Here is a 56723-nt window from a genome sequence, read left to right as displayed (position 1 = left end):
GGCTGATTAGCTTGTTCAACCGCGCCACGCTTGAACTCGCTGCTGAATTTTCTTCGCTTCGACATGAACACTCCTCATCGGCCGCATCGGCCTTCTCGTAAGTGTCCGTGAAATCGGGGGTGAACCCGGCGAAGAACCGCAAGGCAGGATTTGAAGTTTTCCACCCTTTCACAACCGTCCGTGATTTCGGGGTAGAACCCGAGGTAGCAGTTCCGGCTAGAGCGCATTTCCTGATCTACTACGCACAAAATGGGGATGGATGAACGCCCTTCGCTAGTTCCGGCTAGAGCGCATTTCCTGATCTACTACGCACCAAGCTGGGGAAGGCCCGTGAAGCTGCCAGGTTCCGGCTAGAGCGCATTTCCTGATCTACTACGCACGAACGACTTGGAGATGGTGCGCGCCGGCACGTTCCGGCTAGAGCGCATTTCCTGATCTACTACGCACTGCTGAGGTAGCTGCATCGCTCGCGCTGGTGTTCCGGCTAGAGCGCATTTCCTGATCTACTACGCACGCCCACCATGGTCATCCAGACCGAACTGCAGTTCCGGCTAGAGCGCATTTCCTGATCTACTACGCACACGACACGCTGCAACTTGAGCCGCCGTTCAGTTCCGGCTAGAGCGCATTTCCTGATCTACTACGCACGCCACGCCCTGCAGGTGCCAGGGGTCGATAGTTCCGGCTAGAGCGCATTTCCTGATCTACTACGCACTGCTGCAATGCGGCCGCCCATGCGGGTATCGTTCCGGCTAGAGCGCATTTCCTGATCTACTACGCACTTACGGCCTGGCCCGTGCCTGGGATGCGGTGTTCCGGCTAGAGCGCATTTCCTGATCTACTACGCACGCCCACCATGGTCATCCAGACCGAACTGCAGTTCCGGCTAGAGCGCATTTCCTGATCTACTACGCACTACGGCGATGAAGCCTTGACCGTCAACAATGTTCCGGCTAGAGCGCATTTCCTGATCTACTACGCACTAACCACCGGAGCGCAGCAAGGCGATCTGAGTTCCGGCTAGAGCGCATTTCCTGATCTACTACGCACCCATGAAGCGCAGCTGGATGCCCTGATACGTGTTCCGGCTAGAGCGCATTTCCTGATCTACTACGCACTTTCGCCTGCTTGTACCGCTTGTGCAGGTTGTTCCGGCTAGAGCGCATTTCCTGATCTACTACGCACTGCTGCAATGCGGCCGCCCATGCGGGTATCGTTCCGGCTAGAGCGCATTTCCTGATCTACTACGCACTTACGGCCTGGCCCGTGCCTGGGATGCGGTGTTCCGGCTAGAGCGCATTTCCTGATCTACTACGCACGCCCACCATGGTCATCCAGACCGAACTGCAGTTCCGGCTAGAGCGCATTTCCTGATCTACTACGCACTACGGCGATGAAGCCTTGACCGTCAACAATGTTCCGGCTAGAGCGCATTTCCTGATCTACTACGCACTAACCACCGGAGCGCAGCAAGGCGATCTGAGTTCCGGCTAGAGCGCATTTCCTGATCTACTACGCACCCATGAAGCGCAGCTGGATGCCCTGATACGTGTTCCGGCTAGAGCGCATTTCCTGATCTACTACGCACTTTCGCCTGCTTGTACCGCTTGTGCAGGTTGTTCCGGCTAGAGCGCATTTCCTGATCTACTACGCACTCGTCGCGCACGTAGGCGATCAGATCTTCAGTTCCGGCTAGAGCGCATTTCCTGATCTACTACGCACTTCATTTCGGCGGTGTTCTCTGTCTTCATCGTTCCGGCTAGAGCGCATTTCCTGATCTACTACGCACCGCCGTGCGCGGCGAGGAATTCTTCGGCCAGTTCCGGCTAGAGCGCATTTCCTGATCTACTACGCACCGTGCTGTTCGCCGGCGTCACGTAGATGCGGTTCCGGCTAGAGCGCATTTCCTGATCTACTACGCACAAGAACGTCTTGCAGGTACTGCATGAGCACGTTCCGGCTAGAGCGCATTTCCTGATCTACTACGCACCGGTTGGTGTGCTGTCCCTTGTGCTTGGTGGTTCCGGCTAGAGCGCATTTCCTGATCTACTACGCACCGCGTCGTTGGTCTGCTGACTACGGCCATTGTTCCGGCTAGAGCGCATTTCCTGATCTACTACGCACAGCCACGACGGCCAAGAACGTGAACCACAAGTTCCGGCTAGAGCGCATTTCCTGATCTACTACGCACAGCCACGACGGCCAAGAACGTGAACCACAAGTTCCGGCTAGAGCGCATTTCCTGATCTACTACGCACGAGGTGCGCTTCGAGTGCACCGCCGACAACGTTCCGGCTAGAGCGCATTTCCTGATCTACTACGCACCCCGAGGTTGATCACACTGTCGTACAGGGAGTTCCGGCTAGAGCGCATTTCCTGATCTACTACGCACGCCGGCGATCACATCCACCGGCCCGCTCATGTTCCGGCTAGAGCGCATTTCCTGATCTACTACGCACAGTCATTTGAGGCGGCCCACGCAGCAGTTGTTCCGGCTAGAGCGCATTTCCTGATCTACTACGCACGATCCTGAAACGCAAGGCACATCGCCGTGAGTTCCGGCTAGAGCGCATTTCCTGATCTACTACGCACAGACTACGGTTCAACTGCGAGAGCGCCACCGTTCCGGCTAGAGCGCATTTCCTGATCTACTACGCACGTACAGCAGGATCAAGGCCGGCCAATACGGTTCCGGCTAGAGCGCATTTCCTGATCTACTACGCACCGCACCAGCGCAAACCCCTGTTCATACAGGGGTTTGTTGCTTTGTTGAGGTGGGGAAACGGCATGATGAGACTCAAAAGAGCTGGAACTGGTCGGGATTTTTCAGCCTTTTCTGACGCTTTCGGCGTTCGAAGCGGACGATGCCTTCGTATTGCTTGTCGGTGAAATACAGACAGTACACCCTGCCCCCAGATGGCAATACCGCTTGGACTCGGCGAGTCCAGGTGTCCGCTTGTTCCCGTCCTTCGCAGAAGCGCAGGTAGACCGAGAACTGGCAGCGTTCGAAACCAAAATCCAGCAGGTCGTGGCGAAAATTGTTGGCGGCCTTTCGGTCTTCATCGGTGAGTACCGGCAGATCGAACATGACCAACATCCACATCAGGCGGTAGGCACAAAGCGGCGGCGTTGGCCGACGCTCAGTTGGCCGCCTCCTCGTTTTCAGAGTCACGGGACTCCTCCCACAACGACGTCAATGCGGTCCTGGTGGCGGGCGGCAGCTCGATCGCGTTCTCGGGGTTTTCATAGAGCTGGGCCAGCGAAACAACCATGCGTTGAATGACCAGTCCTACGGGACTGATGCCGCGAGCTGTGAGCATGTTCCGTACCGGAAGGAGTGCGAGGGTACGTTTTGTCTCATCGTTGATTTCGGTCTTGCCGGCATCGACGAGCCTGCGGACGAAGGCGTCCACGAGGGGGCGAAAGGGTTCCATCAAGTCGTCCACCAGCCGCATCGGATTTCCCTCATTGGCATGATGCAGCGGAATACCAGGATGCAGCCCAGCCCCCATCAGCTGGCGTGCCACCGTAGCGCGTAGCACGGTGTAACCGTAGTTGAGCAGTCCATTGATGCCTTCACCGTCATGATCACGGCGGAAGGCTTTGCCAAAGAGCAGGCCCCAGTAGAGCCGGGCAGCGCGGCCCTCAACGTTGCTTGGGTCCCCGCTACGCACGGTGCTGGCAAGTCGTCGCAAAGGTGGCTCCGGACCACCGAACAAGCCCACCACAGCAGCCTGCATGCCGATTTTGGTTTGCGTTATCTGCTTCCACAGACGCTTGCGCAGCGGCAGGCTGGCACTCAACTGCGCATCCATGCGCGCGGCCTGCCGGTGGTGTCCGTCGACTGGCCAGAGCACACCGATCGGCCGATGATGCGCGCCACAAAGCACGAAAGGTGCGCCGCGTTCAGCCAGTGCCACCAGAAGGTTGTTGCTGTAGCTAAGACCATGTGCATTGCCGATGAGTGCGGCTACGTCGTCAATGGGAACTCGACCGAGCTCTTCCTTGCGATGGCTGATCACAAGGAAGCCGCGATCCAATGACAGATAGCGATTGTCGCCAGCAATTTCCACGATGCGGCCAATCATGAGTCATTCCTTGAAGCCATGATCGTTGACGTAGCCGAGGATATCCACGCCGGCAAGTCGTGCATTCATCTGCTTCAGCGAGTTTATGGATGCCTGGAGAAACTGGAGCTCGCCCTTCCTTGCGCGCGCAGACGCATTGGCCTCGTTGTGTTCCACAAGAAGAACCTTTCCTTCCGAAAATTGCGCCACTCGCATAATGCGTAGTCGTTCCTCGTGAAAGACAATGAGTGCGTCGTCCTTATGGATGCGCATCACCAACGGCTGCCCACTCTGTGCACAGGTGTTCGATGCCACAAAGGTCTTCTGGTTGGCCTCAAACAAGTTGATGACCTCTCCATCCCAACGCCCGTCCGGACGACGGGAAATTTCATAGCAGTAGTTGCCGTCACCCTTGACGTAACGGTAAGGCTTGCCGGTTCGCCGGTCATGGATGGGGATGACAGACAGACGTTCTTGTCGCAGCACGCGACGGATGCCGGTGCGGGTGGAGTAATTCAACAAAGCTGCCTTGACATCCTTGGTTGAGGACAGTGGTGCCAGGAGCTGAGAGATCTCTGCACGCAGCATTTCGTCCGCGATGCTGTCGGCGTCGGAAGCCTTGCTCATCGAATCCAGCGGGACACGGCGGCCCACCAGCGGATTGCCACGTTTGTCCGGACCATCGCGCCAACCGTAGTTGGTGTCGTTATGCAGAGCAGCTTGTTTGCCGTGATCGGGTTTGTGCGATACGACTACTTGCGCAAGGCTGTTTCGCAGGTCATCCCGAAAGCTTGGCCATGGCAGCTCAAGTCCTTCAAGCAGCCGTTGCTCACCCTTGTCTTCGGCACGTGCGGCAGCGGTGGCGATGCGCTGGATAAGACTGCGGCTGCACAAGCCAATAACGGCAGCATCGAGTGCATGGTGGCGGTGATCCTCGCGGTTCTTCTGGCTGTCATCGGACAGGAGCGGATTCAGTCCGAACTTGCCGCGAATCATCCCGGTCAGTTTGCCGCTGGATACCCACACGCAGTTGGGCGGGCAGATGGCGCTCAGGTATTGCTTCGCGGCGCGGCCAAGATAGGCGGTATCGGTGAGGTGTCGAGCCAGGAAGTCCTTGTCGCCGAGGAAGGTTTCCAGCGCGCTTTCCTGGAACAGCTTGCGCTTGTGTGCGGGCAAGCGTTCGGCGCGTTCCACGATGGCATCCCAACGCTCGGTGTGGCCAAAAGCCTCGAACGGCGTGCGATTGCCCTTGTCGCGATTGCCTTGGCGTGTGCACAAGAGCTTGTTGCCGATCCCGTCATGCAGCGACCGCGAGAAGGGAAGAACGTGATCAATTTCCACTTCGTCACTGAACAACGCAGCCTTGCTCAGGCGCTTGCCGCTATATATGCAATAGCGGTCGAGCGCGTCGTCCTTGCCCAGTTCTTCCCACAGTTGCAACTTGAGGCGGTTTTCGCGACTGACCCGCACGCCTAGACGCTCAAGTTCGGCGTTGTAGCGCTCATTGCGCTGCTGGTTTTCAGCTTGTTGCTTGGTGATCTCGCGGCGCTTTTCCCCCGATGCACCGAACTCGCGAGTCAGTTCGATCACGATTTGATGAGGATGGCCGTAACGCTTGATGATCGCATTCATCAGCTGCCGTATCTGATTGAGGCCAATGTGCACGGTGGGGTTGGGGATCTTGCCGTACTTCCTCTCCGATTCGTCCCTTGCCATGTCGGCGGGCGAGGTATAGCCGCGAAGCAACTCGCCGTAATAGGGCAGCTGTGGATGGAATACGCCATCGTAGAACTGTGAGTGATGGTTGTACCCGGCCCGGGTTACAGCAACGTCGTAGGTAATCACTTCGTGTTCGAGCTCGGGCACGAGGTGAGCCAAGGCTTTCAGGCTGAGGCTTCCGTAGTCATCGGGAAGCCGGAAGTTGGCCAGAGCCCGTGCCGTCTCCGGCGCAATTGCAAATGGCAGCTTTCTCAATCCATCGAGAATGCTCCCGGCATCATGTTGCTTGCCCAAGATCTTCTCAGCTTGGGTGGTGCTGCCCGGCAATGCGACAAGTGCTTCGATGAGTGTGTCGGTCTGATCAGCCTGTTCGACGAGCACCGCAAGGGCCTGTTGAACTTCCGGTTTCAATGCATGCCAGCGAGGGCCGAGTGCACCTTCCGACGCGAAGCTGGCCGCTATGACGTCATTTTTCAACCCACGGCGCTTGTCGTCATTGCCGAAGTTGAATTCCTTCGCATTGTGCAAGCCGGCAGCCTTTGCCAGTTGAGCAAAGGTCACTGGGCCTGGCGCTTGGCTCAGTCGCTGCAGCATGCGGTTGCGCTCGTCCAGTGAGAGCGGACGTTGACCGATGCTTTCCTTTACGCGCAGATTGTTCAGCTCCTGCAGAATACGGAAGCGCTGCTGCAAAGGTGAGCAAAGCCGGGCGCGATATTCTTCCGGTTCAAACAGGCATCGTCCCGGCTGTACAGGCAGGAGGCGACGCTGGAACAGCATGGTGTCGCGCAGGTAGTCATGGGCCTCGCGGGTCAGCGCGGCTGGATGATGTGGTTGCTGGGCAGCCCACAGCACATCAAATTCCGCGGCCACCATGTCGCGTTGCAGGTACAGCACGTATTGACCGTCGCTGCTGCGTCGAGCCCGCACAGGCAAGCGGTCAGCGTGCTGGCGGGCAAGGTATTCACCCACTGTCCGGCACCCGGCCTCAGCAATGCGGGACTTGAGTGCGGCAATGGCAGCATGAACCTTGCCGGCCTCCTTCTCGGATTCGGGATCGCGGCCATCCTTGCGACTGCTGCGGAAGCCGCGCTTGCGCGCAAGGTGGTAGATGGCACGGCCGAGTTCATGCAGGGTGAGCGGCTGATCCAAACCACGTGCACGCAGTTCATACGGATCGTTGCTTTGCAGGGCTTTGCGCTCGGCGTCATCAGCGGGCATGAGGCCAAAACGGGCCAGGCCTTGAAGGAGTCGATGGCGGCGCTTGAGTACGCGATCGCGTCGTCGTCGCATCTGGCGCGCCGCTCTTCGATCAGCGGCCTTCGAGGCGAGAGTCTTCGGGTCGCGACCATCGGAAAAAATCCGCGAACCGAGACGCTTTATGGCGTCTGGTTCATCGTTGTCGTTGAGCCGATAGATGCACCAGCCGAGCGAGTTGGCGCCCATGTCGAGCGCGAGGCGATACTTGATCCTTGCCATACGTCCCCCTTGACGTTCCTGAAAGTTGACCGTACCTTAATCCGCACTAGCAGATCAGGAAATGCGCTCTTTCCGTTAACAAGCTGAAAGATGCACCAAATCAGACAGGGCCGGGCAACCGGCCTTTGTCGTTTCTATCATCTGACTTTCTTGAATCCTGAGACGAGGCGAATCGGCTCAGGCACCGCAACAGCCAAAGTACCCACGCGGATTCCAGAGGATGAGCCTAATCTCTTCCTCGTAAGGTCGGCTCGTAGGCTGAACGCTTCGTCAACACGCTCACAAGCCGTTAACTGCGCGGCCGTTACCAATGGCTCCTCTTTCCAGAGACGGAGCCAGAGTTCATGGGCAACGAAACGAACAAGCCGGACTTCTCCGACGTGCGCAGCGAAGTGCGCAGCCAGGCGGCGCAGATGCCGCCCGCCGCCAAGGCGGATTTCAGCGACGTGCAATCGCATGTCGGTTGTTCCGTCGCCGACGAATCCGCGATCTACGAGGTGGTGGCTGGCGACAACCTGTCGAAGATTGCCAAACACTTTTATGGCAACGCGAATGCGTGGAAATCGATCTTCGACGCGAACCGCGATCAGCTCACCGATCCGGACCGGATCAAGCCTGGTCAGATGCTGAAGATTCCCGCCAGGGCCTGATGCGCCATGGTGACGCCTGCCATTCCCGAATGCCCCCATCCCCGAACAGGAGACGCCACATGAAAACCCTTCGCCAACCGCTGATGCTCGCCGTATCGCTGGCTGCCGCTCTCGCGCTGGGTGGCTGCGGCAAGACCGACCAATCGGCTTCGCCGATTCCGGCCACCCCGCCACCGGAGGCCACTGCGCCGGCCACGCCGCCCGCCACCATGGCGCCCGCGCCGGAGACCGGCGCCGGCATGATCAGCTTCAGTTCGCTGCAGCTGGGCTCCAAGGTCGACGACAACAACAAGATCGCTGCCAGCGGCGACACCTTCGCGCCGAAGGACAGCATCTATGCCTCGGTCGACACCAGTGGCAGCGGCAGCGGCACGCTGGCGGCCAAGTGGACCTATCAGGACGGCCAGACCGTGCACGAAGACAGCAAGATGCTGGACGCGACGGGTCCGCAAACCACCGTGTTCATGATCAGCAAGCCGGCCGGATTCCCCGCCGGCAACTACAAGGTGGAGATCACGCTGGACGGCAAGCAGGTCGCCAGCAAGGACTTCGCGGTCAAGTAAGCCGTTCCGGCGATCACGGAAGCGGACGAGGGCGCGGCCATGCCGCGCCCTCGTCGTTGCTGCGTGCCAGGAAATCACGCCATGGTTGCGGCGGCAGCTTCCGGCTGCAGCATCAGTCCGGTGTCGCGCCGGAACTGCTCGGCCAGGCGCTGCCGCTGCGCAGCCTGTTCCTCCGCGGAACGGCCAAGGCCGTGCAGTTCGACGTGCCGCCACACGGCGAGACTGGCCAGCTGGGTGCCGATCACTTCGGAGCGGCGGCGGCTGTCGCCCTGCCAGAACACGGCGACCCAGCCCTCCTCTTCGGCGGCGTGCAATTCGTCCACCGGCAGGATCAGCGTGCCGTCGATCAGCGACAGCGCGCATTCGTGGCCGTCGGCGTGCTGGCAGGTATACAGCGGTTGCAGTTGCGCGATGAAATCGACGATGGACTGGCTCAACTGACTCATGGTGCTTCCTTGTCATGGTTGTTGATCTGGATTCAAGCCGGGCACCTCGAGCGGCTGGTGCGACCGTGATGGCCGGCGCATTCTGGCATGGCGCGGGGTTCGCGCGCCGTGCGCGGTGGCCGGCAACGGGCATTCGCGCGACAATGGGCAGTCCTCTTCTGCGGTTATGCCGCCCTCGCCAGGGAATCCCCGCTCGCCATGTCCAACACGCCCAAGATCATCTACACGCTGACCGATGAAGCGCCATTCCTGGCCACGCAATCGCTGCTGCCGATCGTGGCGGCATTCGCCGGCACCGCGGGCATCCGGCTGGAGACGCGCGACATCTCGCTGGCCGCTCGCATCATCGCGCTGTTTCCCGAGCGGCTGCAGCAGGGCCAGCGCATTGCCGACGACCTGGCCGAGCTGGGCCAGCTGGCCACCACGCCGGAAGCGAACATCATCAAGCTGCCGAACATCAGTGCCTCGATGCCGCAGCTGAAAGCCGCGATCAGGGAATTGCAGGGCCAGGGCTATGCGCTGCCGGACTATCCGGACGAGCCGAAGGACGCCGACGAGAAAGACATCAAGGCACGCTACGACCGGGTCAAGGGCAGCGCGGTGAACCCGGTGCTGCGCGAAGGCAATTCGGATCGCCGCGCGCCGGTGTCGGTGAAGAACTATGCGCGCAAGCATCCGCACAAGATGGGCGCGTGGAGCAAGGACTCGCAGACCCACGTGGCGCACATGGACGGCGGCGATTTCTACGGCAGCGAGAAATCCAACGTGGTCGAGCAGGCCGGCAATGTCAGCATCGAATGGTTCGGCAAGGACGGCAGCCACAGCGTGCTGAAACCGAAGACCGCGCTGCTGGCCGGCGAGATCATCGACGCGTCGGTGATGAGCCGCAGGGCGCTGGCTGCCTTCATCGATACGCAGATTGCCGACGCCAGGCAGCGCGGCGTGCTGTTCTCGCTGCACCTGAAAGCCACCATGATGAAGGTCTCCGACCCGATCATGTTCGGCGTGGTGGTGGGCGAGTTCTACAAGGACGTGCTGGCGAAGCATGCCGACGCGCTGAAGCAGGTCGGCTTCAATCCGAACAACGGCATCGGCGACCTGTATTCGCGCCTGGGCTCGTTGCCGGAAGCGGCGCAGGCGGCGATCAAGGCCGACCTCGACGCCGAATATGCGCAGCGTCCCGGCGTGGCGATGGTCAACTCCGACAAGGGCATCACCAACCTGCACGTGCCCAGCGACGTGATCATCGACGCCTCGATGCCGGCGATGATCCGCGACTCCGGCAAGATGTGGAACGCCAAGGGCGAACTGCAGGACATCAAGGCGGTGATCCCCGATCGCAGCTACGCCGGCGTGTACCAGGCAACCATCGAAGACTGCAAGGCGCATGGCGCGTTCGACCCGGCCACCATGGGCAGCGTGCCGAACGTGGGCCTGATGGCGCAGGCGGCCGAGGAATACGGCTCGCACGACAAGACCTTCCAGATCGCCGGCGACGGCACGGTCAAGGTGATCGATGACGCCGGCACGGTGCTGCTGCAGCATGAGGTGGAGGCCGGCGACATCTGGCGCATGTGCCAGACCAAGGATGCGCCGATCCAGGACTGGGTGAAGCTGGCGGTCGGCCGCGCGCGGCATACCCCGGCGGTGTTCTGGCTCGACCCGCAGCGCGCGCACGACGCGCAGGTGATCGCCAAGGTCGAGCGCTACCTCAAGGCTTACGACATCAGCGGGCTGGACATCCGCATCATGGATCCGGTGGCAGCCACGAAGTTCTCGCTGCAGCGCATCCGCCAGGGCCTGGACACCATCTCGGTCACCGGCAACGTGCTGCGCGACTACCTCACCGACCTGTTCCCGATCATGGAACTGGGCACCAGCGCGAAGATGCTCTCGATCGTGCCGCTGATGGCCGGCGGCGGCCTGTTCGAGACCGGCGCCGGCGGCTCCGCGCCCAAGCACGTGCAGCAGTTCCTGGAAGAGAACTACCTGCGCTGGGATTCGCTTGGTGAATTTCTGGCGCTGGCCGCCTCGCTCGAACACCTCGGCAGTCGTTACGGCAACGCCGAGGTGGATGTGCTGGCCAAGACGCTGGACCAGGCCAATGGCAAGTTCCTCGACACCGACAAGTCACCCTCGCGCAAGGTCGGCGGCATCGACAACCGCGGCAGCCACTTCTACCTCGCCATGTACTGGGCCCAGGCGCTGGCCGCGCAGGACGTGAATGCCGCGTTGAAGGCGAAATTCGCACCGCTGGCCAAGGCCCTGACCGACAACGAGGCGAAGATCGTCGCCGAGCTTGCCGAGGTTCAGGGCCACAGCGTCGAGATCGGTGGCTACTACCACCCCGACCTGGCCAAGGTCGGCCAGGCGATGCGTCCCAGTGCCACATTGAACGCGGCGCTGGCGCAACTGTCCAAGTGAGGCACTGAAGTTCGTTCGCGAAAGAAGCGGGGCGCCGATCGGCGCCCCGACTTCATTGCGTGGACGGAACGGTCGACCACGGCGACCACATGATCTGGCAACGGAGTGATTCACGATGCGTGTCTGGCGAAGGATGGGTTCGCTGCTGTTGATCGCCTGTGCGCCGGCGTTCGCGCAGTCGGTGGCCGTGCCGACCGCGCCGGTGCCGGCGCAGGTGGCCGACCTGCCGGCGGTGGTGGTCAGCGGCGTGCAGCCGGGTCCGGGATTGTGGAAGGTGAGCAAGGGTGCCCATGTGCTGTGGGTGCTCGGCACGCTGTCGCCGGTGCCGCGCGACATGCAGTGGCAATCGCAGGAGATGGAGCAGGTGATCGGCGCGTCGCAGCAGGTGCTGCTGGCACCCTCGCTCAAGCTCGACGCCCGCGTGGGCTTCTTTGGAAAGCTGTTCCTGCTGCCCTCGGCCTACAGCGCGCGCAAGAACGACGATGGCCGGACCTTGCAGGAAGTACTTCCGCCAGCGGTGTACGCGCGTTGGCAGGTGCTCAAGCAGAAGTATCTTGGCCGTGATCGGGGCATCGAGCGCTGGCGTCCGCTGTTCGCCTCGGAGGAGCTGTATCACAAGGCACTCAAGGCCAACGGACTGAGTCGCTCCGGCGGGGTGCGGGCGAACATCGACGCACTGGCAAAGCGCTTCGGCGTCGCGGAAACACCGGTGGAATACCGCGTGGTGATCGAGCATCCGCGTGACGCGATCAAGGCCTTCAAGCAGGCTGCGCCGCACGATACCACCTGCTTCATCCGTACCCTGGACAGCGTCGAACACGACATGCCGGCGATGGCCGCGCGCGCGAATGCGTGGGCCACCGGTGACCTGCAGGCGTTGCGTCAGCTGCCCGACAGTGATCGCCATGATGCCTGCGTGGCGGCGGTGGCAGGGGCCGGCTTTGCGCAGACGCTGGGCTTGAACGACCTGCCGGCCAGGCTGCGCGCGACCTGGCTGGCCGCAGCACGCAAGGCGCTGGCCGGCAACGTGCAGACTTTCGCCTTGCTGCCGATGGACGAATTGCTGAAACCGGACGGCTACCTGACCACGCTGCAAGCGGAGGGTTACCAGGTCGAAGCGCCGGAGTGAGCCACCCGCCGCAGACGGCAGGTCAGGCGCTGGCGAGATCGAGCTGCGCGACCTCGTTGTCGCTCAAGGCCAGCGCGGTGGCGCCCAGCAATTCGCGCAGCTGTTCCACGCTGGTCGCGCTGACGATCGGCGCGGTGAGGCCGGGCCGGGCGATCAGCCAGGCCAGCGCCACCTGCGCCGGCGTGGCGCCATGCGTGGCGGCCACCGCATCGAGTGCCGCCAGCACCTGCAGGCCGCGTGGGTCGAGATATTTCTGCACCGCGCCGCCGCGGGCCGAACTCTTGGCCAGGTCCGCCGCGCTGCGGTACTTGCCGCTGAGGAAGCCGCTGGCCAGCGCGTAGTAGCTGATCACGCCGATGTTCTCGCGGCGGATCAGCGGCTCCAGTTCCTGCTCGTAACCGGCGCGGCTGACCAGGTTGTATTCGGGCTGCAGGCTTTCGTAGCGTGGCAGGCCATGCTGCCGGGACAGGGCCAGCGCATCGGCGAAGCGGGCGGCGCTGAAGTTGGAGGCGCCGATCACGCGCACCTTGCCCGCCTCGACCAGGCGGGCGAACGCGCCCAGGGTTTCTGCCATCGGCACGCTGGCGTCGTCCTCATGCGCCTGGTACAGGTCGATGCAGTCGATCTGCAGACGCTGCAGCGAGCCGTCCACCGCCTGCCGGATGTTCACCGGCGACAGGCCCGGGTGCTCGGCCCATTTGGCGACCTTGGTGGCGATCACCACACGGTCGCGCTTGCCGCTCTTCTTTAGCCACTTGCCGATGATGGTTTCCGACTCGCCGCCGGCGTTGCCCGGCACCCAGGCCGAATAGACGTCGGCGGTGTCGATCAGGTTGCCGCCGGCATCGACGAAGGCGTCAAGCAGTTCGAACGAACGCTTCTCGTCGGCGCTCCAGCCGAACACGTTGCCGCCGAAGGCGAGCGGGGCGATGGAAAGCGGCGAATGGCCGAGTGGACGCTGCTGCATGGAATACCCCGGATGACGGCGAACGAAGAGTCCGCGCGCGGCCCGGCAGGTCGCGCGCGATGCAATCGAAGTGGCTGCATATCCGCGGTATTCAAGCCCGGGCGAGGTTCAGCGCGGACCCGCGATGCGTGGCCACACGTGGGCGCAGCACGCCAGCACGGTGGGTTTGGCCAGGGTGACGTTCTTGCCCTCTTGCACCGGTTTGGCCGGGGCATCGGGCTGCCAGTCCAGGTCTTCCTTGTGCAGCAGATGACCGTGCAGGAACAGCAGATCTTTCCACAACGAGTTCATCGGGGCGCCTCCTTGGGAGGACTAATGGCTTGGGGAGAGCTCAAGATACGCACGCCGTGGACCGCCAAAAAGCGATATATTCGCAAGCCAGGCTTGAGGAATTTTCAAGATGGGAAAGTTGCCGCTGGGCCTGTTGCAGCAGTTCGTGCAGGTCGCCCGGCAAGGCAACCTGTCGCGTGCCGCGGCGCAGGCGAACCTCACCGTCAGTGCGCTCAGCCACCAGATGCGCCAGCTGGAAGAACGCCTGGAGCGGCGCCTGTTCGAGCGCGGTCCGCGCGGCGTGACGCTGACCGTCGAAGGCTGCCGCCTGCTGGAAGCGGTCGGCGGGCATTTCGACGGCATCGAGCAGGCGCTGGCGGCTTATCGCACGCGCCACCACGACGCGCTCACGCTCAGCGCCAGCCCCGGCATCATGTCGAGCTGGCTGGTGCCGCGGCTGCCGCGGCTGGTGGCCGCGCATCCGGAGCTGGAACTCAGCCTGCAGTCGGGTTCGACCCTGGTGAATTTCGAGCGCGAACCGGTGGATGTTGCCCTGCGCTACGGCCGCGGCGAGTGGGCCGGCCTGCACAGCGAGCGGCTGTTCGGCGAATGGATCGCGCCGGTGGCCGCGCCCGAACTGGTGGCGCGGATGGGCGACACCGATCCCCGCGATCTGTCGCGCTGGCCGCTGCTCGGCGAGCCGGCGCCGTCGACGCGATGGGACGACTGGTTCAACCGTAGCGGCGGCATGCGACCGAAGCGTTACGTGGCCCAGTTCGACAGCCTCGATGCGCTGCGCCATGCCGCGCTGGAAGGCCTCGGCGTGGCGCTGGGACGGATGGTGACGTCGAAGTCGCTGATCGACGCCGGCCGGCTGCAGGTGCTGGGCGAACGCTACCTGGCGGTCAAGGAGGCGTACTGGCTGGTGTATCCGCCACGCTCGCAGGAGCATCGCGGCCTGCAGCTGTTTCGCGAATGGCTGCTGGCCGAGGCGGACGACTACGGGCGGCAGATGTCGGCGTTCCGGCCCGATGACACGGCGATCGACTGATGCGGTTTACCATGGGGGGACGGCGGCATCAAGTTGCCACTTGATGCCCTCCGCCCACCCCAAGGAGTTGAACTGAACCATGAAATCACGCGCCGCCGTCGCCTGGGAAGCAGGCAAGCCGCTCACCATCGAACAGGTCGACGTGGCCGGGCCGAAGGCCGGCGAGGTGCTGGTGCGCATCGTCGCCACCGGCGTCTGCCACACCGATGCGTTCACCCTGTCCGGTGCCGATCCGGAGGGCATGTTCCCGGTGATCCTCGGCCACGAGGGTGGCGGCATCGTCGAGGAGGTGGGCGAAGGCGTGACCTCGCTGCAGGTCGGCGATCACGTGATTCCGCTTTACACGCCCGAATGCGGCGAGTGCAAGTTCTGCCTGTCCGGCAAGACCAACCTGTGCCAGAAGATCCGTGTCACCCAGGGCCAGGGTCTGATGCCCGACGGCACCTCGCGTTTTTCCTTGAATGGCAAGCCGCTGCTGCATTACATGGGCACCAGCACCTTCAGCGAATACACCGTGCTGCCGGAAATCTCGCTGGCGAAGATCAACAAGGCGGCGCCGCTGGAAAAAGTCTGCCTGCTCGGTTGCGGCATCACCACCGGCATCGGCGCGGTGCTGAATACCGCGAAGGTCGAGCCGGGTGCTTCGGTGGCGGTGTTCGGCATGGGCGGCATCGGTCTGTCGGTGGTGCAGGGCGCGGTGATGGCGAAGGCCGGGCGCATCGTGGTGGTGGACACCAACCCGGCCAAGTTCGAGATGGCCAAACTGCTCGGCGCAACGGACTTCATCAACCCGAAGGATTACCCGGACACGCCGATCCAGCAGGTGATCGTCGAACTCACCGACGGCGGCGTGGATTATTCGTTCGAGTGCATCGGCAACGTGCACGTGATGCGCGCGGCGCTGGAGTGCTGCCACAAGGGCTGGGGCGAGTCGATCATCATCGGCGTGGCCGGCGCGGGGCAGGAAATCAGCACGCGACCGTTCCAGCTGGTCACCGGTCGGGTCTGGCGCGGTTCGGCGTTCGGCGGGGTGAAGGGCCGCTCGCAGCTGCCCGGCTACGTCGAGCGCTACCTGGCCGGCGAGATCAGGATCGACGAAATGATCACCGAAGTGCTGCCGCTGGAACGCATCAACGACGCCTTCGAGCTGATGCACGAAGGCAAGGTGATCCGTTCGGTCATCCACTACTGACGTAGAATGGGCAGGCGCCGCCAGCCCTCCACGCTGGCGGCGTTTGTCGTTTCCATGCACGCCCCTGCCGGGCCTCGGGTCGTTCCCGGAACGGTGTCGGCGGCGGTGGCTTCCTTGCCGATGGTTGCCGCCAGCTCCACGGGGTGTGCACATGCGTTTCGTGATATTTCAAATCTGTCCGGCCAGCCCACAGGCCAAGGAGTCGACGATGATTCGTGCAATAGCAATGGCAAGAACTGGCTGGGTCGGCATGGCGGCAGCGTTGCTGCTGACCTCTGCGCTGGTCTTGCCCGGGCTTGCCGACGCGCAGGTCACGCACGCCGGATCGGTCGAGTCGGATCAGCCGGTGGACGAACTGGTGCCGCCGACCAGCGCCAGCGATTTCACCGCGTCGCAGCTGGACAACGTGCTGGCCGGCAGCTGGCGATCCGCTGCCAACAAGGCGCGCGACGAGTACCGTCACCCCAAGGCCACCTTGCAGTTCTTCGGCGTGCGGCCCGACCAGACGGTGATCGAGATCACCCCCGGCGGCGGCTGGTACGCCGAGATCCTGGCGCCGCTGCTGAACGACAACGGGCACTACATTGCCGCGGAGAAAGCCCCGGCATCGGACGGCGAGGCGCGCAGCGATGACAGCGCGCTGCGCAGGAAATTCGCCGCCGATCCGGCGCGCTACGGCAACGCGCGGATCGTTGAATTCGACGGCGCCGCGCCGAAGTTCGGTGTGCCCGCCTCGGCCGACGTGGTGCTGACCTTTCGCAACGTGCACAACTGGGTGATGGCCGATACGGCACCGGCAATGTTCAAGGCGTTCTTCAATGTGCTCAAGCCCGGTGGCGTGCTCGGTGTAGTCGACCACCGCGCCGCTGATGGCAGCGCGCTCGATGCGGTGAAGGGCAGTGGCTACCTGCCGACCTCCTACGTGGTGAAGCTGGCCATCGATGCCGGCTTCGCGCTGGACGGCAGCAGCGAGGTCAATGCCAATCCGAAGGACACCCGCGATCACCCGAAGGGCGTGTGGACGCTGCCGCCCACGCTGAGCCTGGGCGACCAGGACAAGGCGAAGTACCTGGCCATTGGCGAGTCGGACCGGATGACACTGAAGTTCGTCAAGCCAGCCACCAAGGGGGACGGAGGGCATTAAGTAGCTACTTAATGCCCTCCGTCCCCTTGCGCGCATGCTCATTGCCCTCAACAAGCCGTACGGCGTGCTGTGTCAGTTCACCGACGATCGTGGCCGCTCCACGCTGGCCGATTTCGTGCAGCAGAAAGACGTCTATGCGGCCGGAAGGCTGGACCAGGACAGCGAAGGGCTGTTGCTGCTGACCGACGACGGCCGGCTCGCGCATCAGCTGACCGACCCGCGTCACAAGCAGGCCAAGACCTACCTGGCCCAGCTCGACGGCCGCGTCGACGAGGCGGCGCGGCAGGCGCTTTGCCGCGGCATTGTCCTGAGCGATGGCCCGACCTTGCCGGCCGAAGCGCAGCTCATCGACGAGCCCGCCTGGTTGTGGCCGCGCCAGCCGCCGGTGCGCTTTCGCAAGGCGATCCCGACCAGCTGGATCAGCCTCACCCTGCGCGAAGGACGCAATCGCCAGGTGCGGCGGATGACCGCCGCCGTCGGCTTTCCCACCCTGCGCCTGATCCGCGTGCGGATCGGCGAGCACGCGCTGGATGGCCTGCTTCCTGGTCAAACGCGAGTGCTGCCGGACTGACCCGTCCTTGCCTCCTCTCCCGCATGCCCCTAAAGGGACTTCCTTCGGTCGCAGAAAGGGTTGGGGTGGGGTGCTGTTGACCTGGGCCAGGCGGTGCCCGCCCTACGAGGCGGGCGGCAGCCCGAAGAAGGCCTCGGCCGTCCTCGTGCTGTTCGCCGCCGTGACCTCGAAACTTTCGCCACGGTCGCGGGCGATCTCCTCGCAGATGTGCTTCAGGTACATCGGCTCGTTGCGCCGGTGTGGCGGTTGCGGGCGTACCGTGCGCGGCAGCAGATACGGTGCATCGGTCTCGATCATCAGCCGGTCCGCCGGAATCTCGCGCACCAGTTCGCGCAGATGGGTGCCGCGGCGCTCATCGCAGATCCAGCCGGTGATGCCGATGTGGCAGTCCAGTGCCAGGTAGTCGCGCAATGCCTCGCCGGTATCGGTGAAGCAGTGCACCACCGCTGCCGGGATCTTGTCGCGATAGCGCCGCAGCAGGGCGATGAAGTCGGCGTGGGCGTCGCGCTGGTGCAGGAACAGCGGCTTGCCCGCATCCACCGCGATGCGCAACTGGCGTTCGAACACCTGCAGCTGCACTTCGCGCGGCGAATAGTTGCGGTTGTAGTCGAGGCCGGTTTCGCCGACCGCGCGGACCAGGGGCTCCTGCGCCAGCTCGCGCAACAGGGTATCGGTGGCCTCGTCGTAGTCGATCGCGTGATGGGGGTGGACGCCGGCGGTGGCGTACAAGGTGCCGGGATGCGCCCGGGCCAGCGCCAGCGCATGCGTACTGCCCTCGCGCGAGGCACCGGTGACGATCATTCGGCCGACCCCATGCATGTGTGCGCGTTGCAACACGGCATCGAGGTCGTGATGGAACGACTCGTGGCCCAGATTTGCGCCGATATCGAGCAGCTGCATGTGACGCCTGCAAAAGCACGATTGTCGCAGGGAGTTCCAGTCGTGCGAAGTACTACTCGGAATTATTCCGATTGACAGTGCTAAAGCGCGCCCCGTAGTTTGCCCGGATCGCCAGTTCCTGGGGGGAATGGCGGATGACACCCACCAATGGATCTGCAGGCACCCACGGGTAGGCCTGCGGCAAAACTGTCTGCAAAGGGGAAACAGATGCTCAAGAAGAAACTCGCCAGTGCCTTGCTCATGGCCGTGGGCGCCACCGCGATGCCGTTGTGCATGGCGGCGACGCAGGTCGATATCCACGCCGGACAGCTGGGGCGGGTCGCGTCATCCACGTTGGCGAGCCGATTGGGCCTCGGCACCGGCAATGCATTCGTGGCGGCACATCAGCTCAGGACGGCGCATGGCACGGTGAAGACCCGCGAGCAGCAGACCTACAAGGGCGTGCCGGTCTACGGGCGCAGCCTGGTGGTGGAGCGCAATGCGAGCGGAACCGTGCTTTCCGCCGAAGGCTCCGCCGAGCGTGACATCGCCGCGCGCCTGGTGTCGGTGCTGCCGCGCCTGTCCGCGCTGCAGGCGCAGTCTGCGCTGCAGGCGCGGATGGGTCATGCCGGCCTGCCCGTCGACAACGCCAGGAGCAAGCTGTACGTCTATCCGCAGAGCCAGGGCGCACCGAAACTGGTGTACCAGACGTCCTACCTGGTAAATGTTCACGGCAATCCCTCGCGTCCCACCGCGCTGATCGACGCCGACACCGGCGCGATCCTCAAGCAGTGGGACGGCCTGACCGACGGTCGTCGTCCGCCCGGCGGCAGCAGCCAGCCGGTCGCCGTATCGGCCACCGGCCCGGGCGGCAACGAACTGACCGGCCTGTACCACTACGACAATTCCGGTCCGGGCCGCGAATGGCTCAGCGCACAGCGTATCGGCAACGTCTGCTATCTGCAGAACGGTGAAGTGGCCACCTACAATCTGGCCGGCGGCCAGCGCGTCACGCAGTGGTCGTTCGGTTGCGCCGGATCCGATCCGGCGGCCTGGGTCAGCTTCGGCGACGCCATCAATGGCGCCTATTCGCCGATCAACGACGCGCACCATTTCGGTGGTGTCGTGTACGACATGTACAACAGCTGGTTCGGCACGCCGCCGCTGCGCAATGGCGACGGCTCGCCGATGCAGCTTTCCATGTGGGTGCACTACGGCACCAACTTCGAGAACGCGTTCTGGGACGGCAGCGAGATGGTCTTCGGCGACGGCGACCAGTACTTCTATCCGTTCGTGGTGCTGGACATCACCGGCCACGAGATCAGCCACGGCTTCACCGAGCAGCATGCGGGGCTGGAATACATCGGCCAGTCCGGCGGCATGAACGAGGCGTTCTCCGACATGGCAGGCGAAGCGGTGAAGTATTTCGACCGCGGCAGCAACGACTTCATGGTGGGTGCCGATATCGTCAAGCCGGCCACCGTGCCACTGCTTGGCATGCCGGCCCTGCGCGACATGTGCACGCCAAGCAATGATGGAGCCTCGATCGACAACTCCAGCCAGTACACCGACGCCCTCGATGTGCATTACACCAGCGGGGTCTACAACCGGGCGTTCTGCACCTTGGCCAAGACCGCCGGCTGGAATACCCGGATGGCTTTCGAGGTATTCCACGACGCCAACGCGTTGTACTGGGGGCCGGCGGAAACCTTCAACGGCGGCGCCTGCGGCGTTGAGCAGGCGGCGGTGGATCGCCGCTACAGCGATGCCGATGTGGCGGCTGCGTTCAGCACGGTCGGCGTGACCTGCGACAGCGTCGCGAAGTAATCGCAGTCGTATTGCGAAGCGGCCCTCTGGCCGCTTCGCCATTTCTGTTGGCGTGCGAATGGTTGCCCCGAATGTGTGTCGGGTCGGGCATCGCAGTCAATGACCCACGAACAAGGCAATGCCGGCACCGTCGCGCGAACAATCGCCGCGGCAGCGCCGAGCATGGGAGAAGGCAATGAACAAGATCTACAGCAAGGTGTGGAATGCATCGCTGGGCATGCTGGTGGTGGCATCCGAACTGGCGAGCAGCCGCGGCCGCAGCGGCGGCTCGCGGCGTCGAGTGATCGGTGGTATCGCCCTGGCTGCCACGTTGCTGCTGCCACTGGCGCCGCTGACGGCACAGGCGCAGACCGCCGCCGCCTCGTGCGTCTATACCACCGATGGCGTCAGCACCACGGTGCCGGCGGTGCCAACCGGTGACGGTGCATTCACCTGTGGCGTGGATGCCGTCGCCAATGGCGCCAACGCCAGCGCGATCGGCTCCAACGCCAGCGCCACGGCGGATTCGGCGACAGCGGTGGGCGGCGCTTATACCGATACCGACGGCACGGTCTACACCACCGAGGCGAGCGGGTTCGGCGCGACCGCGATCGGTGCGGGCGCGGGCGCCGACGGCGCCGACAGCACGGCGATCGGTTCGCTGGCATACGCCACCGGCCAGGGTGCATTCGCCGGCGGCAGCAATGCCGGGGCCGACGGCTACAACAGCGTGGCGCTGGGTGCGAACGCGCAGGCATCCGATCGCGGCAGCATCGCGATCGGTGGTGGTGACCCGGACCCGGCCAACAATTACCTGGCCACCGAGGCGCAGGGCGAGGGCGCGATCGCGCTCGGCTCGATCGCGGCGGCCGAAGGTCGTGGCGCGATGGCCATGGGCTACCAGGCGGCGGGCATCGGTGACAATGCCACCGCCGTCGGCAACGGCGCCTTTGCCATTGGCGCCGGCGCCACCTCGGTGGGTGGTGCGGCGTATACCGGTGCCGACTCCGCCACCGCCGTGGGCAACAACGCGGTGGCCCAGGGAACCAGCTCGACCGCGGTTGGCGCGGACAGCTCGGCCGCCGGCGCCTATGCCATCGCGATGGGTGCGCAGGACAGCGGCGGTTACGGCGGCGCGGTCGGCAATTACTCGCTGGCGCTCGGACTGGACAGCGGAAGCCTTGGTGGTCAGTCGCTTGCCATCGGCCTGCTGGCCGGGGCATTGAACAACTACGCCACCGCGGTGGGCGGTTTCAGTACGGCGTCCGGCGCTTTCGGCACGGCGCTGGGCTACAGCGCGACCGCCGCAGGCCGGGCCAGCTTGTCCGCCGGCGTGCAGGCCGATGCGGAGGGCAACTACGCGGTGGCGATGGGCGCCGGCGCGCAAGGCCTGGGTGTGGATACGGTGGCGGTCGGCGACAGTGCCAGCGCCACGGCGGATTCGGCGACGGCGGTGGGCGGCGCTTATACCGATACCGACGGCACGGTCTACACCACCGAGGCGAGCGGGTTCGGCGCGACCGCGATCGGTGCGGGCGCGGGCGCCGACGGCGCCGACAGCACGGCGATCGGTTCGCTGGCATACGCCACCGGCCAGGGTGCATTCGCCGGCGGCAGCAATGCCGGGGCCGACGGCTACAACAGCGTGGCGCTGGGTGCGAACGCGCAGGCATCCGATCGCGGCAGCATCGCGATCGGTGGTGGTGACCCGGACCCGGCCAACAATTACCTGGCCACCGAGGCGCAGGGCGAGGGCGCGATCGCGCTCGGCTCGATCGCGGCGGCCGAAGGTCGTGGCGCGATGGCCATGGGCTACCAGGCGGCGGGCATCGGTGACAATGCCACCGCCGTCGGCAACGGCGCCTTTGCCATTGGCGCCGGCGCCACCTCGGTGGGTGGTGCGGCGTATACCGGTGCCGACTCCGCCACCGCCGTGGGCAACAACGCGGTGGCCCAGGGAACCAGCTCGACCGCGGTTGGCGCGGACAGCTCGGCCGCCGGCGCCTATGCCATCGCGATGGGCAGCCAGAACTCCAATGGTTACGGCGGCGCGGCCGCCCAGCAATCGGTGGCGCTGGGCTTCAACAGCGGTGCACTCAACTCGGGCGCCGTCGCCGTCGGTGCGTACAGCCTGGCGCAAGGTCTGCTTTCCTCTGCCATGGGCTACGGCGTGCAGGCCGGTGGCGACTATTCGCTGGCCGGCGGCGCGTTTGCCGCATCCACGGGAGCCAGCAGCGTTGCGCTGGGTGAGAGCAGTGCCGCCAGCGGCGACGAGAGTGTCGCGCTGGGCGGAAGTGCCGCCGGTGGCAGTTTCACCACCGATGCTTCGGGTTACGGAGCGGTGGCACTGGGCGCGGGCAGCTATGCCACCGCCGACTATGCTTCCGCGCTCGGCTGGCTGGCCGGCTCCGATGCGATCAACGGAACCGCGCTGGGCTCCGGTGCCTGGGTCCAGGCGGCGGCGGAAAACTCGGTGGCGCTGGGTGCGCAATCGCTGGCTGACCGGGCCAACACGGTTTCCGTGGGCAGCGCCGGATTCGAGCGGCAGATCACCAATGTCGCGGACGGTACCGCGGCAACGGATGCGGTGAATCTGCGGCAGCTGGAAGCGGTGCAAACGCAGGTGACGCAGACCGGCTCGGCGGTGAGCGACAACACTGCTGCCATTGCGACGAACACCGCGGCGATCGCCGCCAACACCTCGGACATCGCGACGAATACTGCCGACATCGCGACCAACACCACCGACATTGCCACCAATACCGCCGCCATCAGCTCCCTGGACGGCCGGGTCGGCACGATTGAAGGACAGCTCGGTGACCTGCAACAGAGCACGGCGGAGCTGGGTGCGATCAGTATCGACACCGCGGGTGACGGCAGCGACGACGCCGCGGCCGTGGCCGGCTCGCGTGGCGTGGCGATCGGCTCGAATGCAGCGGTGGGCGGTGACCATGGCACGGCCGTGGGCGGCGACAGCTACGCGGCCGGCCCGAACGATACCGCGATCGGTGGCAACGCGAAGGTGAATGCCGATGGCAGTACCGCGCTGGGCGCAAACACCACCATCGCGGCGGTGGCGACCAATGCGGTGGCGGTCGGCGAGAGCGCTGCCGTCAGCGCCGCCTCGGGCACGGCGATCGGCCAGGGCAGTTCGGCAACGGCGCAGGGTGCGGTGGCGCTGGGTCAGGGCTCGCTGGCCGACCGCGCCAACACGGTATCGGTGGGTACGGCGGCGAACAACCGCCAGATCACCAACGTGGCCGCCGGCACCCAGGTCACCGACGCGGCAAACTTCGGCCAGGTGCAGCAAGCCCTGGTCAGCGCGAAAGACTACAGCGACGCCAACGCCCAGCAGACCCTGCAGAGCGCCAACGCGTATACCGACCAGAAGTTCGCCAATGTCGCCAGCACCGGCGACGTGAATTCGCTGCGCAACGACACCAACAACCGGTTCCACGCCATGGACAAGCGCGTCAACCAGGTCGGTGCGATGGGCACGGCAATGGCGCAGATGGCGTTCAGCACGCAGGGCATCAACTCGCCCAATCGCGTGGGCGTGGGCGTGGGCGGCTATGGCGGCCAGGCCGCGCTGTCGGTCGGTTACTCGCGCCAGCTGTCGCCGAAGGCCAACCTGACCTTCGGTGCGGCGGTCAGCGGCAACGAGACCTCGGGCGGCGTGGGCGTGGGCTTCGGCTGGTAGGCAAGGCCAAGGGCTCGGCGAAACGAGTCCGCTACGCAAGACGGGAACCGGCGCCGCGTGGCGCCGGTTTTCTTTTGCGGCTCGGTCTCGTTGCAATCGCGCGAGGTGGCGGTCACGGCCATCCATACCGCTCCCGCCGCCTCTCCCGGAGCGGCATCATCTTCGGGAAGGGAAGGGCCCTCCATGGCGGGCCCTTCTGCCGTGATGCGACGCAGCTTCAGTGGCGTCCGTGAGCCAGGCCCGGGCAGGCCAGGTCGAGCACGAAGCCGTCGTGATCGGAGACGCCGATAGCCTTGCCGATGCCGCTGTCGCCTGCGGCATCGTGCTGGGTCTGGTCGGGAGCGTCGAGGTTGCCGCGGCCGTATTCGAAACCGCGGAAGCAGCGCTGGGCAAGGCGATCAAGCAGCGCCTGGTCGAGCACCTGGGCCACCGGAACGTCGCGCCCGGAGTCGAACGAGCCGGCGCGCTGGTAGCCCTGGATCTCGCCCAGCTGCTGGGTGAACAGGAACGAGTAGCGGTCGTTGGCGGGTACCGACTGCACCGCGTTCCACAGCGCCGGCTTCACGATGTTGCCACCGAGGTCGAGCAGGTTGGCGCTGTCGTCGTAGCTGCCGGCGATCGCGCCCACCACGTCGGTCCAGCCATCGGTGAACGGGTAGGCGTTGAAGTCGCCCAGCACCACCAGCGGTTCGAAGCCGGACTTCGCGTCGGTCTGCAGCGCCTGCACGCGTTGTGCGATGTCCTTCGCCCCGCTGAAGCGCTTGAGGCGATTGCGCGTGGCGTCCGCTCCGCTGTCCACGCCGATCAGTGACTTCGGATGCACCACCATCAGGCGGAACGAGAAGCTGCCCCTGCCCAGCTTGGTGCCTTCCAGCAGCAGCGGCGGGCGGTCATGCAGGTAGGCCGACTGGCCGGTAGCCGGGTCCACCCAGGTGGCGTCGTAGCCAAGCTGGGTCACGCTGGCGATCTGCACGCGATCGTCCTGTACCAGCAGACCCACGTCGATGCCGCTGGGATCGTGGCCGTCGACCAGGTGCGCGGAGTAATGCACGCCGTAGTCGTTGTTCAACTGCGTGGCCAGTTGTTCGAGCACCGGCAGGCTTTCGACCTCCTCGGCGCCGAGCACGTCGGGCAGCTTCAGCACGCCGCCGATGTAGGCGGACAGGCGTTGCAGCTTGAGCTGCAGTTCCGCCGCCGTCGGCGTGCCGCCATCACCGCACTCGTAGGTGCTGTTGCCGCCATCGGTGTCGCACAGCCGCAGCATGTTGAGGTTGCCCACGCGCAACGTATCCGGGCCCCGGCGGTCATGCACCGGACGCGGCATCGTGTTGGCATCGAGGATGTGCAGCGCGGTCGGCTGGAAGTCGTAGTCGCCGAAGCTGTAGCTCATCACGCCTTCGGCGATGAAACGCGCGCCGCCGTTGATGCCGGTGCCGGCCGGCACCGCATCCAGGGCATCGGCGTCCATTTCGAAGACCTCCGGATTGCCATCCCATACCCCGGACCGGATGTCGGACGCCGGCAGGCCGAAGGTGACGCCCTGCGAACGCAACGAACGGATGCCGCCGGCACTGACGAAGACCTCGGCGAACGGATCGTTGCCGTAGCGCTGGTTGCCGCGATCGACGATGCCGTTGATGATCAGCACGCGCATGCCCTCGAAGCATTCGAAGTTGGTCGTGCCGCAGGACAGGTGCGCCGGATCGGTCGACGGCAGGTTGTGACCGAACAGCACCGGGAGAGGCAGGCGATTGCCCGAGTTGAGCACCGTGATGCTGGCGCCGGTCAGTTCGGTCAGGCCGTGGTACTCGGCCACGCGGGCACGCACGTCCACCGCATCACCGACCTTCACCTGTGGCGCGCTGCTGGTGAACACGTACACGCCGTTCGAGGTCAGCCGGTCGTGGTCGTCGCGGCGATCCGGCGTCTGCATGGTGAAGCCGGCCGGGCCGACGCTGGTGACGATGTTGTTGCGGGTGATCACCGGTTGGCCGACGAAGGGCGAGCTGTCGCCGTTGCCCTGGATCTGGAAGATCTCGACCTGGGCCGCATCGTCGTTGAGGATGCCGCCGATGGCCTCGCCGCGGGCAATCGCGAGGCCGCTGGACGGCTCGCTCAGCCGCACGGCGAAATCCTCGTCGGGTTCGATCTTGCTGTCGCCGTGCACGGTCACGGCAACTTCCTGCACGGTGTCGCCGGCGGCGAAGCTCACCACCTTGTCCACTGCATCGTAATCGCCATCGGCCACGGTGGCGGCGCCATCGGCCGTGCTGAAGCGCACCTGCATCGGCGACGGTGCCGGCCTGCTCAGGGTGAGGCGGAAGGTGAGTGCGGTGGCGCCGCTGTCGCCTTCGTCGATCACGGCATCGGCCACCGACACGGCCAGGCCGAGGTCCGAACAGGTGCTGCCGGCGTTGTGCGGCAGCGAGGGCGACTGCAGGGTGAAGTCCACGGCGTTGTTGTCGGTGTCCTGCAGCCGGCCGGCCGCGCCGCTGATGCGGGCATAGGACTGGTCGGCATTGGTCGAGCCCAGCGATGCCAGGCGCGTGCCTTCGCCGTAGGCCGAACCGTCGCTGAGGCCGACCTGGTCCAGCACCGTGCCACCGACATCGGCAATCGCCATGCCGCCGGTGTCGGTGATGCCGGTCTTGTAGACCACATCGCCACTCACGCTGCCGGAGTAGCCGCTGCTGGCGCCGTTGGTCAGCAGCAGGTAGCAGCCCGGCGCGATCGACGTGCCCGCCGGCAGCGTCGCCCGCGTGCCGGTGGTGCCGCTGGCGTTGGAACCGAGCAGGGTGTAGCCGCCCACGTCGAGCGCGGTGGACGAGCCATTGTGCAGCTCGACGAATTCGTCGTTGCCGCCGGACGGTCCGCGCACGCGGAAATTGCTGATCGTGAGATCAGAGGCCAGCGCGGGTAGCGCGACCGCGAACAGACACAACGCCATCCCAACGGCGCGACGCATGGACATCATGGCGAGACTCCCTTCGTTTGACTGCAGACCCCGGAACCTAGCAACCCCGAATGACAGCGCAGTGGCAGGCCACTGATACCCGGCACGGAGCGATGGCTTTGCGACGGCCTCGTCAGTTTCGGCAGGAACTTGCCCGCCGGGCAGGCAAGCTGGCGCTGCGGGATGCGCCACAGGAATTTTTCCTAGATGTTGGGCCGCCATTGCGCCTGCGAACTCGGCACAATGAGGGGCCGCAGCAAAGATGAACGCATGCGGGCTGAATTCCGGGCGCATTCGCGTGTGTCCGGCCGGATGTGATACCTATGGCGTTTGCCGTTTCGCTGCAGGGGGCGTTGACGGTTTCGCGTGCACTGAGCGGGGTGGAGGATGTCGGCAGTGATTGAGCCGGCGGTCAGCGGGGCGGGCATGGCCGTGGAGGATCGCGAGGCGGAAGTCTGCGCGTGGCTGGTGGCTCGCGGTCGCCTGAAGGAAGGCGATCTGGTGCGCGCGCGTCGTCTGCACGAGGAGTCGACCGAGGGCACGCTGACCACGCTGATGGCCCGGCTCGGCCTGGTCTCCGAGCGTGACCTGGCCGAAGGCTGGGCGGAATTGCTGCAGGTGCCGCTGCTGGCCGCGCGCGACGCGCCGGAATTGCCGCCCACCGACCTTGACCTGTCGCTGCGTTTCCTCAAGCAGCAACACGTGGTTCCGGTGCAGGATGAAACTCACGGCCTGGCGCTGATCGTGGCCGATCCGGCCGATCCGTATCCGTTGCAGGCGGTGCGACTGGCCGCCGGCCGACCGGTGGCCCTGCGCGTGGGCCTGCGTTCGGAAATCGACGGGCTGATCGAGCGCTATTACGGCAGCGGCCGTTCGGCGATGGGCAGCATCGTGGAAAACCTCGATGGCAGCGCCGCCGAGGAAGAGGACGTCGAGCACCTGCGCGACCTTGCCTCCGAGGCGCCGGTGATCCGGCTGGTCAACCTGATTCTGCAGCGCGCGGTCGAGCAGCGCGCGTCGGACGTGCACATCGAGCCGTTCGAGAATCGGTTGAAGGTGCGCTATCGCATCGATGGCGTATTGCATGAGGTGGAGGCGCCGCCGTCGTCATCCACCGCGGCGGTGATCTCGCGCGTGAAGATCATGGCGCGGCTGAACATCGCCGAGCGTCGGCTGCCGCAGGATGGTCGCATCCAGTTGCGCGTGCAGGGCAAGGAACTCGACCTGCGTGTGTCCACCGTGCCGACCAGCTTCGGCGAGTCGGTGGTGATGCGCATCCTCGATCGCGAATCGGTGGTGTTCGATTTCGAGTCGCTGGGTTTCACCGACAGCTTCAAGCAGCGCTTCGTCGACGTGCTGCAAAAGCCGCATGGCATCCTGCTGGTCACCGGCCCCACGGGCTCCGGCAAGACCACCACGCTGTACACCGCGCTCAGCCAGATCAACACCAACGACGTGAAGATCATCACCGTCGAGGATCCGGTCGAATACCAGCTCGAAGGCATCAACCAGATCCAGGTGAAGCCGCAGATCGGGCTGGATTTCTCCGGTGCGCTGCGTTCGATCATGCGCCAGGATCCGGATGTGATCATGATCGGCGAAATGCGCGATCTGGAAACCTGCCGCATCGCGATCCAGTCCGCACTGACCGGCCACCTGGTGCTGTCCACGTTGCACACCAACTCGGCCGCCGGCGGCGTCACCCGATTGCTCGACATGGGCGTGGAGGATTACCTGCTCGGCTCCACCATCAACGGCATCCTGGCGCAGCGGCTGGTGCGCCGGCTCGATCCGGAAACCGCGATCCCATACGAGGCACTGCCGGAAGTGATCGAGCAGTTCGAGTTGCACAAGTACACCGACGAGCGGCCGATCCGCCTGTGGAAGCCCGGCAGCAGCGCGGCCAACCCCAGCGGCTATCGCGGCCGCCGCGCGATCATGGAATTCCTGACCATGAGCGATCCCCTGCGCCGGCTGGTGATGCAGCATGCGAACGAGGGCGACATCGAGAAGCAGGCACGCGCCGAGGGCATGCGCACGATGTATGAAGACGGCATCGCCAAGGCGGTGGCCGGCATCACCACGCTGGAAGAGGTCCTGCGTGTGACGCAGGAAGGCTGAGGTGGCGCAGTTCCGCTACAAGGCCGTCAGCGACGCCGGCGAAACGCTGCAGGGGACGATGGAAGCGGCCAGCGTCGAGGAAGTGATCGGCCGCCTGCAGGACCAGGGCCACACGCCGCTGCAGGCGCAGCCGGCCGATGGCGCGGCCGGCGGCAGCGGTCTGGCGGCGTGGTTCAAGCGCGGTCCGTTCAGCGGCGACCAGCTGGCCCAGTTCACCCATCAGCTGGCGACCCTGCTCGGTGCCGGCCAGCCGCTGGATCGCGCGCTCGGCATCCTGCTCGACCTGCCCGAGAGCGAGAGCGCGAAGAAGCTGATCGAGCGCGTGCGCGATCGCGTGCGCGGCGGCAGCACCTTGTCCTCGGCGCTGGATGAGGAACACGGTGTATTCCCCAAGCTGTACGTCAGCCTGGTGCGCGCCGGCGAGGCGGGTGGTTCGCTGGAGGAAACCCTGCGCCGGCTCGCCGATTACCTGGAGCGCGCACAGGCGATGCGCGGCAGCATCGTCAATGCGTTGATCTATCCGGCCTTCCTGCTGGTCGGCGTGCTCGGTTCGCTGGTGCTGCTGCTGGCCTACGTGGTGCCGCAGTTCGTGCCGATCTTCGAGGACATGCAGGTGCCGATCCCGTGGATCACCCAGGCCGTGCTGACCGTGGGCAACGCGCTGCAGTCCTGGTGGTGGCTGATCCTGCTGCTGCTCGGTGGTGGCCTGTTTGCGTGGCGGACGCACCTGCGTGAGCCGGCGGCGCTGCAGGCCTGGCACACCCGTCAGCTGCGGATGCGACTGCTGGGGCCGTTGCTGCTGAAGGTCGAGACCGCGCGTATCGCGCGCACCCTCGGCACGCTGCTGAAGAATGGCGTGCCGCTGCTGAGCGCGTTGAGCATCGCGCGCCAGGTCACCGCCAACCGTGCACTCGACGCCGCGCTGGCCGCGGCGCATGAACAGGTCAAGGGCGGTGCAGGCTTGAGCCTCGCGCTGGGCCAGTCGAAGCTGTTTCCGCGACTGGCGATGCAGATGGTGCAGGTCGGCGAGGAAGCCGGCCAGCTTGACACCATGCTGCTGAAAGTCGCCGACACGTTCGAACTCGAGTCCAGGCGCGCGATCGATCGTCTGCTGGCTGCACTGGTGCCGGCGCTGACCATCGTGATGACCGTGCTGGTGGCGATCATCATGGCCGCCATCCTGCTACCGCTGCTCAGCCTGACCAGCAATATCCAGTAACACTCCACCTTTTCGCCATCCGAGGTCCATCCATGCGCTACACACAACCACGACGACGCGACACCAACGCCGGCTTCACCCTGCTCGAAATGCTGGCGGTGATCGTGCTGATCGGCATCATCGGCGCGGTAGTGGTGACCCAGGTCGGCAGGAACGTCGACAAGGGCAAGTACGGTGCCGGCAAGTCGCAGCTGATGACCTTGAGCCAGAAGATCGAGAACTACGCGCTGGACAACGGCACCCCGCCGCAACAACTCGACGGACTGGTGACCAAGCCGGCCAACGCGGCGAACTGGCAGGGGCCATACGCCAAGGCCTCGGAGCTGAAAGATCCGTGGGGTCACGCGTTCGGCTACCAGTACCCCGGGCAGAACGGCAGTTTCGACCTGATCTTCTACGGTCAGGACGGCAAGCCCGGCGGTGAGGGCTACAGCAAGGACGTGGGCAACTGGCAATGAAACCGGGATTCGGGATTCGGGATTCGGGATTCGCAAAAGCGGACGGCCGGCGCTGGCGCACCTTGCCGAATCCCGAGTCCCGAATCCCCAATCCCGGGCGCGCGCAGCGCGCTGCCCCCTCCTTGATCCTCCCCCGCGGAGCAGGGGAGGAGACGAATGCAAGAAGCGCCTTATTCCACAAGAGTGGAGGCTTCACCCTGCTGGAAATGCTGGCGGTGATCCTGTTGATCGGCATCGCGGTGGCGGCGGTGTCGGTGTCGGTGACGCAGGGGCTGGCCAGTGCGCGCGTGCGGGCGGCCAGCGGCGAACTGGCCGGCGCCTTGCGCGCCACCCGGGCGCAGGCGATCGTGCGCGGCGAGGAACAGCACTTCGACGTCGATACCCGCGCCAACAGCTACGACGATGCGAAACGCCACGACGTGGCCTTGCCCAAGGGCCTGCGCGTCAGCATCACCAGCGCGAAAGAGGATCAGCCCAACGATCACACCGGGCGCATCCGCTTCTTCCCCGACGGCAGTTCCACCGGCGGACGCGTCACCCTGCGCAGCGGCCGCCGCGAGTGGCACATCAACGTGTCGTGGCTGACCGGCGAAGTACGCGTGGTCGATGTGGTGGGGGCGCGATGAAGGCGGGGAATGGGGAACGGGGAACGGGGAACACCAAGACGCCGGCCAGCGTGCAGTTCTGGCTGCGACAAAAAGTGTGTCGAAGCGTACGGACGCAGATCACGAAAGACTTTCGTGTTCCCCGTTCCCCGTTCCCCGCGACCGTCAGGAAGTCCCCTTGTTGGATTCCCCGCTCCCAAAACGGCTTCAGCCTGCTCGAGGTGATCGCCGCGATCATGCTGCTGGCGATCGCGTTCACCGCGCTGATGAAAGTGGCAGGCGCGTCGATCAACCTGACCCAGAACGCCGCCGGCTACAGCCAGGCGGCGATGCGCGCGCGCAGCCTGCTGGACAGCGCCTTCGTCGGCGAGCCGCTCAAGCCGGGCAGTCGTTCCGGTCGCTTCGATGCGCAGTACCGCTGGCAGCTCGACGTGACACCGTGGAATCCGCCGGGTTCGGCCGTCCCGGGTGCGCCGCTGCAGTTGTACCAGCTGGATCTGGCCGTCGCGTGGGGGCCGGATGCGCATCCGCGCTCGACCCACTTCCGCACCTTGCGGCTGGGCACGCCGTTGAACGCCAACCCCACGCCGGCCAGTCCATGAAAGCGCAGGCCGGCTTCACCTTGCTGGAAGTCCTCGCCGCGCTGGTGCTGCTGGCCTTGTTGCTGGTCGGCGTGTACTCGGGCATCCGCACCGCCACGCACAGCGTGCGCTCCGGCACGGCGGCGATCGAGCGGATGGATCAGGTGCGTTCGGCGCAACAGTTCCTGCGGCGCGAACTGGCGCAAAGCCTGGCCCAGCCGATCGAGCGCACCGATCACGGCGAGCCGGTGTACTTCGTCGGCAGCGCGCGCGAGATGCGCTACGTGGCACCCTTGCCCGGCTATCTGGGCAAGCTCGGCCCGCAACTGCAGCAACTGCGCCTGGTCGATGACGGCAAGAATGGCCTGCGGCTGGAACTGAGCCTGGCCCTGCTGCCGCCCGATGGCCAGCCGCCGCAACCGCTGGGTGATAGCCAGGTGCTGCTCGACCACATCAAGAGCGGCAGCTTCAGTTATCGCGGCGTCGACCAGAAAGGCGCAGCGCTGGCCTGGTCGCCGGCGTGGGCCGATGGCCGGCTGCTGCCGCAACTGGTGCGCGTCCAGTTGCAGGTCAACGGCACCGTCGCCTGGCCGCAGCTGGATGTGCCGTTGCGGGTCGAGGCATCGTCGGGTGGACTGCTGCGCATGGGCATGCGTGGCGGGAGCCTGCGATGAAGCGCGCACTTCCGCTCGGCCGTGATCATCAGCGCGGCGTGGCCCTGCTGCTGGTGTTGTGGGCGTGCACGCTGCTGGCCATCCTGCTCGGTGGTTACGCCGCACTGGCGCGCACCGAGGGCCTGCAGGCGCGCTACCAGTTTGCCCAGACGCAGGCGCATTACGCCGCCGAGGCGGGCCTGATGCGGGCGGCCTATGCCTTGCAGGATCCGCAGGCGAAGCAGCGCTGGATGGCCGATGGCCGGCCGTACACCTTCCACTACGACGGCGCCACGATCACCGTGCGCGCGATCGACGAAGGCGGCAAGGTGGATCTCAACGCCGCCTCACCCGACGTGTTGCTGGCACTGTTCCAGGCGGCCGGGCTGAAGCCGGCGCCGGCCCGGGCGCTGGTCGATCACGTGGTCGACTGGCGCACCCTGCCAGGCGCGCAAGACGATGCGGCGAACGGACAGAGCGACTATCTCGCCGCCGGCAGAAGCTACGGCCCGCGGCACGGCCCGTTCGCCAGTGTCGAGGAAGTGCAGATGGTGCTGGGCATGACGCCGTCGCTGTACCGGTTGCTGGCGCCAGCGCTGACGATCTGGTCCGGCAGTGCCAGTCCCGATCCGAACACCGCGCCGCCGCTGGCACTGGCGGCGATTCCGGGAATGACGTCGGAACAACGCCAGCAGATCGAGGCTGCACGGCAGCAGAACGCGAAGGACCCGCGGCTGGTTCTGGGCAGCGGAACAACGCATAGTATCCGGTCCGAGGCTACGCTGGCCGACGGCACGCGCGCGATCCTGCGCGCCACGATTCGCCTGCAGGCGGGGCAGGTGCGACCGTATGCCGTGTTGCGCTGGCAGGAAGGGGAGGCGGAATGAGTTCGGCAACGCAGTCACTGCGGCCGTTGGTCGATGTCGCACGCCGCAGCTGGCGTGCTTCGCCGTTGCCGGGCTTCCTGCAGTGGTGGGGCGGCGAGCTGCGCGCGCTGCTGCCTGTGCGCTGGCGCAGTCTTTTCGGCAGCGGCGCGGACTGGTACCTGCTGCAGAACACCTCGACGACGTGGACGCTGCGACACAGCGGCGACACCGGCGTGCTGGCCAGTTGGGACGAGGCCCAGCAGATCGCCGGCGATGCGGCCGGCAGCGCGCCGATGGCGCTGCGCGAAGCGCTGCACAAGGGCGACCGCGAGGACCTGCGCGTGGCGCTGTTGCTGCCGCCCGCGCTGGTGCTGCGACGCACGCTGAGCCTGCCCCTGGCGGCTCGCGACAACCTCGGCCAGGTCGCCGGTTTCGAGATGGACCGGCAGACCCCGTTCACCCTGGCCCAGGTGCACTACAGCGTGCGCGAGCTGGCGACCACGGCGCCGGCCGGGCGCTTCAACGCGGAGCTGGTGGTGGTCACCCGTGATGCGCTCGATCCGCTGCTCGCGCGCCTGCAGGCGCAATCGATCGGCGTTGACGCGGTGGATCTGGCGGTCGGCGACGGTCGCCTCGGCGTCAACCTGTTGCCGGCCGAACGGCTGCCGCAGCATGCGCGCCCGCGGCGCCGGCTCAACCTGATCCTGGCCGCCGCCTGCGTCCTGCTGCTGGCGTTCGTGCTGGGCGAATGGCTGCACAACCGGCAACTGGCGCTGCAGCAGATGCAAGCCGAGGTCGAGGGCATGCGCGCCGAAGCGCAGCAGGTGGCCGCGTTGCGCCAGCAACTGCAGGACAACGCCGGCGCCGCCGGCTTCCTGGCCCAGCGCAAGAAGAACAGCGTGGCGATGCTCAGCCTGCTGCAGGATGCCACCGCGCGCCTGCCCGACAGCGCCTGGCTGGAACGCTTCAGCGTGGACAACACCGGTCAGATCGGTTTCCAGGGTCAAAGCCAGCAGGCTGCGAAACTGCTCGACACCTTGAAGGATTCGCAGCTGATCACCGATGCCAGTTTCCAGGGCAGCATCCAGCCGGACCCGACCACCGGCAAGGAGCGCTTCTACCTCACCGCGCGGGTCAGGCAGCCGAAGTCGTCGGCGACGGCTGCCAGCGCCGGGGGCACGCCATGAAGCTGGCGGCCATGAAACCGCGTGACAGTCGCATCGCGGCGGTGATCCTGCTGTTGCTGACCCTGCTGCTCGGCTACGTCGTACTGCTGCACTGGTGGTTCGTCGCGCCGCTGCGGCAGATCCGCGGCGAGATGGCCGACCTGCGCGACACGCAGAGTCGCTACGCTGCCGCCATCGCCGAGAAGCCCGCGTTGCAGCAGCGCATTGCCGCGCTCGGCGCCGGCCAGGCGGCCAGCAGTGCGTTCCTGTCGACCGACGATCCGAACACCGCCGCGGCCGACCTGATGCAGCGCGTGGTCGACGTGGTGGCCGCGCATGCGGGCAGCGGTCGTTGCACGGTGAGCCAGAAGATGCCGCTGCCCAGTCCTGCGCTGGCTGCCGGCGAACCGTATCGCCGGGCCGCGGTGAGCATCAGCCTGAGTTGCGACCTCGAGCCGCTGGCCGCGGTGATGCAGGCGCTGGAGCAGGGTACGCCGTATCTGTTCATCGATGACCTCAGCATCTATCGCAACCCGGTGGCGGCGCAGCAGGGCGGCGCGGTTCCGCTGGAAGTGCAGTTCACGCTGTCCGGCTACGTGCGCCCGGCGCGGGTTGCGCCCGGCGCGCCCGGCGTTGCCGCGGAAGACGCGCCATGAACGCCGCCGGTCAGCGTCGTCTTACGCCCTGGTTGATGGTCGGCGCCATCGCGCTGGGCGCGCTGCTGCTGATGTTGCTGCTGGGTGTCGGTCGTGGCGTGCACTGGGACGCGCCGCGTGCGCGCGCGCCGCTGCCACCGGCCGGCAATCCCGCCAACCTGCCGCAGCCATTGCCGCTGCAGCAGTTCGCGCTGGTGTGGCAGAAGCCGCTGTTCGCGCCCGATCGCAAGCCGACGGCGGCGGCAGCCGACGGCGGCAGCCAGCTCGGTGATCTCGAACTCACCGGGGTGATCCTCACGCCCACCCTGCACATGGCCCTGCTGCACGATCGCCAGGCCAATCGCGAGGTGCGCCTGCGCGAGGGCGAATCGCTGCCCGACGGCAGCGTGAAGCTGGTCGAAGTGCATGCGCGCTCGGCCATCTTCGACGCTTCCAGTGGCCGCACCGAACTGAAGTTGCCCGCGGGCGCGCCGATCGATCCGCCGCGCGCCGCCGGCAAGGACGCTGCCAATGAAGGTGTCACGCCGGTTCGCGCGGTGCCGCCGATGCCGAACCGCGCCGAGCCCGATGCGCCACGCGAATCGCCGGCCGAGCGCCTGCGCCAGAATATCCAGAAACGTCGGGCCGCCCGCGCCGCCGCGGCCAACGAAGGAGTACGTTGATCCATGTACCGCACGCTCACCCAGCAAACCCTGCGCGCCGCTGCACTCGCTTTCGTGGTGGGTCTGGCCGGCTGCGCCAGCCTGCCGCAGCCGCATGACGACGGTGCCCTGCAGCGCGAGGCGATGGCCGGCACGCAGAACCCGGTGCCGCCACCCTTGCCGCTGAACTCTGCCGTGGGTTCGAGCGAAGCCGCTTCGACCGTCCCGGAGATCAGCCACGGCAGCGGCCAGTTCATCCATCCCGGCGCGCTGGCCACGCCGCGGCCGGCGGCCAGCGGCAGCGGCGCAGTCACTTTCAACTTCGAGAACCAGCCGGTCCAGGCGGTGGTCAAGGCGATCCTCGGCGACCTGCTCAAGCAGAACTACACCATCGTGCCCGGCGTGCAGGGCAATATCTCGTTCTCCACCTCCGAGCCGGTCGATGCCGGCCAGGCCCTGCCGATCCTGGAGACCCTGCTGGGCTGGACCGGCAACGCGCTGGTACATCGCGACGGCGGCTACGTGGTGATGCCGCAGAAGGATGCGGTGGCCGGCAACCTGGTGCCCAGCCTCGGCGCCACCGCGCCGCAGGGCGGCCTGCAGGCGCGGCTGTTCCCGCTGCGCTACATCTCCGCCACGGAAATGCAGAAACTGATCAAGCCGTTCGCGCGGCCTGACGCCACCCTGCTGGCCGACCCGGCGCGCAACCTGCTGGTGATGTCCGGTACGCCGCAGGAACTGGCCAACTACCAGAGCATGGTGCGCACCTTCGACGTCGACTGGCTGCGTGGCATGTCGGTGGGCGTGTTCAACCTGCAGTACGCCACGGTCGGCGAGCTGATGCCCAAGCTTGACGGCATGTTCGGCGTGCACGGCGACACGCCGCTGGCCGGCATGCTGCGCTTCATTCCGATCGAGCGCACCAACGCGCTGGTGGTGATCAGCACCCAGCCCGACTACCTGCGCGAAGTGGGCGACTGGATCGCGCGCATCGATCGCGGCGGCGGCAACGAGCCGCAGCTGTTCGTCTACGACGTGCGCAACATCAAGGCCTCGGACCTGGCCAAATATCTGGCCAACATCTACACCAACGGCGCCAGCGGCAGTGGCGCGGCCGACAGCGGCGGGCAGGTCGGACCGGGTCTCACCGGCGCCACCCTGGGCAGTGCCGAGAATGCCGGTGCCACCAGCATGGGCAGCACCGCGGGCGGTTTCGGCAATGCCGCCGATGCATCGCGCAACGGTGGCAGCAATGGCGCGGACGGCAATTCCGGCTTCAACAGCGGTGGCGGTCGCGAGGCCGCGGCCGGCGCCGGCGGCAGCGGCTTCGGCAATGCCTCGGCCGGCTTCGGCAACAATGCCGCCGGTGGCAACGCGGCAGCCAGCGAACAGCAATACAGCTCCAGCGACGGCAGCGTGCGGATCAGCTCGGTCGACAGCAACAACCAGTTGCTGGTGCGCGCGCGACCGTCGCAGTGGGAGGAGATCAAGTCGGCGATCGGCAAGCTCGACAACGTGCCGATGCAGGTGCAGATCGAGACGCGCATCCTGGAAGTGAACCTCACCGGTGAATTCCAGTTCGGCGTGCAGTGGTACCTGGAAGGCCTGACCGGCAGCACCACCAGCACCGACAGCAGCGGCAACTCGACCCTGACGCCCGGCCAGCCTTATCGCCATCGCCAGATCGGCCTGGGCCAGGGCGGCAATGCCTTCGGCGGCGAGCCGTTCTTCTACTCCTTCCTCAACAGCAACCTGCAGGTGGCCGTGCGCGCGATGGAGACCAGCGGCAACACCAAGACGCTGTCGGCGCCATCGATGGTGGTGATGAACAACCAGGTGGCGAATATCTCGGTCGGCAACAGCATTCCGATCAATTCGGTCAGCGTGAACTCCGGCCTCGGCAACACGACCAGCCAGAGCGAGGTGAGGTATCTCAACACCGGCGTGATCCTCAACGTGCAGCCGCGGATCAATCCCGGCGGCCTGGTCTACATGAACATCAGCCAGGAAGTCAGCCAGGCGGACCGTTCGGTGGCGCTGGTCAATGGCAATCCAGCCATCTCGCAGCGCAAGCTGGCGACCCAGGTGGCCGTGCAGAGCGGGCAGACCGTGCTGCTCGGCGGCCTGATCCAGCAGGCCGAAGGCAATACCGACACCGGCATCCCCGGACTCAACCGGGTGCCGATCCTGGGCCGCTTGTTCGGCAACACCAGTCGCAGCCGCAACCGCACCGAGCTGATCGTGCTGATCACGCCGCGGGTGATTCGCGGTGGCGCGGATGCCAAGCAGATGACCGACGACTACCAGAGCAAATTCGAATCGCTGGCGCCGCTGCGCACGACGGGCGCGGTCACCCCAGCAGCAGCCATCACGCTGCCGCTGCCGGCATTGCCGTTGCCCGCGCCGGCGCCGAGCTGGCCCGAGCAGATGCAGCGGCATGCGGAAATCGCGCTGGGCCAGGGCGATTATCTGAATGCACAGAACCTGGCGATCCAGTCATGGCAGCAGGGCACGCATCATGGCGCGCTGTGCGAACGCAACTGGCAGGTAGTCGTGCAGGCGCGCGAGCATGCGCAAGACGCGAAGGGCCTGCAGCTGGCACGCAAGCGGCTGGCCGGCTGCAGCGCGCCGGTGAAGTCGCCGTAGCATCACGGCGTGGCGGAGCAGGAAGCGCCTGCTCCGCTTGCAGCCACTATCATTCGCGCGGATGAGTGCATCCACGCCGAGCTTTCCGATCATCCCGCTGCTGCCGCAGGTCGTCGCCGCGCTGGCAGCCCATCCGCGGCTGGTGCTGGAGGCGCCGCCGGGTGCCGGCAAGACCACCCAGGTACCACTGGCCCTGCTCCACGCCGACTGGCTGGCCGGGCGGAAGATCGTGATGCTGGAGCCGCGCCGGATCGCCGCGCGCTCGGCCGCGCAATTCATGGCGCAGCAGCTCGGCGAGTCGGTCGGGCAGACCGTCGGCTACCGCATCCGCTTCGAGTCGAAGGTGAGCGCGGCCACCCGCATCGAGGTGGTCACCGAAGGCATCCTCACCCGGTTGATCCAGCACGATCCGGAGTTGAGCGGGATCGGCGCGATCGTGTTCGACGAATTCCACGAACGCCACCTGGCCGGTGACCTCGGCGCCGCGCTGGCGCTGGACGTGCAGGCGACCTTGCGACCGGAACTGCGCCTGCTGCTGATGTCGGCCACGCTGGATGGCGAGCGCATCGCGCAATGGCTGGATGCGCCGCGGTTGTCCAGTCCCGGCCGCAGCTTCGCGGTGCGCGTCGAGCACCCGCCGGCGCGCCCGCAGGAAGGCATCGAGCAGCAACTGGCCAGGATCGTCAGGCAGGCGCTGGAAGAAAACGACGGCGACGTGCTGGCGTTCCTGCCGGGACGCCGCGAGATCGCCCGTACGCAGACCGTGCTGGCGCAGACCCTGACCCGCGATGACGTCGAGGTGCTGGCCCTGCATGGCGAACTGTCGTTGGCCGAACAGCAGGCCGCACTGGCGCCGGCGGAGCCGGGCGTGCGACGCGTGGTGCTGGCCACCAACGTGGCCGAGTCGAGCATCACCCTGCCGGGTATCCGCGCGGTGGTCGACAGTGGACTGGCGCGCGAGCCGCGCTTCGATCCCAACTCCGGCTTCACCCGGCTGGAAACCGTGACCATCTCGCAGGCTTCGGCCGACCAGCGCGCCGGTCGTGCCGGCCGCGTGGCGGCAGGCACGGCGTATCGCCTGTGGCCGCAGAGCCGGCGACTGGAAGCGGCGCGCAGCGCCGAGATCGGCCAGGCCGAGTTGTCTTCGCTGGCGCTGGAGCTGGCGGCCTGGGGCATCACCGCGAGCAGCGCTGCCGACCTGCGCTGGCTGGACCCGCCGCCGACCGGTGCGCTGGCGCAGGCGGGCGAGTTGCTGCAGCGATTGGGTGCGCTGGGCGACGACGGTCGCATCAGTGCGCTGGGTCGTCGCATGCTCGAACTCGGTGCCAGCCCGCGGCTGGCTGCGGCGGCGTTGCGGGCACCGGCGTCGTGGCGCGCGCTGGTGGCCGATCTGCTGGCGCTGCTCGACGCACGCTCGCCGATGCGTGGCGAGCAGGCGCGCAACGACGACCTGCGCTTGCGCCTGACCGCGCTGCATGCGTGGCGCGACCGCCGCGGTACGCAGGCGCGCGAGGCCGATGCCGGTGCGCTGGCGGCGATCGAACAGGCCAGCAAGGGCTGGCGCCGGCGCCTGGAAGTGAGCACCGCTGCCAGTGGCGTGCCGCATAGCCACAGTGTCGGCGAATTGCTGCTGCATGCGTTCCCCGACCGGGTGGCGCGCCGCGATGAGAACAATCCGTCGCGCTACACGCTGGCCAACGGCCGCGGCGCCCGCCTGCACGAGAACACCGCTTTGTCGGGCGAGCCGTGGCTGGTCGTCATCGAGCTGCGCCGCGACGCGCGCGACAGCCTGATCCTCGCCGCGGCGCCGCTGGATCCACGCGTGCTGGAACGGGATTTTCCGGCGCAATTCAGCCGTGAGCGCAGCCTGCGCTGGAACGACCAGCGCGGTGCCGCCGAGGCCTTCGATGAACTGCGCTTCGGCGCGATCGTGCTGGAGCGCCACAGCGTGCCGGTCACCCCGCGCGATGCCTTGCCGGCGATGCTCGCCGCGGTGCGTGCGCGGGGCATCGACAGCTTGCCGTGGAGCGATCGGGCACGGCGCCTGCGTGCGCGGATGCAGGCCCTGCGTGGATGGATGCCCGAACTCGGCTTGCCGGATGTCTCCGACGCCGCGTTGCTGGCGTCGCTGGAGGACTGGCTGGCGCCCTGTCTGGCCGGCAGCCATCGACTGGATGCGCTGGCCGCGGAAGAGCTGTCGCAGGCACTGGTCGCGCGCCTCGACTACGAGCAACGCCGCACGCTGGAGGTGCAGGCGCCCGAGAGCCTGCTGGTGCCCAGCGGACAGAGTCGCCAGCTGGAGTACGTCGCGGGCGAGCCACCGGTACTCGCGGTGAAACTGCAGGAATTGTTCGGCCTGGCCGATACCCCGCGCGTGGGTGGCGGGCGGGTGCCGGTGACCTTGCACCTGCTGTCGCCGGCCGGCCGACCGATCCAGATGACGCAGGATCTGAAAGGCTTCTGGGAGCGCACCTACCCCGAGGTCAGGAAGGAGCTGAAGGGTCGCTATCCACGCCACCCCTGGCCGGACGATCCGTGGACGGCCACGCCGACCCACCGCGCCAAGCCACGCGAACGGCGCTGATGGACCAGGCCGTGCGCCCCGTAACATCACGCCCACATTCTGCTCTTGTACCATCGGGCCATGGACTCCCACGGTGGTCACCTTGCCAGAGAACATGGATCTCGACGAGATTGATGCCGCGCGGCCAGCGGCGCGCCGGCATCGCGGCGCTGACGGCCTGCCGCTGGCGAAGCCATCGCCCTGGCGTCTGAGTGCCTTGCTGTGGAGCGCGCTGGCCTTGCTGGTGGGCCTGGCGCTGGCCTTGCTGATCCATCACCAGCAGCAGCAAAGGCAGCTGACGGAACGGACCTTTGTTCGCGGCGAACTGGCCGGCAAGACCTGCTCGGCGCTGCAAGCCAGACTGCAGGCGGCCGAAGCGATGCTGCGCGCGGTGCAGACCCTGTTCCTCGCGTCGGATGACGTCACCCCGGTCGAGTTCGCCAATTTCTACGCCAACCTGCGTCCGCGCGAGCAATTTCCCAGCCTGCTCGCGATGGCCTACGCGCAGCGCGAGACGGGTGCCGCGGGCGAACGCTACGTGACGCGCTGGGTCGAACCCGTCGCCGGCAATGCGCCGGTGATCGGCCTCGATGTGGGCGCGCAACCGAACAACCTCGCCGGTCTGCTGGCATCGCGCGACAGCGACCAGGCCACCTTGTCCGCACCGTTCCGGCCGGTGCAGCAACGCGGTAGCGCGGGCGCCGATGACGGGATCACGCTCAGGCTGCCGGTGTTCAGTCCGGGCGATCCACCGCAAACCATGCAGCAGCGCCGGCAGCGCATGCGCGGGTCGATCGCGGTGTCGTTTCGCGTCAGCACCCTGTTCAACAACGTGTTGCCCGACGATGTGCGGCGCGAGCTTCGGCTGCAACTCAGCGACGTCACCGATCCCGGCCGCAGCCTGCCACTGTTCGATTCGGCGCCTGGCGAGACGCCCCCGGCAGACGATTACCGGTTCGAGCGCCGCATGACATACTTCGGACGGACCTGGAGCGTGGTGATGCTGCCGCGCGAAACCTCGGCACGCGGCATCGACTGGCGGCAATCGACGTTGCCGCTCGGCATGCTGGCCAGCGTGCTGCTGGCGCTGCTGGTCTACTCGATCGTGGGCACACGGCAGCGCGCGCTTGAACTCGGCTGGCAGATGAGTCGACGCTATCGCGAAAGCGAGAAGCGCTTCCGCGCGCTGAATGAATTGCTGCCGGCGCTGGTGCTGCTGGCCGAAGTCGATGGCGGCCGGATCACCTATGCCAACCAGGCGTCGCGTGATCGTCTCGGCGACCAGCTCACCGAACGCCGGCTGCCGGATCTGTTCGAGGACACGGATTTGCGCGAGCAACTGCAAGCGGCCGATACCCGTGGTTGCGGGCGGATCGAGGCGCGCCTGCAAAATGGCGAAGGCGTGCGTTTCTGGGCCAGCGTGGCGATCTCGCGGGTGGAACTGGCCGGTCGCAGCAAGCTGCTGATGGTCGCCAGCGATATCAGCGAACAGCGCCAGCTCACCGAGTTGCTGAGTCATCAGGCCAGCCACGACGCATTGACCGATCTCTACAACCGGCGCGAATTCGAGCGCCGGCTCAGCGATTCGCTGGTGGTCGATCCGGACGCTGCGCGCATCGTGGTGCTGCTGTACGTCGACCTCGACCAGTTCAAGCTGATCAACGACACGTCCGGCCATCTCGCCGGCGACCAGCTGCTGGCCCAACTTTCGATCGTGATGCGCAAGCAGTTGGGCGGCACCGACGTGCTGGCCCGGCTCGGTGGCGACGAATTCGGCGTGCTGCTGACCCGGGTGGCCGACCAGGCCGAGGCCGAGCAGATTGCCGAGCGCCTGCGTCGCTGCATCGATGGCTATGTCTTCCTCTGGGAGCAGCGCAGCTACACCATCAGCGCCAGCATCGGCGGCGTGGTTACCGACCCGGCCGGGGTCTCGGCCAAGGACTTGCTGACCCAGGCCGATACCGCCTGCTACATGGCCAAGGAATCCGGTCGCAATCGGGTGCACTTCTATTCCGAACGTGACGACCAGACCGTGCGCCGGCGCAGCGAGATGGAGTGGGCCAACCGGCTGCGCTGGGCGGTCGACGAGCATCGGTTGCAACTCACCTATCAGGAGGTGTGGCCGTTGCCGCTGAACCAGGGTGGCGAGCCCGGCATCGAGATGCTGCTGCGCTTTCGCGAGGAATCCGGCCAGCTGGTGGTGCCGGGCGTGTTTCTGCCGGCAGCGGAGCGTTATGGGCTGATGCCGCTGGTCGATCGCTGGGTGATCGAAACCACGCTGGCCAACTTCGATCGGCTGCATCCCGCCGGCAGCCGGCTGGACATGGTGGCGATCAACCTGTCCGGCGCCAGCATCGAGGACACGGCACTGGTGGACCGCATCATCGCGCTGTTGCAGCGCTACCGGGTGGAGCCCTCGCGGGTCTGTTTCGAGATCACCGAAACCGTGGCGGTGCGCAACCTGTCGCAAGTGGTGCGCTGCATGGGGCAGCTGCGTGACGCGGGCTGCCGCATCGCGCTGGATGACTTCGGCGCGGGCATGTCCTCGTTCACCTATTTGAAGAACCTGCCGCTGGACATCATCAAGATCGACGGCAGCTTCGTGCGCGACATGATGACCGATCCGGTCAGTCACCTGATGGTCAAGGCGGTGACCGATATCGGCCACCGGCTGGGCCTGGAAGTGATCGCCGAATGGGTGGCCGATGCCGAGACCGTGCAGGCGCTGACCGCGCTCGGCGTGAACCGGGTGCAGGGCTTCAGCCTGCACCGGCCGGAACCGGCGCTGTTCTATCGCGACTGAGCGGCTGGATTCACCGAGTCCCGCCGGCAGGCGCCGTTGCCGGCGAGCGCTCGAAGCTGCCGGCGTAGCCCGGGAACACCACCGGGCTTTCGTAACCATCGGCCGAGATCGCCGAGACGCCGAAGTACCAATCGTCGATCACCACGTCCTTGATCACCGCGTGGTCACTATCGCCGACCGCACGTCGGAACTGCCACTGCGGCGCACTGGTATCGCGCCAGTGCACGCGATATCCGGCCGCGCCTGGCACCTTGTTCCAGCGCAGCGTGGTGTCGGTGGCCAGCGAGCCTTCGCTGTCGACGCCGGTCGGTGGTGCGGGCGCCCGGCTGAGCATCGCCATGGTCACGCTGTTGAGTGCGGTAACCCGGGCCAGGTAGCGGAAGTCGATCCCGTCAAGGGTGTCGCCGTAGCGCACGCCCCGGTCCGTCTCCGCGTGCCCGCTGCGCAGGTCCTGATGCTGGCGGGTGTAGTCCTCATGCGCTTCGGTCACCCGCACCGCAGGGAAGCCGGCTTCGAGGAACGGTACCTGGTCGCCGCCGCGGCCGTAGCGGTCGGTTCGATAAATCATCCGCACGCGGAAATCGGGCAGGTACTGCTCGGCAAGGGTGGCCATCATGCGAACCAGGTTGCGCGACGGCGAATCCACCTCGCCGCCGTGATAGCGACGGTAATTCGCCTGCGCCGGCGTCTCGTTGCTCTTGGTGCCTTCGGAGAAAATCCGCACGCTGGTGCTGTCGCTCGCGCCGTTCTGGCCACGGCTGTTGCCGACGATGTCGTTGTTCAGCTCGGCCTCGACCTGCCAGCCCTGGGCGACAGCGTAGTCGGCCAGCACCTTGCCGCCGTACAGCCCCTGCTCTTCGCCGGAAAGCGCGGCGAATACCAGGGTGGCGTCGCTGTCCTGTTTCGACAGCAGTCGTGCCGCCTCGATCAGGGCGGCCACGCCGGAGGCGTCGTCATTCGCGCCGGGCGCGTCGCTGGTGGAGTTCATCACATCGGTGACCCGCGAATCGAGATGTCCGGTCATCACGATCACCCGTTGCGGATCGCGCCGGCCGCGCTTGATGGCGACCACATCCATTACTTGCGTCGACACCGGCATGCGCTTGCCGGTGAACGCCTGCGATGGCGTAACCACCTCGATGCAGCCACCGCAATCGCGCGAGACTGCCTCGAAGCGGGCCTTCACCCAGCGCCGTGCCGCGCCGATGCCACGGCGGTCCGACCTGGTGTCGGACAGCGTATGCCGCGTGCCGAAGCCGACCAGCTGCGTGATCGTGCTGCGCAGCTCGGCCTCGCTCGGCGCGCCGGCCAGCGCGTGCAGCGCCGGTTGCTCGCGCGGCACGGCCGGCATCGACGTTGCCCTGCCGGCGTCCGGCGTCGCCAGCAGCAACAGGGGAAGCAGGAGCATGCCTCGACGCATCGTGAATGTCCTTCGGGAGGAGCGTTCACCATACAACGTCGCGGCGGGACAGGGACCGCGCGGCGTTGGCGCCCGGTCCTGTCTGCTGCGTGCCTGTTGCTGATCCCGCGCGGCATGCGACCATGCACGGATGAACCGGACGAAAATTCCCCGCGTGGCGATCATCGGCGGCGGTCCGGCGGGACTGATGGCGGCCGAGGCCGCCTGCGCGGCCGGCGTGGCGGTCGACCTGTATGACGCGAAGGGTTCGGTGGGAAGGAAATTCCTGCTCGCCGGCAAGGGCGGCCTGAACCTGACCCATGGCGAGCCACGCCCGCGTTTCGTCGAGCGCTACGGCGCACGGCGCGACGAGGTGGCGCGCTGGCTCGATGCGTTTGACGCCGATGCGTTGCGTGCCTGGGCAGGTGGGCTCGGGGTCGAGACCTTTGTCGGCAGCTCCGGCCGCGTGTTCCCGCGCGACCTGAAGGCGGCGCCGCTGCTGCGCGGCTGGTTGCGTCGCTTGCGCGAATCGGGGGTGACCTTCCACATGCACCATCGCTGGCTGGGCTGGCAGGCGCACGATGCGCTGCACTTCGACACGCCGCAGGGCCAGCGCGTGGTGTCGGCCGATGCGGCGATTCTCGCCGCCGGCGGTGCCAGCTGGCCGCAACTGGGTTCGGACGGCGGTTGGGTGGCACCGTTGCAGCAGGCCGGCGTGGACATCGCGCCGCTGCAGCCGGCGAACTGCGGTTTCGAGATCGACTGGAGCGAGCACCTGTCCAGCCGGTTCGCCGGTGCACCGCTGAAGCCGGTGGTGGCGCACTGGGTCGACCGCCGTGGCGTCGCCCATGCGCGCCAGGGCGAGTTCGTGCTGAGCGAGTACGGCATCGAGGGCAGCCTGATCTACGCGATCGGCGCCGACCTGCGCGAGCAGATCGCCGAGCAGGGTCACGCCATGCTGATGCTGGATCTGGTGCCGGGCTACACCGAAACGGCGCTGGCCGAGCGCCTTGCCGCGCCGCGCGGCAAGCACAGCATCGGCGACTGGCTGCGTCGCCGTGCCGGCCTGGACCCGGCGAAGTGTGCGCTGGTGTTCGAACGCACCGACAAGAGCACGCTGGCCGACCCGCTGGCGCTGGCGGCACGGCTCAAGGCGTTGCCGCTGCACCTGCGCGCACCGCGGCCGGTGGCCGAGGCGATCAGTACCGCCGGCGGCGTGCGACTGGAAGCGCTGGATGAAAACCTGATGCTGCGCGCTCGTCCGGGCGTGTTCTGCGCCGGCGAAATGCTCGACTGGGAAGCACCCACCGGCGGCTATCTGCTCACCGCCTGCTTCGCGAGCGGGTTGCTGGCCGGGCGTGGCGCGGTCAGCTGGCTGCAGCGCTAGCGGCCTGCAACGGCCGGCTCACTCGCCGGTCCGCTGCACCAGCTGGATCTGGAACAGCTTCGGCCAGCACTTGCCGGTGACGAACAGGCGCTTTCCGCTGGCATCCCACGCGATCCCGTTGAGCACGTCGTCGACCGGGTTCGGCAACTGGCTGATGTCGAACAGGCCGGTCAGGTCGATCCAGCCGACCACGTGGCCATTGGCTGGATCGATGCGGGCGATGCGATCAGTCAGCCACACGTTGGCGTAGATCTCGCCGTCGACCCATTCCAGCTCGTTGAGATGAGTGACCGGCACGCCATCGGCGGTGACCGGGATGCGACGGGTCTCGGCGAGTGTTTCCGGATCCAGCACGCGCAGTTCCGCGCTGCCGTCGCTCATGTAAAGGTTCTTGTGGTCGCGGGTCAGCGCCCAGCCTTCACCGGGATAGTTGAAGGTACGCTGCGGCGTGAAGCTGGCCAGGTCGTAGACGAAGCCGGTCTGGCTTTGCCAGGTGAGCTGCACCATGCGGCCTTTCCAGTCGACGATGCCTTCGCCGAAGTATTGCCGGGGCAGGCGGTGGCGCTGCACCACGTCACCGGTTTCCAGGTCGACCTTGCGCACGGTCGACTCGCCGACCTGACCGGTGCTTTCGTACAAGTGGCCATCCTTGTAGAACAGGCCTTCGGTGTACGCGGCGGTGTCATGCGGATAGGCGTGAACCACCTTGAAACCGTAGACCGGAATGGCCGCCCACGCAGGCGCCACCGCGCCGAACAGGATGAGGGCAAGCGTGCGATGGAACCAGCGCGACATGGCAGGAGCTTCCGGCAAGGTGGACGCGCTCAGCCTAACGGCCGCACGCGGAAATTCCGACCTTTGATCTTGCCGGCGCGCAATCGTTCCAGCGCCTTGTTGGCCAGTTCACGGCTGATCGCCACGTAGGCGCGGGTGGCGAACACGTCGATCTTGCCGATGTCCTTCGCCGCCAGTCCGGCGTCGCCGGTGAGCGCGCCGAGGATGTCGCCAGGGCGCAGCTTGTCCTGCCGCCCGGCGTCGATCACCAGGGTTTTCATCGGCGCCAGGTGCAGGGTCTTGCCGCGTGCCGGCGAAATCTTCAGCGGACGCCACGGCAGCGGCGTGCCGCTCAACTCCTCGATGTTCGCCGCCTTCGGCCGCTCGCGCGGCGTGCACAAGGTAATCGCCAGGCCCGCCTGGCCGGCGCGACCGGTTCGACCAATGCGGTGCGTATGCGTTTCCGGGTCGTGCGCAATGTCGTAGCTGACCACCAGCGGCAACGCCACGATATCCAGCCCGCGCGCGGCCACGTCGGTGGCCACCAGCACGGCGCAGCTGTGGTTGGCGAAGCGCACCAGCACCTCGTCGCGGTCACGCTGTTCCATGTCGCCATGCAGCGCCAGCGCGGAGAAGCCGCGGCGGTCCAGTTCCTGCGCCACCGCGTCCACTTCGCGACGCATGTTGCAGAACACCAGTGCCTGCTCGGCCAGTACGCCGCCGAGCAACTGCGTCAACGCGTCGATCTTCTGCGTCGCTTCGACCTCGTGGAAGCGCTGCTCGATCGCCGGCTTCTCATCGGCCGGCGCATCCACCGTCACTTCCACCGGGTTCCTCTGCACGCGCTTGCTCACCGCGCGGATCTCGTCCGGATAGGTGGCCGAGAACAGCAGCGTCTGATGGTGTTTGGCGATGCGCCCGATGATGTCGTCGATCGCCTCGGTGAAGCCCATGTCGAGCATGCGGTCCGCTTCATCCAGCACCAGCACCTTGATGCCGCCGCCGTGCAGGCTCTCGCGCTTCAGGTGCTCCTGCACGCGCCCCGGCGTGCCCACCACGATGTGCGGGTCGTGCGTCAGCGAGGCCAGCTGCGGCCCCAGCGGCATGCCGCCGCACAGGGTCAGCAGCTTCACGTTCGGAATGTTGGCCGCCAGCTTGCGGATCGCCTTGCTGACCTGGTCGGCCAGTTCGCGGGTGGGACACAGCACCAGCGCCTGCAGGCGGATGACGTCCGGGTCGATCGACTGCAGCAGGCTCAAGCCGAACGCCGCGGTCTTGCCGCTGCCGGTTTGCGCCTGCGCGATCACGTCGCGGCCGTCCAGCATCGGCGGCAGGCTTTGCGCCTGCACCGGGGTCATTTCGGTGTAGCCAAGCGTCTCGACGCTGGCGAGCAGGGCGGGTTTGAGCGGGAGCGTGTTGAAGGCGGTCATGCCTCCATGATCGCACGGGCGCCCCGTTGCGACTTGCATCTGCGCGCCGCCTCGCCGACCCTGTACGGCTACCGCCTCTTGCCGACTACCGCCATGGATATCGTTTTCATCGAAGACCTGCGCATCGACGCCGTGATTGGCATCTACGACTGGGAGCGCCGCGTGCGGCAGACACTGGCGTTCGATATCGAGATGGCGTTCGACAATACGGTGCCGGCGGCCAGCGACGACATCGCGTTGACGCTGAACTACAAAGACGTGTCCAGGCGCCTGATCGACTTCGTGGGTGGGTCGAGCTTCGGCCTGGTCGAGACCCTGGCCGAGCGTTGCGCAGCGATCATCCGCGAGGAATTCGGGGTGAGCTGGGTGCGACTGAAGCTGTCCAAGCCGGGCGCGGTGCGTGGCGCGAAATCGGTCGGCGTACGCATTGAGCGCGGTGTGCGGCCGCAGTAGCACGGCGTTCGCGCGGCGCGCCTGCGGTTGTTTCGGCGGCTTGCGGTCCCCATCTTTTCAGGTTGATGCGACTTTTCGCGCTCCATGCCGCGCGGATCCGTGCGCACTTTCCGGCACGCGGTCGATGAGCCGACAGGAATCCTGATGCAAAACCTGCAAGACCTGCTTGACCTTCCCTGGATGCGCACCACCCTGGGCGTGCTGGCCCTGTTGGGCCTGGCATGGCTGGCTGGGGCGCTGGTACGCCGCTTGTTGCACCGCGTGGTCGGCAGCATTGCCCGCCGCACGGCGACCCGCTGGGACGACGCGCTGCTCGGATATGGCACCTTTCGCTGGCTGGCGTGGGCGTTATCCCCGCTGATCATCCAGTACGGCATGGCGCTGGTGCCGGGTGTGCCGGACAGCAGCGAAGCACTGGTCGGCAACGTGATGACCGCGCTGGTGGTGTTCTGCATCGTGATGTCCATCAACGCCGCGTTGTCGGCCAGCGAGGACATGTACCGGCGGACGCCGCGCGGCCAGCAGCGTTCGATCAAGGGGCTGGTACAGCTGGTCAAGATCGGCCTGTTCATCGTGGCCGGACTGATCATCATTGCCGCCGTCACCGGCAAGCAGGTGGGTCTGTTGCTGTCCGGCGTGGGTGCGATGTCAGCGGTATTGATGCTGATCTTCAAGGACACCATCCTCGGTTTCGTGGCCGGCGTGCAGCTATCCACCAACGACATGCTGCGGGTCGGCGACTGGATCGAGATGCCGCAGTTGAATGCCGATGGCGACGTGATCGACATCGCCTTGCATACCGTCAAGGTGCGCAACTGGGACAAGACGATCACCACCATCCCCAGTTGGCGGCTGATCTCCGATTCCTACAAGAACTGGCGCGGCATGCAGGAAACCGGTGGCCGCCGGATCAAGCGCGCGATCTACATCGATGCGGCCAGCGTGCATTTCCTCGATGATGCGGAACTGCGTCGGCTCTCCCGGCTGCGTCTGCTGGCAGATTATCTGCCGTCGAAGGAGCGCGACGTGGCGCAGTGGAACCACGGGTTGGGCGAGGCGGCGGCGTTGCCGGCGAACCGGCGTCGCCTGACCAACCTGGGTACCTTCCGCGCCTATGTGCAGGCGTATCTGGATGGACATCCGCAGATCCACCGCGAACTCACTTGCATGGTGCGTCAGCTGGCCAGCGAAGCGCAGGGCATTCCGCTGGAGTTGTACTGCTTCACCACGACGGTGGAGTGGGCCGAATATGAAGGCATCCAGGCCGACATCTTCGATCATCTGTTCGCCTTGCTTCCCGAGTTCGGGCTGGCCTTGTACCAGCAGCCTTCCGGGCAGGATGTGCGGGCGGCGCTGGCGGTGCGCGGCGAATCCCGGGCAGAATCGGGGGCCGGCCGCAGGGCCGTTGAACACGCTGGGGCGTAAAGCACGTGGCACGTGTGTACTTGAGTCTGGGCTCCAATCTCGAACCGCATCGCCATCTGTCCGCGGCGCTGGCGGACTTGCATGATCGCTTCGGCCGACTGACCGTGTCGCCGGCGTATCGCAGCGCCTCGGTCGGTTTTGACGGCGCGGACTTCGTCAATCTCGCGGTGGGGCTGGATACCGGGCTGTCGCCCGCGGCCTTGAACGACTGGCTGCACGCGCTGGAGGATCGCCACGGCCGCCGCCGCGACGTGCCGCGCTATGCGGATCGCACGCTGGACATCGACATCGTGTTCTACGACGCGCTGGTGCTCGACGGTCCGGGCCATCTGCAGATTCCGCGCAACGAGTTGCAGCACGCGTTCGTGTTGCGGCCGATCGCGGACATCGCGCCGAAGTTCCGTCACCCGATCAGTGGCGTCAGCATGGCCGAGCTGTGGTCCGCGTTTCCGGCCGAGGCCGAGCCGCTGCAGCTTGAGCCGCTGTCGCCGTAGACACGGCGCACTTTCGCACCCGTGCGCCGGATGCTAGAAAGGGCGCAGTCGCGATCCGCGCTTGAGGGGGAGAACAGGCATGGCAGGCAAGTTTGCACGCAGCTGGGCGTTGATGAAAGCGAGCGCGGCCGTGCTGCGCTCGGACAAGTCGTTGCTGCTGTTTCCGTTGTTGTCCGGCATCTGCACGCTGCTGGTGGCAGCGAGTTTCCTGATCCCGGTGGGCATGATGGTGATCGGCGGTGCGCATGCCGGCGGGGATTTCCACGAACGCATGTCGGTCGGCAGCTATCTGCTGATGTTCGCGTTCTACCTGGTGCAGTATTTCGTGATCATCTTCTTCCAGACCGCGCTGACCGGCGTGGCGCTGATGCACCTGCGCGGTGAACCGATCAGCGTGGGCGCCGGCCTGGCGCTGGCCCGGGCGAAGCTGCCGCAGATCTTCGGCTACGCCTTGATCGCCGCCACCGTCGGCCTGCTGCTGCGGATGATCCAGGAGCGGCTCGGCCTGATCGGCCGGCTGGTGATCGGTTTCATTGGCCTGGCCTGGACGGTAGCCACCTTCCTGGTGGTGCCGGTGCTGGCCAGCAAGGACGTCGGCCCGGTCGATGCGGTGAAGGAAAGCGTCGAGCTGCTCAAGCGCAGCTGGGGCGAGAACCTGATCGGCAATGGCGGCATCGGCGTCGTGTTCGGCCTGATGATGGTGCTGGCGGTGCTGGTCAGCGCGGCGCTGATCGGCGGCGCGGTGGCGATGCAATCCATCGTGGCGATCGTGGTGGCGGCGATCGTGGTGGTGCTGGGTTTCATCCTGCTCGGGCTGATCCAGGCTTCGCTGCAAGGCATCTACGCCGCCGCGCTGTATCGTTATGCCGAAGCCGGTGAAGCCAGCATCGGCTTCGACCAGGCACTGCTGCAGCAGGCGTTCGCACCGAAGAAGAGATAGCCGGGTCAGGAGCGACCCCACCCCGACCCTCCCCTGCAAGCAGGGGAGGGAGCAGAGCGGAAGCGCGAAGCCGCCTTGCATTCCGACAAAGCGCGAAGCCACTGAAATACGCTCCCCTGCGAAGCAGGGTCGCAGAGCGGAAGCGCAGTGCTACCTCGCGTTCCGAGAAAGCTCGAAGCTACCGGGATACCCTCCCCTGCGTGCAGGGGAGGGCAGGGGTGGGGTCCACGCCGCCGCGTTGCTAGCCGAAGCGACGTCAGCGACTCACACCGACAACGTCCTCCCCCCATCCACCCGGATGATCTGCCCGGTCACGAACGGTGCATCGCGCAACAACCACAGCACGGCGCTCGCCACGTCCTCCGGCGTGCCGGCGCGCTGCAGCGGTGTCCGCGCCAGCATCGCCTGCTGGTCGTCGTACGCCTTGCCGTCGCCGGGCCACAGCACGGCGCCGGGCGCGACGCCGTTGACGCGGATCTCCGGCCCCAGGTCCAGCGCCAGCGAGCGTGTCATGGCGGCCAGCGCGGCCTTGGCCATGCAGTAGAGCGGATGCTCCGCCAGCGGGCGCTCGGCGTAGATGTCGATCATGTTCACGATCCCGCCGCGCGATGCGCGCAAGGCGGGAATGGCTGCCTGGCAGAGAAAGAACGGCGCCTGCGCGTTGGAGGCAAACAGCTCGTTCCACTGCTGCGGCGTCGCCGTACCCAGCGGGGTGGGAAAGAACGCCGATGCGTTGTTGACCAGCGCATCGAGCCGTCCATAGCGGGCCAGCAGCCGGTCGATCAGGGTGGGCAGTGCCTGCAGCTCGGCCAGCTCGGCCTGCAGCAGCAAGGTGCTGCCGCTGCGTTGCGCTTCCAGTTCTTCGGCCAGCGTACGGGCTGCATCGGCAGAATGGCGGTAGTGCAACGCCAGGTCGTAACCGGCAGCGTGCAGCACGCGCGCGGTCACCGCGCCGACGCGGCGGCCGGCGCCGGTGATCAGCGCGACGGGCCGCGCCGCGCCGTGAGGATCGTGAGTGGGTGACATGCGGCGGCTCCGGCAAACAGAAGGCCTGCAGCTTGCCGCAAAGCCGTGCCACCGTCATCCGCGTTGGCGTTACTCGGGCTTCTTCTTGCGCGGCTTGCCGGCAACCTTGCGTGCCGTGCTGGCGAGCTTGCGCGTGGCACCGGCGACGGCCTTGTCGACCAGCTTGTCCGCCACGCGGCGCACCGTTTTGGCTTTCGGCTGCGGCGCCGCGTTCGGCTTGCCGGTGGCCGAGTCGTCCGCATCGGCGGCGTCCTCGATCGTCATCTCGCTCTCGAACATCTCGATCGCCGTGCTGGCGACTTGCCTGGTGTCGTAGTACGCATAGGCCCCGACGCCCAGCGCGCCGACCACCGGCAGCCAGCGTGAAAGGCCCTTGCTCAGCGTGCGCTGGGTGAGCTTGACGCCGACCTGCCTGGCCACGCGTTGCGCCACGCCCCAGGACATGCGGCGGAAGATCAGCCGGTCGCCCATGCGCACCACCAGGTCGCGGAACGCCTGCGCCGCGGTATGGCGGAACAGGCACCACATCATCTGCTCGCGTCCCAGCGCGGCATGGCGGCCGTAGGCGGCGGCGATGTCGCTGACCATCTGGCCCTGGATCTTCCAGATCGCGATCAGCTCCGGCAGCAGGGTCAGCCAACCCAGCGGACCCGGCGGCAGTGCCAGTGAGCCGGCGGTCAGCGCCGCCCGCTGGGCGGCGCGGCTGGCCAGCCGCCGCGCCTCGTTCGCCGGGTCCTTGCTGGTGTCGATCCTGCTGTCGGGCACCTCGCTGACGAAATCGAGGATTGCCGCGGTGATCCGGCCCGGTTCGGCCGGAACGATCACCGCGGGCACCTGCTGGCTGCTGGACTTGGTCATGCGTGACTCCGTGGGGCGCGCAAGGCGCGGCTGGCGCACTTGCTGTCACTGCAGTCTAGAGATCGTCCGTGAAGCGCGGCTCAATGCGGCAGGCGGACGGCTCGACGTCCAGGCGCGTGGCGAGGCATGACTTCAGACATGGGCCAGGCTCGCCCAAGAAAAGCTATGTTATAACATAACACTATACTTCCTCGTCTCTGCCGGAACTCCCGCATGAAACCCTCCCTGCTTGCCTTGAGTCTCGCCACCGCGCTGGCCACCACCGCTGTCCACGCCACCGACACGATCGCCGCGCCCGCGTCGCCGCCGATCGCCACCAACGCAGACGACCCGACCGACAGCGGCAGCCGCAACCGGCAGCCCCAGGTGCAGGAGCTCGGCGCGGTCTCGGTCTCGGCGGCGCTGGACCAGTCGCGCAACGGGTTGTCGACCGATACCGGCAGCAGCCAGTACGTGATCAGCCAGAAGGCGATCGCGCAGCTGCCGCTGGGTGCCTCCACGCCGATCAACCAGGTGCTGCTGCAGGCGCCGGGCGTGGTGCAAGATTCCTACGGCGGCCTGCATGTCCGCGGCGACCACGCCAACCTGCAATACCGCATCAATGGCGTGATCATCCCTGAATCGATCGGCGGCTTCGGGCAAAGCCTCGACGCGCGCACGATCCGTACCGTGAAGCTGCTCGACGGCGCCCTGTCGGCACAGTACGGCCTGCGCACCGCGGCCGTGGTCGACATCACCACGAAGAGCGGGCATGACCTGGGCAATGGCGGCAGCGCGGGCATCACCGGCGGCAGCAACGGCACCTTGAATCCGAACGCCTCGGTGTGGGGCAGCAAGGATCGCTGGAGCTGGTTCCTCACCGGCAACTCCATGGAGAACGACGCCGGCATCGAGAACCCCACCGCCAGCAGGAGGCCGATCCATGACCACACCAATCAGGTGAAGGGTTTCGGCGACATCAGCTACCTGATCGACAACGACACCCGCCTGAGCCTGCTGTTTGGCGTCGCCAACAACCGCTTCCAGATCCCGAACAATCCCGGCCAGGCGCCGCAGTTCGGTTACCTCGACACGGTCGACTTCAACTCCGCCGACTTGAACGAACGCCAGCGCGAGAACACCCGTTTCGGCGTGCTCGCCCTGCAAGGCAAGCTGGGCGCCACCGACTACCAGGTGTCGGTCGGCCAACGCTACAGCAGCCTCGCCTACACGCCCGACCGGATCGGCGAGTTGATGTTCAACGGTGTCGCCTCGGCTGTGACCCGAACCAATCGCGCCAGCACCTTGCAGGCGGATTTCGCCACGCCGCTGGGTAGCCGCCACACCCTGCGCTACGGCGTCTACGGCAGCTTCGAGCGTGCGGCCAGCGGCAACGATGCCTGGGTGTTCCCGGCCGGCGCCGACGGCCTTCCGACCAGCACCACGCCGCTCAACATTCTCGACGCCAGCCGCCTCAGCGCGAAGACCTGGTCCGCCTATGTGCAGGACGAGTGGAGCATTGGCCAGGACTGGACCTTGAACTACGGCCTGCGCGGCGATCGCTACCATCTGGCACGCAGCGAGAGCCAGCTGAGTCCCCGCCTCGGCCTGGTCTGGCAGGCCACCGGCAGCACCGTGGTGCATGCCGGCTACTCGCACTACTTCACGCCGCCGGCCACCGAGATGATCGCCAGCAGCAACATCGCCAGGTTCGACGGCACCACCAATGCGGTGGCGGACACCGGCAACAACACGCCACTGGCCGAGCGCTCGGACTATCTCGATGCGGGCATCTCGCAGAACCTCGGCTCGGCGTGGACCGTCGGCGTAGACGCGTACTACCGCAAGGTGCAGCGCCTGCAGGACGAGGGCCAGTTCGGCTCCGCGCTGGTCTATTCCACCTTCAACTACGCCGCGGGCCAGGTGAAGGGACTGGAACTCACCGCCAATTACCAGCAGGGTCCGCTGTCGGCGTACGTCAACGCTTCGCTGGGCAAGGCCATCGGCAAGCGCATCATCACCAGCCAGTACAACTTCGCCGCGGACGACCTGGCCTACGTCAACAGCCACTACATCTTCCTCGACCACGACCAGAAGCTGACCTCGTCGGGCGGCATCAACTACGCCTTGAGCGAGCGCACCCGCGTCGGTGCCGATTACCTGTTCGGCAGCGGCCTGCGCAAGGACGGCGTCGTGCCGAACGGTGCCTCGCTGCCGGCGTATTTCCAGCTGAACCTCAACGTCGCGCATGACTTCGCCTTCGACGGTTTCGGCAAGCTGCACACCCAGCTGGCCGTGCTCAACGTGCTCGATCGCAGCTACGAGCTGCGCGATGGCAGCGGCATCGGCGTCGGTGCACCGCAGTTCGGTCCGCGCCGCGGCGTGTACCTGAGCTTGCAGAAGGACTTCTGAGCCGGGCGACGCGGGGTTGGCGGGGGGGGCCACAACCCGGGGCGGCGGGGGGCACCCGTAAACATTGGGGGCGGGAAAACAACGCCCCCAAGAAGAAAAACCCGGTTAACCAAACCCCCCCCCCCCACCGCGCCCCCACCCACCCCCCGCAGCAAAAGCGG

The 56723-nt window shown here is 66.3% G+C and carries 42 protein-coding genes, 2 pseudogenes and 1 CRISPR repeat array; of the genes and pseudogenes, 31 read left to right on the top strand and 13 right to left on the bottom strand.

Going from position 1 to position 56723, the window contains the following annotated elements:
* Positions 1–209: 209 nt before the first annotated feature.
* Positions 210–2725: direct repeats of the CRISPR family, unit length 37 nt; unit sequence GTTCCGGCTAGAGCGCATTTCCTGATCTACTACGCAC.
* Between the two features lie 72 nt (positions 2726–2797).
* From cas2 to cas9, 3 genes are read right to left on the bottom strand one after another with little or no spacing between them, the layout of a single operon-like run.
* Positions 2798–3097: a CRISPR-associated endonuclease Cas2 gene (cas2, locus tag ACQGNJ_RS01365; protein ID WP_426687434.1), complete on the bottom strand. Its 300-nt coding sequence runs from the start codon at positions 3095–3097 to the stop codon at positions 2798–2800.
* Positions 3098–3140: 43 nt separating this feature from the next.
* On the bottom strand, positions 3141–4088 hold the full coding sequence (cas1, locus tag ACQGNJ_RS01360) for a type II CRISPR-associated endonuclease Cas1 (RefSeq protein ID WP_426687429.1): 948 nt from the start codon (positions 4086–4088) through the stop codon (positions 3141–3143).
* Between the two features lie 3 nt (positions 4089–4091).
* Positions 4092–7262 (bottom strand): type II CRISPR RNA-guided endonuclease Cas9, encoded by a 3171-nt coding sequence (gene cas9, locus ACQGNJ_RS01355; protein WP_426687428.1) that lies wholly within the window; start codon positions 7260–7262, stop codon positions 4092–4094.
* Between the two features lie 344 nt (positions 7263–7606).
* Here cas9 and ACQGNJ_RS01350 point away from each other — a divergent pair, with 344 nt between their 5' ends.
* Both ACQGNJ_RS01350 and ACQGNJ_RS01345 read left to right on the top strand, forming a co-directional pair.
* Positions 7607–7912, top strand: coding sequence for a LysM peptidoglycan-binding domain-containing protein (locus tag ACQGNJ_RS01350; protein WP_426687427.1), 306 nt, complete (start codon positions 7607–7609; stop codon positions 7910–7912).
* Between the two features lie 59 nt (positions 7913–7971).
* Positions 7972–8475: a hypothetical protein gene (locus ACQGNJ_RS01345; protein ID WP_426687426.1), complete on the top strand. Its 504-nt coding sequence runs from the start codon at positions 7972–7974 to the stop codon at positions 8473–8475.
* A gap of 74 nt (positions 8476–8549) precedes the next feature.
* Here the strand turns inward: ACQGNJ_RS01345 and ACQGNJ_RS01340 are convergent, their stop codons facing one another.
* Complete coding sequence (locus ACQGNJ_RS01340; protein ID WP_426687425.1) at positions 8550–8921, bottom strand: hypothetical protein; 372 nt, start codon at positions 8919–8921, stop codon at positions 8550–8552.
* 198 nt (positions 8922–9119) lie between these two features.
* On the opposite strand from ACQGNJ_RS01340, the gene ACQGNJ_RS01335 reads away from it, so the two are divergent.
* Both ACQGNJ_RS01335 and ACQGNJ_RS01330 read left to right on the top strand, forming a co-directional pair.
* Entirely contained in the window at positions 9120–11345 is a 2226-nt protein-coding gene (locus ACQGNJ_RS01335) for an NADP-dependent isocitrate dehydrogenase (RefSeq protein WP_426687424.1), read from the top strand.
* 115 nt (positions 11346–11460) lie between these two features.
* Positions 11461–12474 (top strand): TraB/GumN family protein, encoded by a 1014-nt coding sequence (locus tag ACQGNJ_RS01330; RefSeq protein ID WP_426687423.1) that lies wholly within the window; start codon positions 11461–11463, stop codon positions 12472–12474.
* 22 nt (positions 12475–12496) lie between these two features.
* Here ACQGNJ_RS01330 and ACQGNJ_RS01325 read toward each other — a convergent pair whose 3' ends face one another.
* Together ACQGNJ_RS01325 and ACQGNJ_RS01320 are read right to left on the bottom strand one after the other, a co-directional pair.
* Positions 12497–13441, bottom strand: a complete 945-nt coding sequence (locus ACQGNJ_RS01325; RefSeq protein WP_426687422.1) for an aldo/keto reductase — start codon at positions 13439–13441, stop codon at positions 12497–12499.
* A 108-nt stretch (positions 13442–13549) separates the two neighbouring features.
* Complete coding sequence (locus ACQGNJ_RS01320) at positions 13550–13732, bottom strand: hypothetical protein (protein WP_426687421.1); 183 nt, start codon at positions 13730–13732, stop codon at positions 13550–13552.
* Positions 13733–13841: 109 nt separating this feature from the next.
* Here ACQGNJ_RS01320 and ACQGNJ_RS01315 point away from each other — a divergent pair, with 109 nt between their 5' ends.
* From ACQGNJ_RS01315 to ACQGNJ_RS01300, 4 genes are all read left to right on the top strand, one after another.
* On the top strand, positions 13842–14762 hold the full coding sequence (locus ACQGNJ_RS01315) for a LysR substrate-binding domain-containing protein (RefSeq protein WP_426687420.1): 921 nt from the start codon (positions 13842–13844) through the stop codon (positions 14760–14762).
* Positions 14763–14841: 79 nt separating this feature from the next.
* Positions 14842–15954, top strand: coding sequence for an S-(hydroxymethyl)glutathione dehydrogenase/class III alcohol dehydrogenase (locus ACQGNJ_RS01310; RefSeq protein WP_426687419.1), 1113 nt, complete (start codon positions 14842–14844; stop codon positions 15952–15954).
* Positions 15955–16162: 208 nt separating this feature from the next.
* On the top strand, positions 16163–17098 hold the full coding sequence (locus ACQGNJ_RS01305; protein ID WP_426687418.1) for a class I SAM-dependent methyltransferase: 936 nt from the start codon (positions 16163–16165) through the stop codon (positions 17096–17098).
* A gap of 34 nt (positions 17099–17132) precedes the next feature.
* Complete coding sequence (locus ACQGNJ_RS01300; protein ID WP_426687417.1) at positions 17133–17669, top strand: pseudouridine synthase; 537 nt, start codon at positions 17133–17135, stop codon at positions 17667–17669.
* Between the two features lie 102 nt (positions 17670–17771).
* Here the strand turns inward: ACQGNJ_RS01300 and ACQGNJ_RS01295 are convergent, their stop codons facing one another.
* Positions 17772–18569 carry a TatD family hydrolase gene (locus ACQGNJ_RS01295; RefSeq protein WP_426687416.1) on the bottom strand — a complete coding sequence of 266 codons (798 nt, stop codon included), beginning with the start codon at positions 18567–18569 and terminating at the stop codon, positions 17772–17774.
* 207 nt (positions 18570–18776) lie between these two features.
* Here ACQGNJ_RS01295 and ACQGNJ_RS01290 point away from each other — a divergent pair, with 207 nt between their 5' ends.
* From ACQGNJ_RS01290 to ACQGNJ_RS01275, 4 genes and pseudogenes are all read left to right on the top strand, one after another.
* Positions 18777–20375 carry a M4 family metallopeptidase gene (locus ACQGNJ_RS01290; protein ID WP_426687415.1) on the top strand — a complete coding sequence of 533 codons (1599 nt, stop codon included), beginning with the start codon at positions 18777–18779 and terminating at the stop codon, positions 20373–20375.
* Between the two features lie 118 nt (positions 20376–20493).
* Positions 20494–23010 (top strand): annotated as a pseudogene (locus ACQGNJ_RS01285) (ESPR-type extended signal peptide-containing protein); the annotation flags it as partial.
* Between the two features lie 207 nt (positions 23011–23217).
* Positions 23218–23697 (top strand): annotated as a pseudogene (locus ACQGNJ_RS01280) (YadA family autotransporter adhesin); the annotation flags it as partial.
* A 117-nt stretch (positions 23698–23814) separates the two neighbouring features.
* Positions 23815–24054, top strand: coding sequence for a YadA-like family protein (locus ACQGNJ_RS01275; protein ID WP_426687433.1), 240 nt, complete (start codon positions 23815–23817; stop codon positions 24052–24054).
* 217 nt (positions 24055–24271) lie between these two features.
* Here ACQGNJ_RS01275 and ACQGNJ_RS01270 read toward each other — a convergent pair whose 3' ends face one another.
* Entirely contained in the window at positions 24272–27028 is a 2757-nt protein-coding gene (locus tag ACQGNJ_RS01270; protein WP_426687414.1) for a Calx-beta domain-containing protein, read from the bottom strand.
* A gap of 366 nt (positions 27029–27394) precedes the next feature.
* On the opposite strand from ACQGNJ_RS01270, the gene gspE reads away from it, so the two are divergent.
* The 13 genes from gspE (at position 27395) to ACQGNJ_RS01205 (ending at position 43985) form a co-directional block, all read left to right on the top strand.
* Complete coding sequence (gene gspE, locus ACQGNJ_RS01265) at positions 27395–29128, top strand: type II secretion system ATPase GspE (RefSeq protein WP_426687413.1); 1734 nt, start codon at positions 27395–27397, stop codon at positions 29126–29128.
* A gap of 1 nt (position 29129) precedes the next feature.
* Entirely contained in the window at positions 29130–30347 is a 1218-nt protein-coding gene (gspF, locus tag ACQGNJ_RS01260) for a type II secretion system inner membrane protein GspF (RefSeq protein WP_426687412.1), read from the top strand.
* A 32-nt stretch (positions 30348–30379) separates the two neighbouring features.
* The gene (gene gspG / locus ACQGNJ_RS01255; protein WP_426687411.1) at positions 30380–30805 is read left to right on the top strand and encodes a type II secretion system major pseudopilin GspG; all 426 of its coding nucleotides are present in this window, start codon (positions 30380–30382) and stop codon (positions 30803–30805) included.
* A gap of 125 nt (positions 30806–30930) precedes the next feature.
* Positions 30931–31431: a GspH/FimT family pseudopilin gene (locus tag ACQGNJ_RS01250; RefSeq protein WP_426687432.1), complete on the top strand. Its 501-nt coding sequence runs from the start codon at positions 30931–30933 to the stop codon at positions 31429–31431.
* Between the two features lie 164 nt (positions 31432–31595).
* On the top strand, positions 31596–32012 hold the full coding sequence (locus ACQGNJ_RS01245; protein ID WP_426687431.1) for a type IV pilus modification PilV family protein: 417 nt from the start codon (positions 31596–31598) through the stop codon (positions 32010–32012).
* Positions 32009–32665 (top strand): prepilin-type N-terminal cleavage/methylation domain-containing protein, encoded by a 657-nt coding sequence (locus tag ACQGNJ_RS01240; protein ID WP_426687410.1) that lies wholly within the window; start codon positions 32009–32011, stop codon positions 32663–32665. The genes ACQGNJ_RS01245 and ACQGNJ_RS01240 overlap by 4 nt, the downstream gene beginning before the upstream one ends.
* Positions 32662–33531 carry a type II secretion system minor pseudopilin gene (locus ACQGNJ_RS01235; RefSeq protein WP_426687409.1) on the top strand — a complete coding sequence of 290 codons (870 nt, stop codon included), beginning with the start codon at positions 32662–32664 and terminating at the stop codon, positions 33529–33531. Before ACQGNJ_RS01240 ends, ACQGNJ_RS01235 begins: the two co-directional genes overlap by 4 nt.
* Positions 33528–34697, top strand: coding sequence for a PilN domain-containing protein (locus ACQGNJ_RS01230; RefSeq protein ID WP_426687408.1), 1170 nt, complete (start codon positions 33528–33530; stop codon positions 34695–34697). Before ACQGNJ_RS01235 ends, ACQGNJ_RS01230 begins: the two co-directional genes overlap by 4 nt.
* Positions 34694–35332 carry a type II secretion system protein GspM gene (gspM, locus tag ACQGNJ_RS01225; protein ID WP_426687407.1) on the top strand — a complete coding sequence of 213 codons (639 nt, stop codon included), beginning with the start codon at positions 34694–34696 and terminating at the stop codon, positions 35330–35332. The genes ACQGNJ_RS01230 and gspM overlap by 4 nt, the downstream gene beginning before the upstream one ends.
* Entirely contained in the window at positions 35329–35994 is a 666-nt protein-coding gene (locus ACQGNJ_RS01220; protein WP_426687406.1) for a hypothetical protein, read from the top strand. The genes gspM and ACQGNJ_RS01220 overlap by 4 nt, the downstream gene beginning before the upstream one ends.
* A gap of 3 nt (positions 35995–35997) precedes the next feature.
* Positions 35998–38619 carry a type II secretion system secretin GspD gene (gene gspD / locus ACQGNJ_RS01215; protein ID WP_426687405.1) on the top strand — a complete coding sequence of 874 codons (2622 nt, stop codon included), beginning with the start codon at positions 35998–36000 and terminating at the stop codon, positions 38617–38619.
* Between the two features lie 61 nt (positions 38620–38680).
* Complete coding sequence (hrpB, locus tag ACQGNJ_RS01210) at positions 38681–41203, top strand: ATP-dependent helicase HrpB (protein ID WP_426687404.1); 2523 nt, start codon at positions 38681–38683, stop codon at positions 41201–41203.
* A 94-nt stretch (positions 41204–41297) separates the two neighbouring features.
* Positions 41298–43985: a bifunctional diguanylate cyclase/phosphodiesterase gene (locus ACQGNJ_RS01205; protein WP_426687430.1), complete on the top strand. Its 2688-nt coding sequence runs from the start codon at positions 41298–41300 to the stop codon at positions 43983–43985.
* Between the two features lie 10 nt (positions 43986–43995).
* Here the strand turns inward: ACQGNJ_RS01205 and ACQGNJ_RS01200 are convergent, their stop codons facing one another.
* Positions 43996–45393, bottom strand: a complete 1398-nt coding sequence (locus ACQGNJ_RS01200; RefSeq protein WP_426687403.1) for a M20/M25/M40 family metallo-hydrolase — start codon at positions 45391–45393, stop codon at positions 43996–43998.
* A 142-nt stretch (positions 45394–45535) separates the two neighbouring features.
* Between ACQGNJ_RS01200 and ACQGNJ_RS01195 the strand changes: the two genes are divergently transcribed.
* On the top strand, positions 45536–46771 hold the full coding sequence (locus ACQGNJ_RS01195; RefSeq protein ID WP_426687402.1) for a TIGR03862 family flavoprotein: 1236 nt from the start codon (positions 45536–45538) through the stop codon (positions 46769–46771).
* An 18-nt stretch (positions 46772–46789) separates the two neighbouring features.
* On the opposite strand, the gene ACQGNJ_RS01190 is transcribed toward ACQGNJ_RS01195, so the two are convergent.
* Together ACQGNJ_RS01190 and dbpA are read right to left on the bottom strand one after the other, a co-directional pair.
* Positions 46790–47566 (bottom strand): glutaminyl-peptide cyclotransferase, encoded by a 777-nt coding sequence (locus ACQGNJ_RS01190; protein WP_426687401.1) that lies wholly within the window; start codon positions 47564–47566, stop codon positions 46790–46792.
* A gap of 29 nt (positions 47567–47595) precedes the next feature.
* Positions 47596–48975, bottom strand: coding sequence for an ATP-dependent RNA helicase DbpA (dbpA, locus tag ACQGNJ_RS01185; protein WP_426687400.1), 1380 nt, complete (start codon positions 48973–48975; stop codon positions 47596–47598).
* 93 nt (positions 48976–49068) lie between these two features.
* On the opposite strand from dbpA, the gene folB reads away from it, so the two are divergent.
* The 4 genes from folB (at position 49069) to ACQGNJ_RS01165 (ending at position 52287) form a co-directional block, all read left to right on the top strand.
* Positions 49069–49428, top strand: coding sequence for a dihydroneopterin aldolase (folB, locus tag ACQGNJ_RS01180; RefSeq protein WP_426687399.1), 360 nt, complete (start codon positions 49069–49071; stop codon positions 49426–49428).
* Positions 49429–49572: 144 nt separating this feature from the next.
* Positions 49573–50853, top strand: coding sequence for a mechanosensitive ion channel family protein (locus ACQGNJ_RS01175; RefSeq protein ID WP_426687398.1), 1281 nt, complete (start codon positions 49573–49575; stop codon positions 50851–50853).
* Positions 50854–50858: 5 nt separating this feature from the next.
* Entirely contained in the window at positions 50859–51347 is a 489-nt protein-coding gene (folK, locus tag ACQGNJ_RS01170) for a 2-amino-4-hydroxy-6-hydroxymethyldihydropteridine diphosphokinase (protein WP_426687397.1), read from the top strand.
* A gap of 79 nt (positions 51348–51426) precedes the next feature.
* Positions 51427–52287 (top strand): DUF6159 family protein, encoded by an 861-nt coding sequence (locus ACQGNJ_RS01165; protein WP_426687396.1) that lies wholly within the window; start codon positions 51427–51429, stop codon positions 52285–52287.
* 264 nt (positions 52288–52551) lie between these two features.
* Here the strand turns inward: ACQGNJ_RS01165 and ACQGNJ_RS01160 are convergent, their stop codons facing one another.
* Together ACQGNJ_RS01160 and ACQGNJ_RS01155 are read right to left on the bottom strand one after the other, a co-directional pair.
* On the bottom strand, positions 52552–53313 hold the full coding sequence (locus ACQGNJ_RS01160; RefSeq protein WP_426687395.1) for a pteridine reductase: 762 nt from the start codon (positions 53311–53313) through the stop codon (positions 52552–52554).
* A 69-nt stretch (positions 53314–53382) separates the two neighbouring features.
* Complete coding sequence (locus ACQGNJ_RS01155) at positions 53383–54171, bottom strand: hypothetical protein (protein ID WP_426687394.1); 789 nt, start codon at positions 54169–54171, stop codon at positions 53383–53385.
* 213 nt (positions 54172–54384) lie between these two features.
* Here ACQGNJ_RS01155 and ACQGNJ_RS01150 point away from each other — a divergent pair, with 213 nt between their 5' ends.
* Positions 54385–56562 carry a TonB-dependent receptor gene (locus ACQGNJ_RS01150; RefSeq protein ID WP_426687393.1) on the top strand — a complete coding sequence of 726 codons (2178 nt, stop codon included), beginning with the start codon at positions 54385–54387 and terminating at the stop codon, positions 56560–56562.
* Positions 56563–56723: the final 161 nt, after the last annotated feature.

Source organism: Rhodanobacter ginsengiterrae (genome assembly GCF_050026815.1).
Taxonomy (GTDB): Bacteria; Pseudomonadota; Gammaproteobacteria; order Xanthomonadales; family Rhodanobacteraceae; genus Rhodanobacter; species Rhodanobacter ginsengiterrae.
This window is presented reverse-complemented; position numbering and strand designations above follow the sequence as displayed.

What these genes read in the sequence shown, in the direction of transcription:
- cas2 (WP_426687434.1), bottom strand. Translation starts at nt 3,097, where the DNA reads ATGTTGGTCATGTTCGATCTGCCGGTACTCACCGATGAAGACCGAAAG.
- cas1 (WP_426687429.1), bottom strand. Translation starts at nt 4,088, where the DNA reads ATGATTGGCCGCATCGTGGAAATTGCTGGCGACAATCGCTATCTGTCA.
- cas9 (WP_426687428.1), bottom strand. Translation starts at nt 7,262, where the DNA reads ATGGCAAGGATCAAGTATCGCCTCGCGCTCGACATGGGCGCCAACTCG.
- ACQGNJ_RS01350 (WP_426687427.1), top strand. Translation starts at nt 7,607, where the DNA reads ATGGGCAACGAAACGAACAAGCCGGACTTCTCCGACGTGCGCAGCGAA.
- ACQGNJ_RS01345 (WP_426687426.1), top strand. Translation starts at nt 7,972, where the DNA reads ATGAAAACCCTTCGCCAACCGCTGATGCTCGCCGTATCGCTGGCTGCC.
- ACQGNJ_RS01340 (WP_426687425.1), bottom strand. Translation starts at nt 8,921, where the DNA reads ATGAGTCAGTTGAGCCAGTCCATCGTCGATTTCATCGCGCAACTGCAA.
- ACQGNJ_RS01335 (WP_426687424.1), top strand. Translation starts at nt 9,120, where the DNA reads ATGTCCAACACGCCCAAGATCATCTACACGCTGACCGATGAAGCGCCA.
- ACQGNJ_RS01330 (WP_426687423.1), top strand. Translation starts at nt 11,461, where the DNA reads ATGCGTGTCTGGCGAAGGATGGGTTCGCTGCTGTTGATCGCCTGTGCG.
- ACQGNJ_RS01325 (WP_426687422.1), bottom strand. Translation starts at nt 13,441, where the DNA reads ATGCAGCAGCGTCCACTCGGCCATTCGCCGCTTTCCATCGCCCCGCTC.
- ACQGNJ_RS01320 (WP_426687421.1), bottom strand. Translation starts at nt 13,732, where the DNA reads ATGAACTCGTTGTGGAAAGATCTGCTGTTCCTGCACGGTCATCTGCTG.
- ACQGNJ_RS01315 (WP_426687420.1), top strand. Translation starts at nt 13,842, where the DNA reads ATGGGAAAGTTGCCGCTGGGCCTGTTGCAGCAGTTCGTGCAGGTCGCC.
- ACQGNJ_RS01310 (WP_426687419.1), top strand. Translation starts at nt 14,842, where the DNA reads ATGAAATCACGCGCCGCCGTCGCCTGGGAAGCAGGCAAGCCGCTCACC.
- ACQGNJ_RS01305 (WP_426687418.1), top strand. Translation starts at nt 16,163, where the DNA reads ATGATTCGTGCAATAGCAATGGCAAGAACTGGCTGGGTCGGCATGGCG.
- ACQGNJ_RS01300 (WP_426687417.1), top strand. Translation starts at nt 17,133, where the DNA reads ATGCTCATTGCCCTCAACAAGCCGTACGGCGTGCTGTGTCAGTTCACC.
- ACQGNJ_RS01295 (WP_426687416.1), bottom strand. Translation starts at nt 18,569, where the DNA reads ATGCAGCTGCTCGATATCGGCGCAAATCTGGGCCACGAGTCGTTCCAT.
- ACQGNJ_RS01290 (WP_426687415.1), top strand. Translation starts at nt 18,777, where the DNA reads ATGCTCAAGAAGAAACTCGCCAGTGCCTTGCTCATGGCCGTGGGCGCC.
- ACQGNJ_RS01275 (WP_426687433.1), top strand. Translation starts at nt 23,815, where the DNA reads ATGGACAAGCGCGTCAACCAGGTCGGTGCGATGGGCACGGCAATGGCG.
- ACQGNJ_RS01270 (WP_426687414.1), bottom strand. Translation starts at nt 27,028, where the DNA reads ATGATGTCCATGCGTCGCGCCGTTGGGATGGCGTTGTGTCTGTTCGCG.
- gspE (WP_426687413.1), top strand. Translation starts at nt 27,395, where the DNA reads ATGTCGGCAGTGATTGAGCCGGCGGTCAGCGGGGCGGGCATGGCCGTG.
- gspG (WP_426687411.1), top strand. Translation starts at nt 30,380, where the DNA reads ATGCGCTACACACAACCACGACGACGCGACACCAACGCCGGCTTCACC.
- ACQGNJ_RS01240 (WP_426687410.1), top strand. Translation starts at nt 32,009, where the DNA reads ATGAAAGCGCAGGCCGGCTTCACCTTGCTGGAAGTCCTCGCCGCGCTG.
- ACQGNJ_RS01235 (WP_426687409.1), top strand. Translation starts at nt 32,662, where the DNA reads ATGAAGCGCGCACTTCCGCTCGGCCGTGATCATCAGCGCGGCGTGGCC.
- ACQGNJ_RS01230 (WP_426687408.1), top strand. Translation starts at nt 33,528, where the DNA reads ATGAGTTCGGCAACGCAGTCACTGCGGCCGTTGGTCGATGTCGCACGC.
- gspM (WP_426687407.1), top strand. Translation starts at nt 34,694, where the DNA reads ATGAAGCTGGCGGCCATGAAACCGCGTGACAGTCGCATCGCGGCGGTG.
- ACQGNJ_RS01220 (WP_426687406.1), top strand. Translation starts at nt 35,329, where the DNA reads ATGAACGCCGCCGGTCAGCGTCGTCTTACGCCCTGGTTGATGGTCGGC.
- gspD (WP_426687405.1), top strand. Translation starts at nt 35,998, where the DNA reads ATGTACCGCACGCTCACCCAGCAAACCCTGCGCGCCGCTGCACTCGCT.
- hrpB (WP_426687404.1), top strand. Translation starts at nt 38,681, where the DNA reads ATGAGTGCATCCACGCCGAGCTTTCCGATCATCCCGCTGCTGCCGCAG.
- ACQGNJ_RS01205 (WP_426687430.1), top strand. Translation starts at nt 41,298, where the DNA reads ATGGATCTCGACGAGATTGATGCCGCGCGGCCAGCGGCGCGCCGGCAT.
- ACQGNJ_RS01200 (WP_426687403.1), bottom strand. Translation starts at nt 45,393, where the DNA reads ATGCTCCTGCTTCCCCTGTTGCTGCTGGCGACGCCGGACGCCGGCAGG.
- ACQGNJ_RS01195 (WP_426687402.1), top strand. Translation starts at nt 45,536, where the DNA reads ATGAACCGGACGAAAATTCCCCGCGTGGCGATCATCGGCGGCGGTCCG.
- ACQGNJ_RS01190 (WP_426687401.1), bottom strand. Translation starts at nt 47,566, where the DNA reads ATGTCGCGCTGGTTCCATCGCACGCTTGCCCTCATCCTGTTCGGCGCG.
- dbpA (WP_426687400.1), bottom strand. Translation starts at nt 48,975, where the DNA reads ATGACCGCCTTCAACACGCTCCCGCTCAAACCCGCCCTGCTCGCCAGC.
- folB (WP_426687399.1), top strand. Translation starts at nt 49,069, where the DNA reads ATGGATATCGTTTTCATCGAAGACCTGCGCATCGACGCCGTGATTGGC.
- ACQGNJ_RS01175 (WP_426687398.1), top strand. Translation starts at nt 49,573, where the DNA reads ATGCAAAACCTGCAAGACCTGCTTGACCTTCCCTGGATGCGCACCACC.
- ACQGNJ_RS01165 (WP_426687396.1), top strand. Translation starts at nt 51,427, where the DNA reads ATGGCAGGCAAGTTTGCACGCAGCTGGGCGTTGATGAAAGCGAGCGCG.
- ACQGNJ_RS01160 (WP_426687395.1), bottom strand. Translation starts at nt 53,313, where the DNA reads ATGTCACCCACTCACGATCCTCACGGCGCGGCGCGGCCCGTCGCGCTG.
- ACQGNJ_RS01155 (WP_426687394.1), bottom strand. Translation starts at nt 54,171, where the DNA reads ATGACCAAGTCCAGCAGCCAGCAGGTGCCCGCGGTGATCGTTCCGGCC.
- ACQGNJ_RS01150 (WP_426687393.1), top strand. Translation starts at nt 54,385, where the DNA reads ATGAAACCCTCCCTGCTTGCCTTGAGTCTCGCCACCGCGCTGGCCACC.